At 54.1% G+C, this 42,875-nt stretch carries 36 protein-coding genes; 15 read left to right on the top strand and 21 right to left on the bottom strand.

Features of this window, described 5'->3' with window-relative positions; translation table 11 throughout:
* Positions 1-72 precede the first annotated feature (72 nt).
* The 10 genes from HMPREF6485_RS05105 to rpmH all read right to left on the bottom strand — a co-directional run bounded on the left by HMPREF6485_RS05105 (position 73) and on the right by rpmH (position 14,879).
* A complete protein-coding gene (locus HMPREF6485_RS05105) occupies positions 73-1,551 on the bottom strand; it encodes a TolB family protein (protein ID WP_004345167.1) in 1,479 nt (492 codons plus the stop codon).
* 2 nt (positions 1,552-1,553) lie between these two features.
* Positions 1,554-3,371 carry a DUF6057 family protein gene (locus tag HMPREF6485_RS05100; RefSeq protein ID WP_004345166.1) on the bottom strand — a complete coding sequence of 606 codons (1,818 nt, stop codon included), beginning with the start codon at positions 3,369-3,371 and terminating at the stop codon, positions 1,554-1,556.
* Between the two features lie 172 nt (positions 3,372-3,543).
* Positions 3,544-4,725: a hypothetical protein gene (locus HMPREF6485_RS05095; protein WP_004345165.1), complete on the bottom strand. Its 1,182-nt coding sequence runs from the start codon at positions 4,723-4,725 to the stop codon at positions 3,544-3,546.
* A 30-nt stretch (positions 4,726-4,755) separates the two neighbouring features.
* Positions 4,756-6,519, bottom strand: a complete 1,764-nt coding sequence (locus HMPREF6485_RS05090; RefSeq protein ID WP_044125858.1) for a RagB/SusD family nutrient uptake outer membrane protein — start codon at positions 6,517-6,519, stop codon at positions 4,756-4,758.
* A 13-nt stretch (positions 6,520-6,532) separates the two neighbouring features.
* Positions 6,533-9,805 (bottom strand): SusC/RagA family TonB-linked outer membrane protein, encoded by a 3,273-nt coding sequence (locus tag HMPREF6485_RS05085; protein WP_004345163.1) that lies wholly within the window; start codon positions 9,803-9,805, stop codon positions 6,533-6,535.
* A 691-nt stretch (positions 9,806-10,496) separates the two neighbouring features.
* Positions 10,497-11,645, bottom strand: coding sequence for a 1-acyl-sn-glycerol-3-phosphate acyltransferase (locus HMPREF6485_RS05080; RefSeq protein WP_044126274.1), 1,149 nt, complete (start codon positions 11,643-11,645; stop codon positions 10,497-10,499).
* 65 nt (positions 11,646-11,710) lie between these two features.
* A complete protein-coding gene (locus tag HMPREF6485_RS05075) occupies positions 11,711-12,706 on the bottom strand; it encodes a D-alanine--D-alanine ligase (RefSeq protein WP_004341006.1) in 996 nt (331 codons plus the stop codon).
* 22 nt (positions 12,707-12,728) lie between these two features.
* Positions 12,729-13,832 (bottom strand): RluA family pseudouridine synthase, encoded by a 1,104-nt coding sequence (locus HMPREF6485_RS05070; RefSeq protein ID WP_004345158.1) that lies wholly within the window; start codon positions 13,830-13,832, stop codon positions 12,729-12,731.
* A 5-nt stretch (positions 13,833-13,837) separates the two neighbouring features.
* Positions 13,838-14,617 (bottom strand): PASTA domain-containing protein, encoded by a 780-nt coding sequence (locus HMPREF6485_RS05065; protein WP_004345157.1) that lies wholly within the window; start codon positions 14,615-14,617, stop codon positions 13,838-13,840.
* Between the two features lie 106 nt (positions 14,618-14,723).
* Positions 14,724-14,879, bottom strand: a complete 156-nt coding sequence (gene rpmH / locus HMPREF6485_RS13480; RefSeq protein WP_004341009.1) for a 50S ribosomal protein L34 — start codon at positions 14,877-14,879, stop codon at positions 14,724-14,726.
* A 202-nt stretch (positions 14,880-15,081) separates the two neighbouring features.
* Here rpmH and efp point away from each other — a divergent pair, with 202 nt between their 5' ends.
* The 6 genes from efp to HMPREF6485_RS05030 all read left to right on the top strand — a co-directional run bounded on the left by efp (position 15,082) and on the right by HMPREF6485_RS05030 (position 19,491).
* Complete coding sequence (gene efp / locus HMPREF6485_RS05055; protein WP_004341010.1) at positions 15,082-15,648, top strand: elongation factor P; 567 nt, start codon at positions 15,082-15,084, stop codon at positions 15,646-15,648.
* Between the two features lie 135 nt (positions 15,649-15,783).
* A complete protein-coding gene (locus HMPREF6485_RS05050) occupies positions 15,784-16,833 on the top strand; it encodes a glycosyltransferase (RefSeq protein WP_004345156.1) in 1,050 nt (349 codons plus the stop codon).
* 52 nt (positions 16,834-16,885) lie between these two features.
* Entirely contained in the window at positions 16,886-17,653 is a 768-nt protein-coding gene (gene radC, locus HMPREF6485_RS05045; RefSeq protein WP_004341012.1) for a RadC family protein, read from the top strand.
* 114 nt (positions 17,654-17,767) lie between these two features.
* On the top strand, positions 17,768-18,088 hold the full coding sequence (locus tag HMPREF6485_RS05040; RefSeq protein WP_004345155.1) for a metal-sulfur cluster assembly factor: 321 nt from the start codon (positions 17,768-17,770) through the stop codon (positions 18,086-18,088).
* Between the two features lie 13 nt (positions 18,089-18,101).
* Complete coding sequence (locus HMPREF6485_RS05035) at positions 18,102-18,869, top strand: UDP-2,3-diacylglucosamine diphosphatase (RefSeq protein ID WP_004341014.1); 768 nt, start codon at positions 18,102-18,104, stop codon at positions 18,867-18,869.
* Between the two features lie 52 nt (positions 18,870-18,921).
* Positions 18,922-19,491, top strand: coding sequence for an isochorismatase family protein (locus HMPREF6485_RS05030; protein ID WP_004345154.1), 570 nt, complete (start codon positions 18,922-18,924; stop codon positions 19,489-19,491).
* A gap of 131 nt (positions 19,492-19,622) precedes the next feature.
* Here HMPREF6485_RS05030 and HMPREF6485_RS05025 read toward each other — a convergent pair whose 3' ends face one another.
* Positions 19,623-20,894, bottom strand: a complete 1,272-nt coding sequence (locus HMPREF6485_RS05025; RefSeq protein ID WP_004345153.1) for a serpin family protein — start codon at positions 20,892-20,894, stop codon at positions 19,623-19,625.
* A 313-nt stretch (positions 20,895-21,207) separates the two neighbouring features.
* Here HMPREF6485_RS05025 and HMPREF6485_RS05020 point away from each other — a divergent pair, with 313 nt between their 5' ends.
* The gene (locus HMPREF6485_RS05020; RefSeq protein ID WP_004345152.1) at positions 21,208-21,993 is read left to right on the top strand and encodes a class I SAM-dependent methyltransferase; all 786 of its coding nucleotides are present in this window, start codon (positions 21,208-21,210) and stop codon (positions 21,991-21,993) included.
* A 632-nt stretch (positions 21,994-22,625) separates the two neighbouring features.
* Positions 22,626-22,781 (top strand): hypothetical protein, encoded by a 156-nt coding sequence (locus tag HMPREF6485_RS14145; protein WP_004345148.1) that lies wholly within the window; start codon positions 22,626-22,628, stop codon positions 22,779-22,781.
* Positions 22,782-22,808: 27 nt separating this feature from the next.
* Here HMPREF6485_RS14145 and HMPREF6485_RS05010 read toward each other — a convergent pair whose 3' ends face one another.
* From HMPREF6485_RS05010 to HMPREF6485_RS04995, 4 genes are all read right to left on the bottom strand, one after another.
* Positions 22,809-23,756, bottom strand: coding sequence for a M23 family metallopeptidase (locus HMPREF6485_RS05010; RefSeq protein WP_004345144.1), 948 nt, complete (start codon positions 23,754-23,756; stop codon positions 22,809-22,811).
* A gap of 186 nt (positions 23,757-23,942) precedes the next feature.
* A complete protein-coding gene (recG, locus tag HMPREF6485_RS05005; protein WP_082231302.1) occupies positions 23,943-26,042 on the bottom strand; it encodes an ATP-dependent DNA helicase RecG in 2,100 nt (699 codons plus the stop codon).
* A gap of 28 nt (positions 26,043-26,070) precedes the next feature.
* Positions 26,071-26,748, bottom strand: coding sequence for a 2-C-methyl-D-erythritol 4-phosphate cytidylyltransferase (locus HMPREF6485_RS05000; protein WP_004345140.1), 678 nt, complete (start codon positions 26,746-26,748; stop codon positions 26,071-26,073).
* An 84-nt stretch (positions 26,749-26,832) separates the two neighbouring features.
* On the bottom strand, positions 26,833-27,399 hold the full coding sequence (locus HMPREF6485_RS04995) for a DJ-1 family glyoxalase III (protein ID WP_004341021.1): 567 nt from the start codon (positions 27,397-27,399) through the stop codon (positions 26,833-26,835).
* An 83-nt stretch (positions 27,400-27,482) separates the two neighbouring features.
* On the opposite strand from HMPREF6485_RS04995, the gene HMPREF6485_RS04990 reads away from it, so the two are divergent.
* The 7 genes from HMPREF6485_RS04990 (at position 27,483) to HMPREF6485_RS04960 (ending at position 35,780) form a co-directional block, all read left to right on the top strand.
* A complete protein-coding gene (locus HMPREF6485_RS04990) occupies positions 27,483-28,313 on the top strand; it encodes an NAD kinase (protein WP_044125851.1) in 831 nt (276 codons plus the stop codon).
* Between the two features lie 44 nt (positions 28,314-28,357).
* Positions 28,358-30,145, top strand: a complete 1,788-nt coding sequence (locus tag HMPREF6485_RS04985; RefSeq protein ID WP_044126272.1) for an ABC transporter ATP-binding protein — start codon at positions 28,358-28,360, stop codon at positions 30,143-30,145.
* A gap of 112 nt (positions 30,146-30,257) precedes the next feature.
* Positions 30,258-30,977, top strand: coding sequence for an ABC transporter ATP-binding protein (locus tag HMPREF6485_RS04980; protein ID WP_004345133.1), 720 nt, complete (start codon positions 30,258-30,260; stop codon positions 30,975-30,977).
* A 60-nt stretch (positions 30,978-31,037) separates the two neighbouring features.
* Complete coding sequence (locus HMPREF6485_RS04975; protein ID WP_004341028.1) at positions 31,038-32,297, top strand: ABC transporter permease; 1,260 nt, start codon at positions 31,038-31,040, stop codon at positions 32,295-32,297.
* A gap of 47 nt (positions 32,298-32,344) precedes the next feature.
* The gene (locus HMPREF6485_RS04970; protein ID WP_004345130.1) at positions 32,345-33,589 is read left to right on the top strand and encodes an ABC transporter permease; all 1,245 of its coding nucleotides are present in this window, start codon (positions 32,345-32,347) and stop codon (positions 33,587-33,589) included.
* Positions 33,590-33,710: 121 nt separating this feature from the next.
* On the top strand, positions 33,711-34,832 hold the full coding sequence (locus HMPREF6485_RS04965; protein ID WP_004345125.1) for an efflux RND transporter periplasmic adaptor subunit: 1,122 nt from the start codon (positions 33,711-33,713) through the stop codon (positions 34,830-34,832).
* 24 nt (positions 34,833-34,856) lie between these two features.
* Positions 34,857-35,780: a redoxin domain-containing protein gene (locus HMPREF6485_RS04960; protein ID WP_004345124.1), complete on the top strand. Its 924-nt coding sequence runs from the start codon at positions 34,857-34,859 to the stop codon at positions 35,778-35,780.
* A 203-nt stretch (positions 35,781-35,983) separates the two neighbouring features.
* On the opposite strand, the gene HMPREF6485_RS04955 is transcribed toward HMPREF6485_RS04960, so the two are convergent.
* The 6 genes from HMPREF6485_RS04955 to HMPREF6485_RS14225 all read right to left on the bottom strand — a co-directional run.
* Positions 35,984-36,547 carry an RNA polymerase sigma factor gene (locus HMPREF6485_RS04955; RefSeq protein WP_004345122.1) on the bottom strand — a complete coding sequence of 188 codons (564 nt, stop codon included), beginning with the start codon at positions 36,545-36,547 and terminating at the stop codon, positions 35,984-35,986.
* 98 nt (positions 36,548-36,645) lie between these two features.
* The gene (locus HMPREF6485_RS04950; protein WP_147279908.1) at positions 36,646-36,906 is read right to left on the bottom strand and encodes a hypothetical protein; all 261 of its coding nucleotides are present in this window, start codon (positions 36,904-36,906) and stop codon (positions 36,646-36,648) included.
* 78 nt (positions 36,907-36,984) lie between these two features.
* A complete protein-coding gene (locus HMPREF6485_RS04945) occupies positions 36,985-40,023 on the bottom strand; it encodes a DUF6298 domain-containing protein (protein WP_004345120.1) in 3,039 nt (1,012 codons plus the stop codon).
* Positions 40,024-40,053: 30 nt separating this feature from the next.
* Entirely contained in the window at positions 40,054-40,644 is a 591-nt protein-coding gene (locus tag HMPREF6485_RS04940; RefSeq protein ID WP_407636075.1) for a DUF3826 domain-containing protein, read from the bottom strand.
* 16 nt (positions 40,645-40,660) lie between these two features.
* Complete coding sequence (locus tag HMPREF6485_RS04935; protein WP_004345117.1) at positions 40,661-42,397, bottom strand: thrombospondin type 3 repeat-containing protein; 1,737 nt, start codon at positions 42,395-42,397, stop codon at positions 40,661-40,663.
* A 253-nt stretch (positions 42,398-42,650) separates the two neighbouring features.
* Positions 42,651-42,875 (bottom strand): hypothetical protein (locus HMPREF6485_RS14225; protein ID WP_211205721.1); only part of this gene is annotated, 225 nt, incomplete at its 5' end.

Here is a 42,875-nt window from a genome sequence, read left to right as displayed (position 1 = left end):
CTTTCAACAACTTTCGGACAACCGCCTTTCCGGCACCAGAAAACGACACCGCAGCTTCATCATGCCCACGGCTTATCTCACCCGCGTCTCCACCCGTCGGTCGCCTACAATTTCACGGGCAGCCGCATGAGCGTCAAACGCCACCGGACGGGAGGTGAAATCGGGTGTGTTGTAGGAATCGAGCAATCGGTCGTAGTATTCTCCCGGCCGCCGCTGGGGCAGCAGGAAAGGCTTGGACACGCGGCCACGCCTGTCGATATGGGCGATGTAGAGCCGCGTGTAGAGCCCGTCTCCCCTGCGACTGGTGAACACCACCCAACGCGAGTTGGCACTCCAGTTGTGCCAACTGTCGGTGTCGGGACTGTTGGCTGCCGTCATGGGGCGTGCCCTGCCGGTAGAGAGGTCGAGCAACCAGTTGTCGGCCTCGCGGTGCCAGATGGGGAAACAGCCGTAGTCGCTCATGGTGAACATGAGAAACCGTCCGTCGTAGGAAGGCCGCGGATGGGTGGCACTCTTGCCCAGAACACGCGCATTGAAAAGCGTGTCCACCCGACTGCCAAACCGCCCCGTGGCCGGATCGAAGCTCACCCGGCAGATGTTATACCGCACTTCGCGGTAGCGGGCCGGGATGGGTTCGGCCCGGGAGGAACAGAAATAGAGCGTACGACCGTCGGGCGAGAACACGGGGTAGGTCTCGTAGTGGTCGGCGGTCATGAGCTGCGGGGCGAGAAGCAACTCGTGGGTGTCAGGGCGGTAGACAAAAACATCCGACGACTGGTCGAACACTTCGATGCGCTTTGAGCGCACGGCATGGAAACTCTGGTGGGTGGCGTTGGTGGAATAGGCACAATAGCGACCCGAGGGATGCCAGTAGGGATAGACCATCGATCCGTGGAGCGAGTCGTTGCGAGCCTTCAGCCACTCCCGCCGGCCCTCGCGCTGCACCATCGTGGCTCCGTGATCACCGCGGATGTGCAGGGTGAGTTGGTCGGGCCGGGTGCGGTTGGCCGTATGGCAGTTGATGCAAGCTCCCGGCACCAGCGTGTTCTCAAAGACGGGACGCTCGTCAAAATTGCTCAAGTCGCGCTCGTAGATGCCCATTCGTCCATACACCTCATAGCCGGGGGCAATGCGCCGATAAGTAAGTCCCCACGCGTCGAGAGAGTCGGGGCTCACCTCCACCTCAAAGGGGCGGTATTGTCGCCATGCGCCCGAGGCTTTCACGAAGAGCGTAAACGTGAGCCGTCCGCCACGGTTCCGGCGGGTGAGGGAGTGCCACTCGTCGAGGTTCATGTCGAGGTCGCGACCGGCGGCCGTAAGCGTGCCGCCCTTCGAACCTTCCACCGAGAGAAAGAGCGACGTGTAGCTCCCGCCCGTGAAACAGAAATTGAGGGGAGCAATCTCCGCCGGAATGGTGACACCCGCATAGTCGGGATAAATCTTGGGCAGGGCATCGACACACTCGGCATGAGTGGGACGGGATGTGCATCCCGCACACAGCAGGCAGGCGCACAGGCAGAGAGTGAGAAGTCCGTATGTTGATTTTGTCATGCTTAATAGATTTGTTTCATTTCCTTTTTGGTGGCTTGCGCCTTGTCTTTGTTCACGAGCATATAGCTCCAGAAGGTGTTGGCGAGCGGGCCTTCGCGCAGCGAGGGTGCGTTCTTGTCGTGCATGTAGGTGCCGATGAAGGTTGACATGCCCTGACGGACGGCCGGGTCGATGCCCCACGGCATACCCTCGAAACTGCTGTGGGTCTGCGTCCACCCCAGCACCAATGCCTGCTGGAAGGCGTAGGGTATATGATCGCTGTAGCCGGCATAGCGGCCGATGGGATAGTATTTCATGAAACGCTCCATGTCACGCTGCACCAGTTCGTAGGCCATGAGATATTCAAAGGCCTGCCGATTGTCGTAGCAGTGGGTGTAGAGCAGGCCGAGCATCTGATCCATCTCGCGGTCGCTGAAGAGAAAGTCGCGCGTGTAGCGATACCTGCGCAGCCTGCCATAGAGCGGATGGGCGTTAATGGCCCGTTTGTTGCGCAGCAAAAACATCTGCTCGTCAGCCCAACGGGCATAGAACAGTGACTTTTGCAGACGGCGCAGATACTTCTCAGCCACGGCATAGTGGCCGTTGACGATCTCACACTGCACGAGGCGTTTCGTCAGTCTGCCGCTTTTGCGGAAATCGGGAATGGCTTCCTGCGCCTCGAAAGTGTAGCGCAGGGCCTCGTTGATCATGCCGAGATGGAAAAAGACTTCAGCCGCGGGCAGGGGCGTGGTCATGTCGCGGGCAAAGGTGGGAAACAGACCTTCGCTGCCATTCTGGTAGAACTCGAAAAGGCGGTCGCCCAGTTGGCCTTTCTTGCTGAGGGCCAGATTGACGCACGCCACTTCAAAGGGAGTGGAGGGCGGGCGTGAAGCGGCTTTGCGAAGAATGCCATCCCAAGCATTGGTGCGCACCAGAAAATCGTATTCGATGATATCGAACTTTACGCCTCTGAAAGCGGTCACGATGAGCAGAAAGCCCGTCACGGCCACAGCAGCTACCGAAACCGGAACAGCCCACGACCGTCGGAGAGTGGGAAACCGCACGGCAAGGAATGGCAGTACAGCCGGGATTAAAATCAGTACGAGCTGCATGGGGGGCACGAAGGCCGGACTGCGATAGTAGCCAAGACCGCAGAAAAGGCGATAGAGCGGATAGGACAGAAAATGGGAACACACCAATACCACGGCAACGGCATAGACTACGGTCGCCGCACCGAGGGCAACGCTGCCGGAGACATGCCTGCGAGACACTTCGAGGAACAGTACATAGAGAGCCACCGTCAACGAAACGGGGCCGAAAAGCCAGTAGAAAACGGGCAGGCCGAGAAGCAACAAGGCTGCCCGTGCCGGCTTGCCACACCGGCTGAAGAACATCGACCGGCTTGCTTTCTCATAGCCGAGCATGGCCAACATGGCTGCCGACAGTGCCACCGGAAAACCCACCAGCACGTTCTCATCGCTCATATACCACCACAAGAGCAGGGGCAACACGAAACTCGCGGCATACCACGCATCAGCCGCCCCACCTCTGCGGAGAAGCTGCCAAAATAACCGTTGGAGTACGACAAGAAGCAGGGCCAGCAACAAAGCACCCGCCACATAAACATAATAGAACTGTACGAGGAACTCGCCGAGCCAATCGGCTAATCCGCCGGGCACGGAAATACGCTCCACAAAATAGCCGGTGTCGAAAAGAAACAACTGATACTGCTCTTGAAAACTGAGCATGGGGAGGAAGGGAAATACCCAAAAAAGAAAAGCGAACAGACCGAAAAGCACGGTCAGCAGGGGTTTCCAATATCGTGTCAACTTGGTTTTCATCGTTGGTGGATTAGACTTTCAACATGGACAAAAGTAGCAATAAAAAGCCGTTCTGCCAAATGTTTCATCTCGTAAATTAGCTCATGACACCAGTAGGGAAAACAATCGCCCCGCCTGCAAGGACGCAAACGGGGCGACAGGTGTCATGTTTGTAAAGAGCCATGCAGGGCGATTATTCGGCAGCCACAAAGTGCCAGAAGGTTCCCTCGCCCGTATTGGAATTGGTGACATGTTGGGCACGAATCCACATCTCGTTCTCCGTCACCTTAGTCACCTCGAAAGTATGGGTCTCGTAGTAGTCTTCATTGATGAGGTAAGGGAACACGATGTTACCGCCACCGGCTGTCGTCAACGTGCAGATGACATTAGTACTCTCGTTCCGTGTGCCGAAATCGAGTTTGAACGTGCCCGTAGAAGACTTGTCACCGCGCTTATTACTCTCGTCTGCAATCACTTTGGTAATGGTTCCTTTTGTGAAATCGAATGTCATGGTTCCGTAAGATCCATCCTGCCCCGTGACATCGGTTGTCCACCACGAAGCCTGTTTGTCGCCGCTCGACCCATTGCCCCAGTTGTTGCCGGCTTCCAGTTTCCACGTCTTCGTGTTGCTGTAAGTGGTCGCATCGGTGGGGTCGCAGCCGGTGATGAGTTTGATTTCAGCCGGTGCGTCGCTATAATCCACAGCCGTATAAGTACCGAGTTTATAGGTCTTCGTGTTGCCGGCTGCATCAAGTGTAGTCAGTGTCAGGTCTTTGGCTACTCCCAGTTGGTAGATGGTGATTTCCCCAATGTTGTTGGTCAGCACCGTACCGCCCCAGTTGAATGTGCAGAGCACGGGATTGGTATTGTTCTCCACAACAAGTGTATTGCCCGGCTTTCCGTCGGCAGTCTTCTTTTGCTTAACCTTTATATCATTGGCATTGAAAGTTGTACCGAAATGATCGGCACCGCCGGTCTTGCCAACACACAGGCGATTGGAGATATCGGAAGTGAGATAAGTGATGGTGTCGATCTTCACCGTAAGTTCCTTCATTGCCGGTGCGCCGCCGGTGTTGGTGGTCAGGCAACGCACGGTGCGCGTACCGAGTTGGGTGACGTATGTCTTCGCGTCGGCCGAAACGACCGTCTTGGTTCCTTCTATCAACTGGTCGGTCTGCCAAGCCACATTGGTCGGCGAACTGCACACCACATGTATCTCATTGGAGTTTTTCCCATCGACCGTTATCGGAGTGGCCGACACCACGAGCTGGTCGGCACCCACATCGGCCCACTCTGCCCCACCGTCGATTTTGGAAGGGTCACATGAAGTCAATGCCAAACCCAGCAAAGACATTGCAAATACTATCTTTTTCATCTCTGATTGTTTTATTAGTTAACGACTTGCCTACCATCCCTGATATTCGGAACTGTTGTCCCAGCCGGGATTTTGCACGACACTCCCGAGCGAAACCTGATTTTCAGGCATCTTCTGGAAACCGGCCGTGGCATTGTAACGGGCAGCATAGCCGCCATTGTGAGCCGTGTTCCTGGCGGCGGAGCCACAATAATAGATGTCAGTACCGGTTTGCTTTTCCAGTGCGGCAGCGGCAATATGCCACCGGCGGATATCGTTCCACCGCACACCTTCGAAAGCCAACTCGTAGCGGCGCTCCTTCTGAAGGGCAGCCAGCGAATAGGCGGCAATGGGAGAAAGGCCCACACGGGCACGCACCTTGTTGATACCCTCCACACTCTCCTTGAGCTCACTCTGCATGAGCAGCACATCGGCAAAGCGGATGAGCACGAGGTCGTGGATATTGTCGAGCTGCATGTTGTTGCCGTAGCCGCCGCTCAGACCGCCGTCCGACCCGTACATGAGGTCTTCAAAGCAGCACACATATCCGCCCGTAGAGGTCTTGGCCGACACGGGAGCCTGCTTCTTTCCGTAGTAATTGGTCTCCTGAACGAAGTCCGACCAACCGCCAAACCGGTAGGCCGGCAACTGGCGCACATCTTGAATGGAGGCCTCCATGCGGATGTCGGTGGGTTCGTCAGCCTTCCAGTCGCTCACCAGATTGGCAGCCACAGGGCCTGCGCCCCACCCCTGCCCGAAGGGGAAAGTGTTGGCGTAGTCCTGACCTCCGCGCACACCGAAGTGCAGGGCGTAGCCGTTGGCATAGCCGATGGTGGTACTCCAAGAGGCCAATTTGTTGTATTTGATGGCAAACATCGACTCTGTGTTGTTGGTTGTAGCAGAAGTTTGATCGTTCTCCACCCACTTCAGGCCCTGCCCCTTGGTGTAGTCGTAGTCTTCCACCGTGCAACGGTTGGTATACGCCCAGAGGTTGCGGAAGTCGGGAACGAGCGAATAACCGGAGTTGTTCACGCAGTCGTCGATCAGGTCGGCCACCATCTTCTTGGTCAACTTCGTGCCGTTTGGCAGTTCCACTTCGGTCAAGGGCTTGTACGTGGTGCTCGTGAGCTGCGAAATTTCGGAGCCGTTGCAGTACATGCCCGTATAGAAAAGCCAGGCACGTCCCAGCATAGCCTCGGCCGTGTATTTGTCAATATGGCCGTCGGTGCGCCGCTTGGCAGCCATCGTCGTGGCCGCAGTGTAGAGGTCTTGCAGTATCTGTCCCCACAACACTTTCACATCGCCCTGCTTGACAAGAGCACCGGTGACCTTGGTCATCAGTGGCACATTGCCATACTGCGAAGCCAGCTCGTAGTGATAGAAGGCACGCAGGAAGAGGGCTTCGCCCATGTCTTGAGTCTTCACTTCGTCGCTGATGCCGGATAGATTAGGCAGTGCTTCTATCAACGAGTTGGCGCGGGCGATGCCCTGATAGCGGTCTTTATAGAACTGCTCGGTCATGTTTTGGTTGTAATTGACGAGCATATCCTCGGCCTGCATCAGCTTGTCGTTGGTTCCGCCGCCGCCAAGATTGTCGTCGCTGGCAAGCATCGACACATAGTAGAACGACATCTGCGGACTGGCACTCACCTGATTCAGATTTTCATAGATTGCCGCCAGCGATGCCGTGGCATCCTTCTCGTTGACCGGGAACTTATCAGGCGTGGCCTCCATCAGGTCGTCGGCATCGAGCGAACAAGATGCAAAGCCCAGCATCAACGTAGCCGCCGACAGTAAATAACTTATCTTTTTCATCGTATAATCAGTTTTAGAATTTAACATTAACGCCTACCAAGAATGTGCGCGGAGAGGGATAGTTGCCCACATCGACACCCGTCACCCAAGGTTCGCTGCCGTTGAGGGCCATACCGTTTTCGGGATCCATGCCGTCGTAGCCGGTAATGGTGAAGAGATTCTGGGCCGAGAAGTAAAGACGGAGCTGCTGGAAGGGACAGTTCTTCCACACGTTCTTGAAGTCGTAACCCAGCGTGAGGTTTTGCAGGCGGAAGTAGCTTGCGTCTTCCACATAGATGTCGGACACCTGCTGCCAGTTGGAGCCGGTGTTGCCGGGAGCCAGACGAGGATACTTATTGGAAGTGCCTTCACCGTGCCAGTACTTGTAGACCTCTGTGGTGTAGTTCTCGTGCTGACCGTCGGTGAACTTGCGCCAAGAGCGCATCACTTCCTGTCCGAGTGCCGCATAGGTGGTCACGCTCAGGTCGAAGCCCTTATACCCTACGTTGAAGCCGAAGCCCATCGTCACATCAGGATGCGGACTGCCGATTTCCGTCTTGTCGTTGGCATCGATAACGCCGTCGCCGTTGACATCGACAAACTTCAAGTCGCCAGGTTTGATGTCTGTTCCCTGCAACGACTTGGTGGCATCTCCGCTACAATTCTCTTTCAGATACTGCTGTATGTCGGCAGCGTTTTGCATCACGCCGGCTGTCTTGTAGCCATAGAAATAGCCAATGGGATGGCCTTCCTCCATGCGGGACATGGTGCCCGTGTTTTGCGACAATAGGTCTTTTCCACCCTCATTGTAGTGGTTGGCGTTGTTGATGGCCGTCACCTTGTTGCTGTTGCAGGCCATATTCCAGTTGATGCCGTAGTTGAAATCCTTGCCGATAGCATCGTGCCAGTTGAGTGCGAGTTCCACACCCGTGTTGCGCACGGTGCCCGCATTCTGCCACTGGGTGTCCTGAATGCCTGCCGTGGCAGGTATCTGCACCTGCACAAGCAGGTCTTTGGTCTTCTTATAATACCAGTCAAACGTTGCTCCCAACCGACCGCCAAGGAAGCGGGCGTCAACACCGAGGTCGGTCTGCTCGGATGTTTCCCATGTCAGGTCGGGATTGGCCAGACGTGCGAGATAGGCTCCTTGTGTGGAACTATCCTTGACATTGCCAAACGAGTAGCTGCCAAGGTCACCATAGACGAAGGCCGACAGATAGCCGAAGCTGTCGCCTATATTCTTATTACCGTTCTGTCCCCAACCGGCACGAAGTTTCAGGAAATCGAGCCAACCGGCTGCGGGCTGCATAAACTTCTCATTGCTAACCACCCAACCGGCACTGACCGACGGGAAGTAGCCCCACTGCTTGCCTTTGAGGAAGCGCGACGAGCCGTCGGCACGGATAATGGCCGTAAACATATAGGTTTCATTGAAGTCGTAGTTCAGACGACCGAAGTAAGAGTTGGAAGTCTCGTCGTCGTAGGGCTTGCCCGTGACAGTGGCATGGCCGTTGCGCACTTCACCCTTGGTCAGCGAAAGATAGGCATGGGAGAAATCGCCGAAGATGCTCGATTTGGACTCTCCTGTGAGCGACTCGCCAAAGTTGGGACGAGACTGGCTGTACTCCGTACCGGCCAAAATATCGAAGTGGTGCTTGTCGGCCAGATTGAACTTGTAGTTCAGCGTGTGGGTCATGTTCCATCCCCAGCCGAGCCCGGCCTTCTGCAACACTTCATCATCGGTGCGGAAACCGTCTTTATTGGTCTCGTTGGCTGAATAGATGGGCAGGTATCTGCGATACGACCACGAGCTGTGGCTGTAGTTCAACTGACCGCGGTAAACCAAATTCTTGATAGGTTGCACCTCGATATAGCCGATGGCCGAGAGGTTGAAGTTGCGGCTCTTGTTGTTGGCACTCTGTCCGTTCACCAACTGATAAATCGGGTTGAGCGTGTAGGAATTATAGTTTTGCCAGCCCTCTGTGCCCGAAGCCTTGATGTCGTTCCAGTCAAAATAGCCTCCCTTGCTGTTATAGATGGGCACGCAGGGATTGGCGCGCAGGGCCGTGGAGAGCACGTTGCCATACTGGTTGCCTATCTGGATGCCTTGATTCTCGCGATGCTGGAAGTAGACATTCTCGCCGATTTTCACTACATCGAGCCCCTTGCTGTTGCGATAGACCACATGCTCGGAGTTGAGGCGGAGTGTGAAACGGCGGAAGTCGGACTTGGCATAGTCGCCGCCGAAGACACCGTCTTGATACTGATAGCCCACACCCGTGGAGAACTTGCTGCGGTCCGTGCCGCCCGTTACGTTCAGAGCGTGGCTCGTGGTCACGGCATTCTTGTTGCGCAAAGCCTCCAGCCAGTTGGTGCCGGGGTTGCTGCCGTTCTTATAAGCGGTCAGCAGGTCGGCATCGATGAATCTCGACCAGTCGTACACCGTAGCATTGGAGTTGAAAGACACCATGTCCATCACCTGCATATACTGGCGGGCCGTGAGCAGTTCCGGCATCTTATAGATGTCCTGCCAACCCACATAACCGTCGTATGACACCTGCACCTTGCCTTCCTTGCCCTGCTTGGTCGTGATCAGGATGACACCGTTGGCGCCGTTGGCACCATAGATGGCTGCCGAGGCAGCATCCTTGAGCACGTCGATGCGCTCGATGTCGGCCGGATTGATGTTGTTGATGTCGCCTCCGGCCACACCGTCGATCACATAGATGGGCTTCGTGTCACTGTTCGTGCCGGCACCGCGGATGGCCACCTTGAAGCCGTCGCCCGGCTGTCCGGACACGGCTGTGATGTTGACACCCGGTGTCTGGCTCTGCAAGGCGCCCAGCACCTGCGTGGTGTTGAGCCGTGTGATATCGTCACCCTTCACCTCAACGGTGGCACCGGTGACGAGTTTCTTCTTCTGCACACCGTAGCCCACGACCACGACTTCTTCCAAAGTCTTGTCGTCGGCGGCCATCATCACACTGAGGGTGCTCTGGTTGCCCACGGCGATTTCTTGCGTTTTATAGCCTATGTAAGACACAACCAGCGTTGCGCCCGGTTTCACATCAATGGTGAAGTTGCCGTCCAAATCGGTGACAGCACCATTGCTCGTTCCTTTTTCCATGATGGTGGCACCGATGACCGGCCCTTGCGAATCGGCCACTTGCCCCGTGACTTTTCTTGACTGCTGAACAGCGTTGACGCTTTGATTGGGCGATACAGCAAAGACTTCAGCCGAATAGCTGAAGCCCAAAGCCGTGCAGGCACTCATCAGCAGCACCGTTTTTCTAAAATCCAGACTCATACTTAGCTCTTTTTCATTAGGTTTATGTTGATAACACTTGTTAGTTGGTTGTTGACCGGCCCAACTGTCCGACTTCCTCCACCTCACCTTAATTATATATATGCCACAAAAGCCAAGGCGCGGAAGAGCCAAAGGAGGAATACAATCAGCTTGAGTTACATTGTCTCATGATCGTTTTTGTTAAATTTAGGTTTAATTTAGGAGTTCAATATTCTGTCTTATGGCAGCCGGCATTGCCGACTATGGTATTACGCTTGCAAAGATAAAATTCTTCTTCCGCTTATTATGGTATTATTTTGACGAATATTGATACTTTTTCACAAAGTATGGAATAAATGCTGCTTTTGGGGACAAAATAATACCATTCAAGTTTTACGATGATATTAAATTATAGCAAACACACCTTTTCCAAGCCCCAACGCGGAAACGGAAAAGGACACCTCGCAGCGGTGCGAGGCCCATGCACCACCCGCGCATGGCCGTTGCTCCACTTGTGCATGGGCTCCGCACAGATGGTGCAACAGCCGCGCACCAAAACCGGAAAAGCCGGCCGGCAAGGCCATGAAACAACAAACAGGCGGGCAGACAAGCCGACAGGCCGCCTGACTTTATCCATACGCCGGTTGCATACGGACAAGTCGGCAAACAGCCTGTCGGCTTGTCTACCCGCCTGTTTGGTGGTGGGAAACCATCACTGTGCAGCCAACCAGTTGCGCAAGGGGTTGGCATACATCGTGAGCATACGCTCGCGAAGGAAGTCTTCGTCCTTGCCGGGAAGGTCGATTTTGGCCAACTGCCCGGCCAGATAGTTGTCGAAGAACGTGCGGTCGGCAGCCGTGTAGCGGTCGGCATGGTCGGCTGTGTCCGTGAGCATGTCAAGCGCCATATAGTTGGAAGGATAGAGGCGGTAGCGACGGTGAATCTCCCTGTCGATGTGCGCAGCCACCTCCCTGTACAGCTCCGTCTTGGGCATGTCGGCATCAAGCGAGCGCAGATAGCCGTCGATGCAGGGTGCGCAGTGGTAGTGTATGTGGCCCTTGAAGCCTTGAATGCCCACTTGCATACTCAAGAGGTCGTCGCCGGGGGCCTTCTTCCAACCTTCCACATCCCGCTTTTGCTGCAACTCCCTGGCCTTGAGGTAGTCGCAGGGGTCGAACTCGTAGGAGATGGCGAGCGGAACGAGGTGGAGCTGCACGAGCCGATCGATGACCGAGCCCTCTCCACCCATGCTCATCATCTTCAGCACAGCTTCCGACGTGCGGTCGTTGCTGTCCTTGGCACGACCCTCGCGCTGGGCTATCCAGATGTTCTCGTGCTTCGGGCCGATGGCGAAGTGCATATAGTCGGACAGCCGCTTGCTGGCCACGAGCATCTGCCGCATGGGCAGTCCGCGCTCCACGATGAACGACTTGTTGAGCCTCACCAAGTCTTTCACCCACGGCAGCGAGAGCAGATTGTCGCCGATGGCTATCTCGCAGGTGGTGGTGAAGCCGGCATCAATGAGCAACTTGTCAAGAATGGCCGAGTCAAGCACAATGTCGCGATGGTTGCTGATGAATGTGTAACGCTGCGTGTTGTCAATCTCCGATGCGTCCATCTCGCAGCCACGGGCCGCCTTGGCCAGCAGCCCGGCGATGAAATCGTAACAGAATGCCTTCTGGAAGTCGAGTCCAGTGGGGCAGGCCTTCATCTTCTGCGCAATGGTTTCGAAAGGAATGTCGGGATAAAGATAATGCACCACGGTTTTGAACTGGTCGTTGGCCAGCAGCCGACCGTAGACCTCGGGAAGATCTTCGGGCTCCCAAGGACGGATTTCGTCAAACTCTTTGGGGATAAGCATAAGCGGTAACAAAAAAAAGCTCCGGCCTCCTTCGCCCATAGGGACAAAGGGAGCCGGAGGCTGAGTTAGAACTGATTTTCAACGATTTCGGTCAGCACCTCTTTGATGTCGAGACCGGCAGCACGCACCTGCTGGGGGATGAAGCTCGTGGCTGTCATGCCCGGCGTGGTGTTGATTTCAAGCATATTGACCACATCACAGCCCTCGCTGTCTTTGGAGATGATGTAGTCGATGCGGATGATGCCGTTGGCATGGAGGAGTTCGTAGATGCGGGCGGTCTCGGCAGACACCTTGGCAGCAGTCTCGGGACTGAGGCGGGCGGGGGTGATTTCCTTCACCTGACCGTTGTACTTGGCATCGTAGTCGAAAAACTCGTTGCTCGTCACCACCTCGGTGGCCGGCAACACCACGGTCTTTTCCTTGGTCTTGTAGATGCCCTGCGATATTTCCATGCCGTCGAGGAAGCCCTCGACCATCACCTCATCGCTCTCCATGAAGGCCACCCGGAGTGCCGGAGCCAGCCGATCGGCCTCTTTCACCTTGCTCACGCCGAAGCTGCTGCCGTCAGCGGCAGGTTTCACGAAGCAGGGCATACCCAATCGGCGCTCTATCTCCTTCTCATCGTAGGATTCACCGCGGCGGAGCAGCAGACTGTCGGCTACATTCACGCCAAAGCTGCGGAGATAGTTGTTGAGCACATATTTATTGAACGTAAGAGCCTCAACAAGCACACCGCTGGTAGAGTAAGGCAGATGGATGAGGTCGAAATAGCCCTGCATCACGCCGTTTTCGCCGGGCTGGCCGTGAATGGTGATATAGGCGTAGTCGAAATAGACGGTGGTGCCGGCCTGCACAAACGAAAAGTCGTTTTTGTCGATGGGCACGATGTCTCCGTTGTCAAGGTTGACATGCCAGTCGGTGCCTTTCACATCGACGATGTAGACATGATACCGCTCCTTGTCGAAGAAGGAATACAGCCCCTGCGCCGAGCGCAGGGAGACATCGTGTTCCGACGAATCGCCACCACAGACGATGGCTATATTTCTCTTGATTGTTTCCATAATTGTCACTGTAATTCTTTTTCTATTGTTCAAATGTATCTTGGGTGGTGCCCTTGATGAAGGCACGCCACTTGTCTATCAATGCTGCAAAATCGGCCGGCCACTCCGAGGAGAAATCCATCTGCCGGCCGCTCACAGGATGCACAAAGCCCAGCGTGCGGGCATGCAAGGCCTGCCGGGGACAGAGTTTGAAGCAATTTTGGATGAAGGCTTTGTAGGTGCTGCTGCGCTGCCCGCGCAGTATCTCTGTGCCGCCGTAAGTCTCATCGCCGAAAAGCGGATGGCCGATGTGCTTCATGTGGGCCCTGATCTGGTGGGTGCGACCGGTCTCAAGCCGGCACTCCACAAGGGTGGTGTAACCGAAACGCTCCAACACCCGATAGTGGGTGACGGCACTTTTGCCAATGCCACTGCCGGGAGCGAACACCTTCATGCGCAGGCGGTTGCGGGGATCTCGGGCTATGTTGCCCTCTATCCGGCCCTCGTCGTCAACGATGTTGCCCCACACCAGAGCGTTGTAGCTGCGATGGGTGGTCTTGTTGAAGAACTGCTTGCCGAGGCAAGTCTTGGCTTCAGGGGTTTTGGCCACCACCAGCAGTCCGCTGGTGTCTTTGTCGATACGGTGTACCAATCCCACCTCGGGACTGTTGGCATCAAACGTGGGAAGGTCTTTCAGATAGTAGGCGACCGCGTTGATAAGCGTGCCCGTGAAGTTGCCGGCACCGGGATGGACGACCATCCCTGCAGGCTTGTTGATCACCATCAGCCCATCGTCTTCATAGACCACGGCAAGCGGTATGTCTTCGGGCACGATGCTTGTGTCGTGTTTGGGACGGTCGAGCATCAGCGTGACAACATCTCCGGGCCTCACCTTATAATTACTCTTCACCGGCCGGCCGTTGACACGGATGAAACCGGCATCGGCTGCACTCTGTATGCGGTTGCGGCTCTGGTGCGGATTTTTCTCGGTCAGAAACTTGTCTATGCGCACCGGAGCCTGCCCGGCATCCACTTCGATTTTCCAATGCTCGTAGAGTTGCCCGTCGCCGTCGTCACCGCTGTCGGCCGAAATGCCGCCATCGAGGTCGATGTCTTCCAATTCGTCGTTGTCAAAGGATTCTGCCATATCGTCTATTCTACTACTTCGGTTGATGATTGGTGCTGTGAAGATGAGTGTCCGCCTGCCTGAGCCGACGGCCGGGGCGACGGGGCGTGGCCTGACTGTCCCGAAGATTCGGGGGCAGATTCTGCCGGTTCGGGGGCTGTCACTTCTTCAAAGCTATCATCGCCTGACTCGGTGCCCGCCCCATTTTCTTCAAACACGGGATCTATATAGTCCACCGAATCGGCGGCATCGCGCCGGCCATTGCCCACCTGTATGATGAGTTTGTCTTCTATCGACACCTTGTCGCCCGCAACAACATGCCGCCCACGCACCAGTATGCCATAGACCCAGTCTTGCTCTCCGGGGACGAACTGCGGCTCGCCCAACTTGAATCCCATCGCCGACAACTTGGCCATGGCCTCGCGCATCGAACTATTGTCAATGACATCGGGGATGGTGAGCGTGGGAGTGTGGGAAGCATTGATCGTCACGCGAATCACATGCCCCGACTTGACCCGCTCCCCCGGGGCTGGCGACTGCTCAAGAATGCAGTTGGGGGGCAGTGTCTTCACATATCCCGTGTCGCTCACCACGACTTGAAGCCCGGCATCGTCAAGAATGCGGCTTGCGTCATCGAACGACTTGTGCAACACATTGGGTATGGGAATCGACTCTCCATGATGCGTGTAGAGGTCTATGCCATATTTCACTCCCAAGCAAATCAGCACCACGACAAGCCCCATGGCGACAAGATTGCCCCACAAATAGCTGCTTTTAAACTTGTTGATGAACTCGGACGCTTTCATTTCTCATTATCGGTTTTCAAAGGACAAAGGTACAAAAAAAACAGAAAGAAGCAAATTTAAGTCTTTACTTCTTTCTGTTTTCCCGTTTTTTCTATTCCCGAAAGAATCACTTGCCGTGATGCTCGCAGGACACCGTCAACTTCTTGCGGCCATGAGCACGGCGGGAGGCCAGCACGCGACGACCATTCTTTGTTGCCATTCTGGCGCGGAAGCCGTGCTTGTTCACACGACGGCGATTGTGGGGCTGAAATGTTCTTTTCATTGCTTTTATCTTATTTTTATGTTATAATTTCGGTTCTTGGTATCCGTTTGGGGTGCAAAATTACGTATTATTTTCGAAACAACCAAGAAATATCCTACTTTTAGTCGGCGAAGAACTCGTTTTTTAATAAAAAGTAGTAACTTTGCACTCGCATTCCGTCGATTTGCACAGTATATCGAAATAATAATTCAAGATAAACGAAATGATTAAATCACAAGACATCAAGAAGGGCACTTGCATCCGTATGGACGGCAAGCTCTATTTCTGCATCGACTTCCTGCACGTGAAGCCGGGCAAGGGTAACACGATCATGCGCACCACGCTGAAAGACGTAGTGAGTGGCCGCGTGCTGGAAAAACGCTTCAACATTGGTGAGGCCCTCGAAGACGTGCGCGTGGAGCGCCGCCCCTATCAGTATCTTTACATGGATGGCGACGACTACATCTTTATGAATCAGGAGACCTACGACCAGGTGCCCATCGCCAAAGACCTGATCACCGGTGTTGACTTCATGAAGGAGAGCGACATCGTGGAAGTGGTGAGCGATGCCGATACCAACACCATTCTCTTTGCCGAAATGCCGGTGAAGACCAATCTGCGCATCACCCACTCGGAGCCGGGTATCAAGGGCGACACGGCTACCAACGCCACCAAGCCCGCCACACTGGAGACAGGTGTGGAAGTACGCGTGCCGCTGTTCATCAACGAGGGTGACCTCATTCAGGTAGACACCCGCGACGGCAGCTATCTTAACCGCGTGAAAGAATAATACCGGAAAACTGCCTGCCCCTTCTCCGAGAAAGGAGGACAGGCTCTTTTCGTAATAACACCTGCCCAAGTCGCCCGTACGGGAGCTTTTCTCCGCAGGGGCGGCTTGGGCAATTTTCATTTCTCCTGATACCTTATGAAATACTCCATCATTGTGCCTGTGTTCAATCGCCCGGACGAAGTGGACGAACTGCTGGACAGTCTCACGCGACAAACGGTGAGCGACTTTGAAGTGCTCATCGTGGAAGACGGTTCGCAACATCCTTGTCAAGAGGTCTGCCAACGCTATGAATCGCGTTTGTACCTCCGCTACTTCATGAAGGAAAACTCCGGCCCGGGGCAGAGCCGCAACTACGGTGCGGAGCGTGCTCAAGGCGACTATCTGATCATTCTCGACAGTGATGTGGTATTGCCCGAAGGCTATCTGAAAGCCATCGACGAGGAACTGCAACGCGAACCGGCCGATGCATTCGGTGGGCCCGACAGTGCCCATCCCTCGTTCACCGACACGCAGAAAGCCATCTCCTACTCCATGACAAGTTTCTTCACTACGGGAGGTATCCGCGGTGGAAAGAAGAAACTCGACAAGTTCTATCCCCGCTCGTTTAACATGGGCATCAGGCGCGAAGTCTATCTGCGCTTGGGCGGCTTCTCCAACATGCGTTTCGGTGAAGACATCGACTTCTCCATCCGCATTTTCAAGGCCGGTTGCCGGTGCCGTCTCTTCCCCGAGGCGTGGGTATGGCACAAGCGCCGCACCGATTTCCGCAAGTTTTGGCGGCAAGTCTACAACAGCGGTATCGCCCGCATCAACCTCTACAAGAAATATCCCGAGACGCTGAAGCTCGTCCACCTGCTCCCGATGATGTTCACCGTGGGCGTATTCGTCTTGCTGCTCCTGTTCCTATCGGGCATCATTTTGTTCTTCACGCTGCCTGCCGGTATGCAGCAAGCACTTGGACTCTTAGTGAGTCTGGCCGCTTTGGCTCCCCTCCTACTCTATGCCGCCATCATCTTTGTCGACTCGACCATCAAGAACGACAGCGGAAAAATAGGTTTGCTGAGCATCCGGGCCGCCTTCGTTCAACTTCTGGGCTACGGCTGCGGATTCCTCCAAGCATGGTGGCGGCGCTGCGTGAGAGGCAAAGACGAGTTCGCGGCTTTCGAAAAAACCTTCTACAAATGAAGCTGGAGCACACACAGTAAACCTTGACACAACCTCCATTCTCCACCAACTAATGAAAAACCGGCACATATACGCCATCTCCCAGCCTGCCGACTGCGGAGAAGACACGCACACACTCCGCACCTCCACAGACGGAGCGCACCTTTCCATCAACCAATGGGCGGAGGAAGACCGACCACGCGAGAAACTCGAACGGTTGGGTCCTTCGGCGCTTTCCAATGCCGAACTATTGGCCATCCTCATCGGTTCGGGTTCTCCGAAAGAGAGTGCCGTAGACCTGATGAAGAAGGTAATGCACGACTGCAACAACAATCTCAACACTTTGGGCAAGCTGTCGATTACCGACTTGCAGCAATACAATGGCGTGGGGCCGGCCAAGGCCATCACCATTCTTGCAGCCTGCGAACTGGGCAAGAGGCGACAGGCATCAGCCGTTGAGGAACGCCCAGAATTGAGTTCAGCCGCTGCCATCTACAACTACATGCACCCGCGGATGCAGGATCTCGATGTGGAAGAGGCATGGGTGCTGCTGATGAACCAGAACTACAAACTTATCAAGGCGCAGCGCATCTCGCACGGTGGCATCAGCGAGACGGCTATCGACGTGCGCATCATCGTCAAGGAAGCGCTGTTATGCAATGCCACGATACTGGCTTTCTGCCACAACCATCCCAGCAACAACACCACGCCCAGCCGGCAAGACGATCAGCTCACCCAAAATGTCAAAAAGGCTTGCGACTTTATGCGCATCTATCTCATCGACCACGTCATCGTGACCGACGGTGCCTATTACAGCTATCGCGAGCAAGGGAGGATATAAATCAACAAAGATGTATTTATTTGGTGGAGAGAAAGACTTTTTGAAAAGAAAATCGTATATTTGCAGAAGATAGGCTGCGCTCTTGCCACAGCCTTTACACAAAACAGATAAGTTATGACACCTGAAAAGAAAGTAGAAATAGAAGGCCACATCGTGGATGTGCTCAAAACCGTTTACGACCCCGAAATACCCGTTGACATCTGGAATCTGGGCATGATATACAAGATAGATGTCAAAGACGACGGGGCCGTGGAACTGGACATGACCTTCACGGCTCCCTCCTGTCCTGCCGCCGACTTCATTCTCGAAGACGTGCGTACCAAGGTGGAGAGCGTGGAGGGGGTGACATCGGCCAATGTCAACCTCGTGTTCGAGCCTACATGGGACCAGAGCATGATGAGTGAGGAGGCGCGGGTGGAACTCGGATTTGACTAAACTCTCGAAGCTAATGACAAAAAACATTTATTTCCTCTCCGACGCCCATCTCGGCTCGCTGGCCATCGCGCACGGCAGAATGCATGAACGCCGGCTCGTGCGCTTCCTCGACAGCATCAAGGGAAAAGCCTCCGCCATCTATCTGCTGGGCGATATGTTCGACTTCTGGAACGAATATAAATATGTTGTACCGAAGGGGTACACGCGCTTTCTCGGCAAACTTTCCGAGCTGACCGACATGGGCGTGGAGGTGCATTTCTTCACCGGCAACCACGACTTGTGGACTTACGGGTATCTTGAAGAAGAATGCGGACTCATCGTACACACCCGTCCGCTAACCACCGAAATCTACGGCAAGGTGTTTTTCCTTGCCCACGGCGACGGATTGGGCGACCCTGACAACAAGTTCAAATTCTTGCGGAAGATGTTTCACAACCGCACCTGCCAACGACTGCTCAACTTCATGCACCCCCGTTGGGGCATGGCACTCGGCCTCAACTGGGCCAAACAGAGCCGCATGAAGCGCGCCGACGGCAAGGAACCGCCCTACATGGGAGAAAACAAGGAGTTTCTCGTGCGTTTCACCAAGCAGTACATGCAGCACCATAAGGACATCGACTACTTCATCTACGGACACCGGCACATCGAACTGGACTTGATGCTGAGCAAGAAGACGCGCATGATGATTCTCGGCGACTGGATATGGCAATTCTCCTACGCCGTATTCGACGGCGAACACATGTTCCTCGAACAATACATCGAGGGCGAAAGCCAACCTTGACGGTACCGGAACGCCGTGAAACCGTGAAAGAACCATAATCGTAAGAGCACTCATGGAAAAGTCCAAACTCCTCTTGATCATCGACCCACAGATAGATTTCATCAGCGGTTCGCTCCCCGTCCCCCATGCCGCGGAGGCCATGAGCGGACTGGCCGAATACGTGGAAAAACACGGCAAGAACTATGCCGCCATCGTCGCCACCACCGACTGGCCCCCCTATCACCACTGTTCGTTTGCCGCCGAGGGCGGCCCCTGGCCTCTTCACTGCGTGCAAAACTCCGTGGGCGCAACCATCCCCGACCGTCTGCTCGCTGCCTGCAACAAGGCCGGTGCGCCTTTCACCGTGCTGCGTAAAGGCAATTCGGCACATCGGGAGGAATATTCCATCATGCAAAACGCCCCGTCGGCCACAACGCTGGACGGCATTATCCGATCTTCAGGCATCACTGATATCCATCTCTGCGGCCTTGCCGGCAACATCTGCGTGCTCAACACGCTGAAAGATATGGTCGCCACCTATGGCCGAAACCTCTTCACCCTGCTTCCGGCCTACTCCCCCTCGCTCGACGACGGCTCGGAGTTGCGCCACTACATCGAGGCCAACGGCATACGCACCCTTTAAACGACAGGCCTGCACGCCGGACCACCGATGGCGACAAATACGAACAATCCCGTTTCAAGTCCTGACAAGACTGAAACGGGATTATTTGTGTCCGGAAGCCCCCCCGGCTCCCGGGTCACCGGTAAAAGCGGCTATTTCCCGTCACCTCCATACACACCGATGAAATATATCGAACCGGTTGTGTTTTCGGTTATCGCGTAGATAAAGGGACGATTGGCATGAAAGACGGCCGTGGGAATCTCTCCCATGCCCGGAGCAGTGGTCTCCATCCCACCTACCGTCACCGCAGCCGCCTCAGACCCCTCTTCGTTGACCTTGATTTTAGCACATTGGAAGATTTTGGAAACATGCGCCGACAGTTCACAAAAGTTGCTGAAATCGGCTTTGTACCCATCAAACATACTCCCTGCCCCTAATGCCTTGAGCACCTCGTTGAGGTTCGTTTTTGTCGATGTTTCGAAGCGGGGCAACTTGACATCCACCTGATAATTGCGCAGTCCGTTGAGGTTGGAAATCCACTTATCACTATTGATGGCCTCCAGCACGTCACCGGTGGTCTTCCCGTCGTTGGGCAAGAGCACCAACATGCGATAGCCGCCATTCCCGTAGGACATGCTGAGTGTAGCATAAGTCTCATTGGTGTTATAGAGGAAAATGTCTCTCTGATGCATCATCTGCACCTCCGACTGCTTGCCACCTGCCATCGTGAAAACTTCATTCCGAGTGTTTCGGGGCTTAAACCGGCTATACCAAACACCTTTAAAATAAATGGCATTGAGCAAAAGGGCTACGGTTTCAGGACTCACTCTGTCCAGCACCTGCGGAATCATCCCATTTGTCTGCTTGGCACACCAGTCATTGATGTGCGTCACAGTGCCCGGATCATCGAAATCGGCACTTTCCACCCGCGCGTCGTAAGCCTCCTCGACGGTCTGCTTGAAAGCCGGTTTCAGTTTGCAGTCTTTCCTCACCTCAACGAGATTTGCAATGTTGATTTTCACACTTTTGTCCACATTGGGCGAGCCGGTGAGGAGTTTCCGGCAGAAGTTGTTGACAGCCTCGGCATCGCCATTGCCGAAGCCGAGCACGCTGTTGATTTCTTCCCTCGTGGTGCCCGCAGCCCCATTGTTGATCATTCCGAGAACATAGGTCACACTGAGTGGCGAAACAAGAAATCCCGGCTCCTTGTTTTCCATTTCCGAAACGTTCCTGAAAAGCTTAAATGCGAAGTCGTTGTTACGTTCCACATACTTCTTTTCGGTTTCGTTGAGCTTGATTTTCACCAACTCATAGAGTTTCTTGCCGGTGTAGGTGTGGTCGACGTCTTCCGAAGTGCTGCATCCGGCCAGCATCATCGATGTCAGCATGGCCGACAAGGCGATAAAGGATATTCGTTTTTTCATGTCAATGCTATTTTTGAGTCAATGGTCGTTACGTTGAGGTAAAGCCTTCTTAGGTTTGGAAGAGGGCGAAGGAGACGCTTCCTCCCACGGCACAAAGTAGATGTTCATATCCGCTGAAAGCCATGTCGCTGTGGCAAAGTTATGGATTATTTCGCAAAAAAGCAAGCGTCTTATGCATTAAATTGCAGCTATATACGGCCAAATACTGACAGTAAAAAAGACAAAGAGTGTTTTTTAATCATTTAACAGTTTGTCGTGAAGTCTTTTACCCATCCCGGTATCATTTATATAATAAGCATAAAAGACTTCAACCATGCAACAAAGACACACCGACAGAGCAACCTATTTCACCGAATCTGCCACCACGGCACAAGTATACTATCTGCCTTACATCGAACGTTTCAAGAAAATAACAGGTCCGGAGCGGGTGCTGGAAATAGGTTGCGGCGAGGGCGGCAATCTATTTCCCTTTGCCCGGCTCGGCTGCACAGTCACCGGCATCGACCTCGCACAATGCCGCATCGACCAAGCCCACAACTTCTTTGCCCGGCACCAACAGCAGGGCACTTTCGTCTGCTGCAACTTTCTCGAAGCCCCTGTTCCCGAAAACGAAGAGAAAAAATACGACATCATCATCCTGCACGATGTGATAGAACACATTGCTGCGAAAGAGACCTTCCTCTCCCACATCCGCCACTTTCTGAAAGAGCAAGGAATTCTCTTTGCTGCCTTTCCGGCTTGGCAGATGCCTTTTGGCGGACACCAGCAGATATGCCAAAGCAGGTGGTGCGCCAAGTTGCCTTTCATTCATCTGCTGCCCAACAGGCTTTATACAGCCATCCTGCGCCACTTGGCCAAAGAGAACGAGGGTACCGTCGCCGAACTGCTCGACATCAAATGCTGCCGGACACCCGTCGAACGGTTTGAGAAAGCACTCCGCACCTGCCATTTCCGCGTCATCGACCGGCAGCTGTGGCTGATCAATCCCCACTACAAGCAGAAGTTCGGCCTCACTCCCCGACGACTCCCCGCCACCCTCTCGCGCATCAAGTATCTCCGCAACCTCTTCTCCACCTCCTGTTTCTACCTGCTGACATAAAAGCATTGTGCACATTACTTATCATTAACACCCATCATCGCCTAACACCCAACACCTCTATCCACAACTTGCCCAGCCCCCTAGAGCCCTAACTTAGGGAACTTAAGCAGCCTATATCCCTCGAATCCCTCCCCTCCTCCGGAGGGGCCGGGGGAGGCTCTCCCTATAGCACGAACTATTAAAACTTTCGAAAAAGCCTGACACACAAAAATTCCCCTATCCATTGACTCTCTAACAATATCCGACTCATTTGCCCCATCCGCCCCATCAATTTTCCCACTAAGCCCAAACGACTTTGCGAAAGGGCCGTAGTCAGAAGCTGAAAGAGGCCGAGTGAGGACGCGAAAGTGGCCATTTTGTAAGGTCAAAGGGCTGTAGTGGGAAGCAGAAATGTCGGGAGAAACCAAAAAGGGGGACACTTGTGTGCTCCCCTTGCTATTGCAAAGATACGACGAAAATGATGGAAATGCAAATCAGATGCGATTTTATTTGACATTTGTTCCGGGATAGAGGGCCGGGGATGAGGGCATGGTTCGCTTTCCGTCTCACTCTCTTCTACGTGCCCTGCGCGTGCATTGAGGATTGTCGTTGTGGCTGCTTTATGGACTATAGACAAATGTGCAAGACAGTGTATGAATCGTGTTCAGAAGACGCTGAGGAGGGGAAAGGGAGTGGAGACATGGTGGTGTGGGCATCGCGGCAAGAAGAACAGCGAACAGATGGGGCTTAAACTGCTGCAAGGGAAAGAAAAATGGCTATATGAAAAAGCCCGCTGCACTTCCGTGTAGCGGGCCACGATGGGAATATAAATAGGGTTATGAGTATCTGAGTATCTGTCCGGGGCGAACAGCTTTGCCCTTGGTGATGTGGTTGAGCTTGCAGATGGTGTCGATCGTCACACCACGCTTTTCGGCAATCGAGGCAAGCGTTTCGCCGCTCTTGACCTTGTGGTAGCGCATATCAGCACTGCTGTCGAAGTTGGCATTGCTATTGTTTGCCAACTCACCCTGCACCTCGTCGCGGTTGTAGCCACCGTTGCCCACCTTACCACGCAGGCGGGTGGCCTCAGCAGACTCGTGCTCGTAATTGCTCTTGATATAGACGTAGAAATCGGAAACAACATCCTGATTGCGGAAATCGAACATCAGTGCGGGGTTGAGAGCCACTCCGCAAAGGCGGGTTTCAAAGTGAAGATGCGAACCGGTGCTTCGTCCCGTGTTGCCGCCAAGCCCGATCGGCTCGCCTGCCCTGACAGTCTGGTCTTCCGCCACAAGCTGCTTGGAGAGGTGGCCGTAGATTGTTTCCAGTCCGTTGTTATGGCGAATGACAATGTACTTGCCGTAGCCTCCGCCTTCATATTTCACTACGCGCACCTTGCCGCTGAACGCTGCGCGGATGGTATCGCCGATATAAACCTTGATGTCCAACCCTTTGTGTTGGCGGCCCCAGCGGGAACCGAAGTTGCTTGTCACCACGCGGCTGGGTGTGGGCATACAGAAATGGCGAAGATCTATGCGGAAAGAGTCGGGCACTTGAGTGGCACGATGGGCGTAGCGGTTGGACCAATCGTCGTAGAGCTGTGCTGCCGGCGACTCCGTATTTTCTTTGATGATGGTTTGTTTCAGGACGATGGTATCGACAGCCTTCATCCTGCGGTCTACCGGAGCTTGGCGGGCAAGAAGGTCTTGACCTGCCACGGGCACAGCCGTGAGCGCAAACAATGAAACGATCGAAACTTTCTTTAAATATTTCCTTAAATTCATTTCTATTTTTTTAGGTTTAAGTCAGACCGGATAAACAAACACATCCTAGTCTAAAAAGCCGTTGATTTCAAACAAAAATGCAACGATTTATCAAAAGACGTTGCAAAGATAGCAAAAAAATACCAATGCGCCTATCTTCTTAACAGTTTTTTAGGACTACTTTAACATTCCCATTATGTTTCCAACTCAAGAGATAGCCGCCCAGTTGACATTGGTTTTACGCAGTTCCCGGAGCCTGTTCCATAGAATCTGGTAGATGCTTTTTTCACATTTCGGGTCATCTTCAATAATCTTCTGTGCCTCGTCCCGGGCCAGTTGGATGATCTGTCCGTCTCGGGCAATGTCGGCTATTTTCAGGTCGAAGGCGATGCCACTCTGCTGGGTTCCCTCAAGGTCGCCCGGGCCACGGAGCTTCAAGTCGGCCTCGGCTATGCGGAACCCGTCGTTGGTGTCGCACATGATGTCGATACGCTTGCGCGTCTCGGCGGACAGCTGGTAGTTGGTCACGAGGATGCAATAGCTCTGGTCGGCTCCGCGCCCCACACGCCCACGCAGTTGGTGGAGCTGGGACAGACCGAACCGCTGGGCGTCGAGAATGACCATGACCGAGGCGTTGGGCACATTGACCCCTACCTCGATGACCGTCGTGGCTACGAGTATCTGTGTCTCCCCTTTCACAAACTTCTGCATCTCCTCCTCCTTTTCGGCCGCCTTCATCCGTCCGTGTACCTTGCTCATGCGGTAGCCCGGAAATACATCTTTGAGTGCCTCGTAGCCTTCTTCAAGATTTTTGAGGTCCATTTTTTCGCTTTCCTTGATGAGCGGAAACACAATATACACCTGCCGGCCTTCGGCTATCTGTTGGCGGATGCCCTGATATAGGCTTGTCGTCTGGTTGTCATACTTGTGAATGGTCTGTATGGGTTTGCGCCCCGGCGGCAGTTCGTCTATGACACTCACGTCGAGATCGCCATAGATGGTCATGGCCAGCGTGCGCGGGATGGGTGTAGCCGTCATCACGAGCACGTGCGGCGGATTCTCGTTCTTGGCCCACAGTTTGGCCCGTTGGGCCACGCCGAATCGGTGTTGTTCGTCGACGACAGCCAGTCCGAGCTGCCTGAACTGCACGGTGTCTTCGATGAGGGCATGTGTGCCCACGGCGATGTGGATGCTGCCATCGAGTAGTCCGGCCAGCACTTCTTTCCTCTTTTTGCCCTTTACGATGCCCGTGAGCAGTTCCACCCGTATGTCCATACCCTTCAGAAAATCCTTGATGGTGTGCAGGTGCTGTTCGGCGAGGATTTCCGTAGGGGCCATGATGCAAGCCTGAAAACCGTTGTCGAGTGCAATGAGCATCGACATCAGGGCCACGAGCGTCTTGCCCGAGCCCACATCGCCCTGCAACAGGCGGTTCATCTGTCGTCCGCTACCCATGTCGGCGCGAATCTCGTGCATCACACGCTTCTGTGCTCCCGTGAGCGGAAAAGGCAGGTTGTGGCGATAGAAACCGTTGAAGATGTCCCCCACACGGTTGAACACGTAGCCCCGGTATTTGCGGCGATTGTCGCTGGCGTAGCGCAGAATGTTGAGCTGCACGTAGAAGAGCTCTTCAAACTTCAGTCGCAGACGGGCACGCTGCATCTCATCGGCATTCTTGGGATAGTGAATCCAGCGGAGTGCCTGGGGGCGGGAGACGAGATGAAGACGGTTGAGTATGAAGTCGGGAAGCGTCTCCGGCAGTTGGGGAGAGAGTTTCTCGATGAGCGTTTTGGTGATTTTCTCTATGCTCCGTGAGGTGAAGTTTGCCTTCTTCATTTTCTCCGTGGTGGAGTAGTAAGGCTGCATGCCCATCTCGGAGAGTTGCAGTTTGGAAGCATCGTCTATGTCGGGATGTACGAACTGGTAACGCCCGCCAAAGATACCGGGCTTGCCGAACACGATGTAGTCGGTGCCGGTCTTGTAGGAATCGTACACATATTTGGTGCCGTTGAACCACACCAAGTCCACCACTCCGTGCCCGTCGCTGAAATGGGCCACGATACGCTTTTTTCTCGGCCCCATGACAAACTCGTCGAAACTGAGTATCCGGCCCTTGAGTTGTACGAAAGGCATGTCGGCGGTGAGCTCGTCGATGGTGTAGAGCCGGCTCCGGTCAACGTATTTGTAAGGGTAGTATTCAGACAAATCACCATAGGTGTTGATTCCAAGCTCCCTGCTCAGAATCTCCTTTCTTCGGGGGCCCACCCCCGGAAGATACATGATGTCTTGGTCTAAAAGGCTTGCCAATCTGTATAATATAAGGTGAAAAAAGTGCTTATCGGCCGTCTTTCAGTAATGTTTCGGCCACGGCCATGTCGAAAGGAGTGGTGATCTTGATGTTCTCACGGTTGCCCTCCACCATGGCAACGGGGCATCCGAGACTCTCCACGACCGAAGCATCATCGGTGAAAGAGTCTTGATAAGGCCGGCCAAAAGCCCGGCGGAGCAGCGCGAGGTCGAACACCTGCGGTGTCTGCACCGTGCGATAGTCAGAGCGCAGCACGTTTTTGCCGCCACCCTGTCGGTCGATGTATCTCAAAGTGTCGGTCACCGGCATCACCGGAATGACGGCATAACTTTCTTCCACTGCCTCGAAGCACCGGGCGATGGTGTCTGTCGACACGAACGGGCGCACCCCGTCGTGGATGGCCACGAAGCCCTCTTCCCCCTTGGGAATGGCTGCTATGCCGTTTTTGGACGATTCAAAACGCGTGCTGCCACCATTTGCAAGGCGGTGGGGAATGTCGAACCCGTATTCCGTGCAAAGCTCCTTCCAATAGGCCTGCTGCGCTTCCGGCAGCACGAGTATGATGCTCAGGTCGCGCCGATACTCCCTGAAGCGTTCGATGGTGCGCATCAAGACGGGCTTTCCGCCAATAGGCAGAAACTGCTTGGGAATGTCCGCCCCCATGCGGAGTCCTTTTCCGCCGGCGACGATGATAACGTAGTCCACTGTTTGTTTGGGTTTAAATGATTCCCTCCCGCAACTGATGGTTACGGGAGAAAGATTCCTGAAAATGCCCCTTGAGAGGTGTTGCTATTTCTCCACGAGGTATTGGTACATCATGCCTTGCTGCACTTCCTTTGCAGTTTCCTCCCCGGCGAAGTAGCTTAGAATGCGGTAAGCGTAAGGGAATGAGGCCGCCGGACCTTTACCTGTGGTGATATTGCCGTCTTCCTCCACCAGTTCGGCCGTGTATTCTGCACCGTCGAGATATTTTTCAAAGCCCGGATAGCAAGTGGCTTTTCTGCCTTTGAGCAGACCGAGACTGCCAAGTACGAGTGGCGCGGCGCAAATGGCACCGATGCGCTTGCCTGCGGCATGTTGCTTGAGCAGGGCTTGACACACCCCCTCGTGGGCTTTCAGATTTGTAGACCCGGGCATACCGCCGGGCAACAGCAGCATGTCGGCATCGTCGAAGTCGGCGATATCTTCAAATTTCAAGTCGGCTTTCAAGGTCACGCCGTGCGAGGTTTCCACCCATTCCGACCCTGTGATGCTCACCGTCTTGATCTCTACGCCCCCTCTGCGGAGGATGTCTACAGGTGCCAAACCTTCGATTTCCTCGAAGCCATTTGCAAGAAATTCATATACTTTTGCCATAATAATTGAATAAAAAACACCGGTTTACGAAATATTTCGCTACATTTGCAAATGTAAGAAAAATAATTGAAACGGCAAAATTTATGTCAGACCGTAAGTTGAAATTCGCCATTTTCGGCAACGACTATAAGAAGCAGGAAATCATCCTCTACGTGGAGCGCATCTTGAGCTACTTAATGAAGCGTGGGGCAGAGGCCCAGGTGGAGCCTGTCGATTTGGGGAATCCGGACTATGTGATTTCGATGGGAGGCGACGGAACGCTTCTTAAAGCTGCCGGCAGAGTGGGGGGCAGAGAGATACCCATTATCGGAGTCAACATGGGGCGGCTTGGATTTCTGGCCGATGTTTTGCCGAGAGAGATAGAAGAGACGCTTGACAAGGTGTTTGCCGGCGACTACGTGATAGAAGACCACACACCCATACAGGTGGAGAGCGACTGCGAACCGGTGCAGGGCAATCCTGTGGCTCTCAACGACATTGCCGTGTTGAAGCGCGATTCGGCTTCGATGATTTCCATTCGCACTTACGTGAATGGCGATTTCTTGGTCAACTATCAAGCTGACGGACTGATCGTGGCTACCCCGACGGGCAGCACGGCCTACAATTTGAGTAACGGCGGCCCCATCATCGCCCCACAAAGTGGCAGCCTCTGCATCACTCCGGTGGCCCCACACAGTCTGAACATACGTCCGGTGGTGCTCAACGACACATCGGTCATCACCCTCGATGTAGAGTCGCGCAGCCACAATTTCCTCGTGGCTATTGACGGCCGAAGCGAGAAAATGGCCGAAGGCACGCATCTCACCATACGCAAAGCCCCTTATAAAATCAAGATCGTGAGGCTGTGCAACCGGCGTTATTTCTCCACCTTGCGTGAGAAACTGATGTGGGGGGCCGATACACGGCAGAAATAAACGGGCCTGCCGTAAACGTGAATGGCAGTTATGTAAGGATGGAAATGAGAATAAAGAGTCTTCTCAAAATACCGGAATCGAAATATCCGGCCGGAATCATTCTCAAATGGTTGTGGCGGGCTTGGCGTGGCAATCAGTTACAGGCAGTGCTCAATGCGCTTGTCGGGCTGCTTTCTGTGGGTGTGAGTCTGGCCCAAGTGTGGGCCGTGAAACGTGCCATCGATGTGGCTTCGGGGGCTGTGGAGGGCGACGTCTACTGGGCCGTGGCCCTCATGGGGGGGCTGATACTGCTTGATTTCTCCCTCAGCGTGTCGGCCATCTGGATTAAAAACCTGTTGGGCATCAAGGCCCAAAACCGTATGCAACAACGCATGCTCGACCGCATCCTGCGGTCGGAGTGGCACGGCAAGGAGATGAGGCATTCGGGTGATGTGCTCAACCGGCTGGAATTTGATGTCAACAACGTTGTAGACTTTCTCACGGAAGTCATTCCCAACTCGCTGAGTGTGGTAGCCATGTTTCTCGGAGCGTTCTTTTATCTGTTTTCGATGGACAAGTTGTTGGCCTTTGTCATCATAGCCATCATCCCGATATTCGTGGCCGTGAGCAAGATCTACGTGGGGCAGATGCGCAAACTCACCCGGCAGGTGCGCGATTCCGACTCCAAAGTGCAAAGCGTGTTACAGGAAACCATTCAGCATCGTATGCTTATCAAGACGCTGGAAAGCGATTCGGCAATGGTGGATCGCTTGGAAAACACCCAAAGTGAATTGCGCCACAACGTAGTGAGGCGCACACTGTTCAGCGTTTTCAGCAATCTCATTCTCAATTTCGGTTTTGCTCTGGGCTATCTTGTTGCTTTTCTCTGGGCAGCCCTACGCATGAGCGCCGGCACACTGACCTTTGGCGGTATGACGGCTTTCCTCCAGCTGGTGAGCAAAATACAGGGGCCGGCCCGCAATCTGACCAAACTCGTGCCGGCTTTCGTGAGCGTGTTCACGGCTGCCGAACGCCTCATGGAACTGGAAGAGAACCCGCTCGAAGAGCTTGACGATCCCATAGAGGTCAGTGCCCCCTGTGGTTTGAGGCTTACGAATGTCAGTTATGCTTATACGGCACAAGACGGCAATGTCATCAGTGGACTCTCTTTCGACTTCCGTCCCGGGTCCTGTACGGCCATCCTCGGGGAGACCGGAGCCGGAAAAACTACCCTCATTCGTCTGCTGTTGGCATTGATCAAGCCGCAGAGCGGCAGAGTGGAGATTTACAGCGAGGCCGACCGTCTCTGCCACCACGACCAACGGACACGCCAGTCTTCGAAGAAACGACATGCCAAGTCATCGGGTAAGCATCGCGGCAATGGCCGCCACCAGTCGGGATCGGCTCCAACTCCCTTTATCCAGCCCCTCATCCCCCGTCACCGTTGCAACTTTGTCTATGTGCCGCAAGGCAACACCCTGATGAGTGGCAGCATACGCGACAACTTGCGACTCGGCAAACTCACGGCCACCGATGAAGAGATGCACGAGGCTTTGGAGTTGAGTTGTGCCGACTTTGTGTTTTCCCTACCCGACGGTCTCGACACCCTCTGCTCCGAGCAGGGCGGAGGCCTGAGTGAAGGGCAGGCCCAGCGCATTGCCATCGCCCGCAGTCTGTTGCGCAATCGCAGCATCATGCTCTTCGACGAGGCCACGAGTGCGCTCGACCCCGAAACCGAGCGGCAGTTGCTGCACAATATTCTGGCCGGTCACGACAAGACCATCATCTTCATCACCCACCGGCCTGCAGTGGTCGACTATTGCGACGGAACATTAAGAATAGAAAAAACATGAAGACCGACAACCGGAGAGACATGAGTCTGTGAGCAACCTCGGCTCCATGCGGCAAATGCGTTTTTTGTCTGCCGTATGCAACTTTCCGTTCGGCAGAAGCGTCTAACAAGCGATGATACATCTACACGATATCAACAAGACCTATTTCGGAGCCCAGCCTTTGCACGTACTCAAAGGCATCAGTCTCGACATTGAAGAAGGCGAATTCGTCTCCATCATGGGAGCCTCGGGTTCCGGCAAATCCACCTTATTAAATATATTAGGCATTCTCGACAATTACGACTCGGGCGAATACACCCTTGCCGGCACGCTCATCAAGGACTTGAGTGAGCGTCGGGCCGCCGAATACCGTAACCGCTTGATAGGGTTCATCTTCCAGTCGTTCAACCTCATCGGTTTCAAGACGGCGGTGGAGAACGTGGAACTTCCGCTTTTCTACCAAGGAGTGGGGCGGCGCAAGCGCCATCAGTTGGCTATGGACTATCTCGACCGGTTGGGACTGGCGCAGTGGGCTGACCACTACCCCAACGAGATGTCGGGCGGACAGAAGCAGCGCGTGGCCATAGCCCGGGCACTCATCACTCACCCACAAATCATTCTGGCCGACGAACCTACAGGCGCACTCGACTCCAAGACGAGTGTGGAGGTGATGCAACTGCTCAAGCAACTCAACCGGGAAGACCATAAAACCATCGTCGTGGTGACCCATGAGAGTGGTGTGGCCAACGAGACCAACAAAATCATTCACATCAAGGACGGGCTCATCGGGAGCATCGAAGACAACTTCGACCACCACGCCGGCCCGTTTGGCATTGACGGCGTGATGAAGTGATCCCCGTCAAGTCATGCCCCAACAATATTTGAACACGCCCACAACGAGACACTTTGCATCATGAGAGATATCATCAATGAGATATGGAGCACCGCCAAGCGCAACAAGCTACGCACGGCCCTCACGGGGTTTGCCGTGGCTTGGGGCATCTTTATGCTCATCTTCCTGCTTGGTGCCGGCAATGGGCTCATCAACGCCCAACTCCAAAATACCGACCGCTTCATGGCCAATTCGATGATGGTGGGTGGCGGACAGACGGCCAAAGCGTATGACGGACTGAAGGAAGGCCGCCCCATAGCCCTCAACGACCGCGACCTGCAAATCACCGCCCACGACTTCGGGCAGCATGTAGACGAGGTGGGGGCGCAACTCCATCAGGGCGGTATGACTGTCAGCTACGGTGAGAACTACATTTCCGGAACGCTCTATGGAGTGTATCCCAATGCGGATGAAATCAACAAGATAGAGATGCTCCACGGTCGTTTTATCAATCAAGTGGACTTGCAGCAGACACGCAAAGTGCTCGTTGTCAGCGACAATCAGGCTAAAGAACTCTTTGCGGGCGACCTTTCCCGTCTGGTGGGCTGCTATGTCAAAGTGGGCGACATCGCCTTTCAGGTGGTGGGCATCTACAAGAACGACCAGAGCGGTATGGGCAACGAATTCTATACGGCTTTCACGACACTACGCACGATGTACAACCGCGGTGACGATGTCGGGAACATCGAATTCACTTTCCACGGCCTGCAGACCGAGCAAAACAACGAGAACTTCGAAAAGCAATACAAGGCCCGGCTGAACAAGAACCACCGGGCGGCCCCCGACGATGAGGAAGCCGTGTGGGTGTGGAACCGCTTCACGCAGAACATGCAGATGGAACAGGGCATGAGTATCCTCCGGACAGCCCTCTGGGTGATCGGACTTTTCACGCTCCTTAGCGGCATTGTGGGTGTGAGCAACATTATGCTCATCACCGTGAAGGAGCGCACCCGTGAGTTCGGCATCCGCAAAGCCATCGGTGCCAAACCCGCTTCCATTCTCCGACTCATCATCATAGAGAGCGTCATTATCACCACCCTCTTCGGCTATATCGGCATGTTGCTCGGCGTGGCAGCCAATCAATACATGGATGCCACAATCGGCCACGAACAAGTGAACACCGGACTGTTCACCGCCACGATGTTTGTCAACCCCACCGTGGGCATCGGCGTGTGCCTCGAAGCCACGTTGGTGATGATCTTGGCCGGCACACTGGCCGGTCTTGTCCCGGCCCGCAAGGCAGCCCGCATACGTCCGATAGAGGCACTTAGATCCGAGTGAACAATCAAAACTGAATCCCCTAACTTCCCATCAAACAGTCAACAGCATTGAAGATAGACATCGACACATATCGCGAAATCCTTGACACGCTGACGCGCAACAAGAGCCGTTCGTTCCTCACCGGGTTCGGCGTGTTCTGGGGCGTGTTCATGCTCGTGGCCCTCATCGGCAGCGGGCGGGGGCTCAACGAGACCCTTTCCAACAACTTTGCAGGCTTTGCAACCAACAGTGCCATCATCTTCGGGCAGCCCACCACCAAGCCCTACAAGGGATTCAGGAAAGGACGGCAGTGGAGCATGGTGTATCATGACATCGACCGGTTGAAGCAACAAGTGCCGGGGTTGGATGTGGTGTCGCCCATGCTCTCGCACTGGGGCACCACGGCTGTGTTCGGCGACAAGAAGAGCAACTGCAATGTGAAGGGCCTTTTGCCCGACTACATGAAAGTGGAGACCCCAAAAATGTATTTTGGCCGCTATCTCAACGAGATGGACATTCGCCAGCATCGCAAGGTATGTGTGCTGGGCAAAAAGGTGTATAAAACCCTCTTCCCCGGCGGAGGAGATCCTTGTGGGCAGATGATTCGCCTCGACTCCACCTACTATTCCGTGGTGGGAGTGGACTACAGTGCTGGCAACATGAACATCAACGGGCGTGCCGAGGAGGCTGTCTCCATTCCACTCACGCTCATGCAGCAGACCTACAATCTTGGCGACACGGTGCATCTGATGTGCGTCACGGCCCGTCCGGGCGTGAAAATCAGTGACATCACCGCCGACATGCGTGAGGTCATCGCCCGTTCCCACACGATAGACCCCACCGACGAGAAAGGCATCACCGTGTTCAACACCGAGGTGCTCTTCGGCATGATGGACAATCTCTTCACCGGTGTCAACTTCCTGATATGGCTGGTGGGCATCGGGACGCTGCTGGCCGGAGCCATCGGTGTGTCGAACATCATGATGGTCACCGTGCGTGAGCGCACCACCGAGATCGGAATACGTCGCGCCATCGGGGCCACGCCGCGCATGATACTCTCACAAATCATCGCCGAGAGTCTTGTGCTCACGGCCGTAGCCGGAATGAGCGGCATCCTCTTTGCTGTCATCATCCTGCAATTTTTACAGTTGGCCAATACCACCGATGGCATCATCACGGCCCACTATCAGGTGACGTTCTGGACGGCCTTGGGGGCTGCCACGCTGCTGAGCGTGCTCGGAGTACTTGCCGGGGTGGCCCCTGCCGCCCGTGCCATGAGCATCAAACCTGTCGATGCGATGAGAGACGAGTGAGCAGGAAGGGCCTCTATGCGCCCTCCCTCCCGACTGAGAAAGAATTAAAATTATCTATAACCAATGTGCCGAGCAAACACCCCGTGGGCACTCCCTTCGCTTGAAGGGCCGGGGAAGGCTTATGAAGAAGTATTTTAAAATGATTGTTGCGGGCGTGATCGCCCTGATTTTTATCGGAACGTTCGTGTTTCTCTGGATTCAGTCGCAGCCGAAACCGGTGGAGTATGAAGAGTTTGTGCCGACAGTGAGAGACTTGCGGAAGACGACTGTCGTCACGGGAAAGATAGAACCACGAAACGAAGTGAACGTGAAACCGCAGATTTCCGGCATCATCACCCACCTCTACAAGGAGGCCGGGCAGATGGTCACTGCCGGAGAGGTCATCGCCCGGGTCAAGGTGATACCCGACATGGGGCAGCTCTCGGCTGCTGAAGCGCGTGTGCGGTTGGCCGGCATCAATGTCAAGCAGGCCAAGACCGACTATTCGCGGGAAAAGGAACTCTTCGACAAGGGGCTCGTTTCGGCCGACGAGTACGACCAGATACGCCAGCGCTACAATCAGGCGCGTGAGGAGGTGTCTGCCGCGGCCGACAACCTGCAAGTGGTGCGCGACGGTGTGTCGAGCAGCAATGCCACGGGCAGTTCCACACTCATCCGCTCCACCATCAGCGGCCTCATCCTCAATGTGCCCGTGAAGGTGGGCAATACGGTCATCCTCAGCAACACTTTCAACGACGGTACCACCATCGCCACTGTGGCCAATATGGGCGACTTGATATTCCGTGGCAATATCGACGAGACCGAAGTGGGCCGTCTTGTGACGGGTATGCCCATGAAAATCACCATCGGTGCCTTGCAGAACATCCATTTTCAGGCGGCCTTGGAATACATTTCGCCGAAAGCCGTGGAGAGTAACGGAGCCAACCAGTTTGAAATCAAGGCGGCCGTGCATGTGCTCAAAGGCAACGAGATACGCAGCGGATATAGTGCCAATGCCGAAATCGTGCTGGCATCGGCCACCCATGTGCTCACGGTGCCCGAGAGTGCCATCGAGTTTAGTGGCAACGACACGTTTGTCTATCTCGTCAAGGGCAGTGCCGACAAGCCTATCTACGAGCGTCGAAAAGTAGTCACGGGCTTGAGTGACGGCATCAACATTGAGATCAAGAAAGGCCTTTCGGCTAAAGACAAGGTGCGCGGGCCGATGAAGGTGAAAGACACTGCCGACAAGACTGAAGAATAACGATTCCCTAATCGAAAAACAGACATGATGAAAAAAATTTTGATGACAACCCTGCTGCTTATTTCAGCGTGTGCGCAGATGATGGCCGAAGACGCTGACTCGCTCTATGCCAAAGACTTGTTGAAACCCGGCACCGTGGCTCCCGACTTCATGCTGCGGAGCAATTTGGGCGAAATGAAGACATTCTCTAACTATCGGGGCAGCTATGTGGTACTCGAGTTTTGGGCCTCGTGGTGTCCCGACTGCCGCAAGGACATGCCGCGCATGAAGGCTCTCAACGATGCTTACAGGCAGAAAGGCGTGCGGTTGATGGGTGTTTCGTTCGACACCGACTTTGACAAGTGGAACGGCTACATCACCGCCAACAAACTCTATTGGGCGCAGGTGAGCGAACTCAAGAAGTGGAAGAAAGAGACCGCCATTGACACGCTCTACCACGTGAACTGGATTCCGAGCTACTATGTCATCGACCCCGAAGGGCGCATAACGCTTGCCACGGTCGATTTGACCAAAGTGGAGGGGCTGCTTGCCCGGCTCGATGCCGACGGCACACTGGCCCGTTCCAAGAAGCCCGAGCCGGTGGTGGTGCAACCGCAGTTCACGGGCGGCAATGAAGCGCTCGCCAACTATCTTTCCGCCCATCTCAAATATCCCGCCGCATGCACCAAGGCGGGGGCTGCGGCTCGGGTGGTTTGCGAGTTTGTGGTGGAGCGCGACGGTTCGCTTACCGATGTGCGTGTGTCGAAAGTGAGCGACTTCCATTTCACCAATGCCAAGGTATCAGGCATGACGAAGGGTACACGCGCCAAATTGCAAGAGGAGTGTGAGGGCTGCTTCAAGGTTGAGGCCGTGCGGGTGGTCAGCGAGATGCCCAACTGGACGCCCGGCACGCAAGACGGCAAACCGGTGCTCGTGAAATATCACTTGCCCATCTCGTTCAGCTTGTAGACATACGGTGTATGTCAAGAATATCCTTGGAGCATTTGCATTTGGCCCGATTATTTTGTATCTTTACACCGGCAAGAGGAGCACATTAGTGTTCCTCTTTTTTTATGACCAAGCCACCAGCATCCCCCAACCCCTTAATGGGACTTTTCTATCCAAGTGTGGCCCTTTTGCAAAGCCGTTTGAGCTTTATAATTACAATGACATCAGCATACTGCAGCGGCCCGCAGTTTGAGCATTCCACGATGCACAAGATTGCGCACTGAATGATAGTTCATGTTCATCAACCGACATATCTCGTCGTATTTGCGTTCCTCCAAATAGTAGAGTTGGAAGGCCGTGCGCTGGCGGGGAGTCAGACAATCAAGCAGCTTGCCCACCTCCTGTCTGTCACCGATGGTGCGCTCCCCGACCAGATATTCGTGCTCCACATCTGCCACAACCTGCCCTACACGCACTTCCTCCACAGCAGTCTCAGTGGTGAAAGTGGCCCGGCGGAACTCATCAACCAAGCGGTTGCGCAGCGATATGACGAGATAGGAACTCATTTTGGTGATGTGGGGAATATGAGTACGGTCCAACAGCTTCATAAAAACATCGTGTACACAGTCCTTCACCAGTTCGTTGTCGGTAGTGAGACAACGTCCATAGTTCAGCAACATCCGTATATACATATTATATAAGGTGGAGAAAGCTGTCTCGTCCCCCTCGTGGTAGGCTTTCAAGAGCGAGAGGGCCTGTTCGTCTTTAAGATTTGTCGTAGTGTCCATTAGGTAATTGTTTATTCAAAAGTAGATGACACAAAATTACCTAAAAAGTATGGACTAAGGTCGTAAAAAAAGACAAAAAAGTAGGAAAAATTGGTATTTCAGCCATTTTTCCGACTATTTCCTGCATATAAAGAAACTTTTAACCGCCGTTTTAAGGCTTCTATCTCATCGTCTGAAAAATGGGGTGTGGGCCTGTCGAGATGCAGCAGAATGTCTTTGGCCCGGGCTATTACAACACGCGAATGGGGGTGCTCATCGGAGTATGACTTCCAATAGGCTGCCTGCTTGGCATCCGCCTCAAGCACATATTCCAAAAAACTACGGTCGGCCAGAAGACCGGCAATACTACATGTCGTCATATTCTTTACCATAGAAAAAGCACCTTGCTTCATCTTAAAGACGAAACAAGGTGCTTTTTGTCACCTGCAACGACCTACTTATTTCAACCGCTTCAACCAAAAGACACCTTTCTCCGACCAGCCAAAACGACCGGCAAGCACTCGTTTGCTCCCCACGGGCAACAACTCTCCCGTTTGCGGAACTATCTGATAAAGCCTGTAGAGCCCCTTAGCCAGCGTCACCGAAGCCGATTTCCCTGCACCATCGAGATAGAACAGGGCACCGCCCTGCGGATTTTCCATCGTGCAGACACCTTTTGAGTTCCCTGAAGGAGCCATCCGGGCCACATCACGAAGAAAAGCCTCATCACGCACAGCCACTGCCGGGCAGGAGCCTCCGGCCATCAGCACAGCCCAAGCCAACTCCGGATAACGCGGAGCATAATAAACCACCGCCTTGTCGGGATAGGCCTTCCGACACTCTTCCACCGCCCGATAGACCTCATCGAAGCCCACATTTCCGGCTTTTATCTTACGGGCATACTGACGGGGAGCCATATTCAGTCCGCCTTGTGGGGCATACAGCCCTTTATTGTGGTAATACCACTGCTGTATGTCGATGATATCCACCGCTTTGGAGCGCACAGAATCGGCCATAATAGAATCTTGTACATCTCGCGTAACAGCCAATGCGATTAACACTTTCTTTTTAGTTTTACTTTTCCATTCGCAAACTGTATCGAGCCAAAAACGCACGAAAGGCAAGGGGCCTGTAAACTCTTCACCAATGGAGTGGATCACGTTAGGGTGGTCAGCCAAGGCATCCAACTGTCTGAAAATATATTGCCTATGCAACTCGCGACGCACGGGATGCGTGACATCGTAGAAGTATTCAGCCATGAAGACACGCTTGTCACCGGCAAAAGGAACGGGCTCGGGAAAACCGGTGGCATTGACATTGTTGGCCGAACGCCACGGGCAATCCACCCAATGGGCTCCGGCCTCAAGAATATTGTGCTGAAAATAATGCTCATTGAAAAGTAGTAGGCCTTCACGACTTCCCTTATCGGCAAACTCGTTGAGCCGTTGGTAGTACCAAGGATTGGACTGCGTGAGGTCGTATCGGCTCAATCCGTCCCAAGCCTTGCCTTGTCCGCTTCGGGCAAAAGGTTGCTCATAAAAAGGTGCCCACACATCGCCGTCTCGGCGGCGGACACGCTCATGGTCGTCACGGCGGCGGTCGTACCACAAACCATAGTTCTGATGAAGCACCAATGTGTGGCTACGCCCCATCGTTGCCACCACCGAGTCGATGCGATCGGTAGCTCCCCGTCCCTCCATACCGGGCACGAAACGGGTCACACCGTAGTCGGCTTTCTCCATAGCCGAATAGCGCATACGCCCATTCCACCACGGCACGTTGTGCCGACCACCTACTGCGAGACAACCATCAATGACCAATCGACCGTCTTTCACGGCAAAAACAGGCTGCTTCACCGGCTTTCCGACAAGCATAACCGGCAGTGCATCAACATCCCTACCGCTCTTATGGGTGAGCTGTGGAACAAGTCTGGCACTGTCTATCCACATCTCCATCGTCGTACGAGGATGGCGGGCCATAGCCGTAAAAGCCTGCGCTTCTTCTATCGTGGGACTACTCGACTCGCCGATATTGATATTCAGTGTGCGACAGACGTTGTCAACGATTCTGCCAATACGCATTCGCAGCTGTTCGGCAAAGACACTTCGGGGACGTACATGATTGTTGAGAGATGCGAACCGACCCGTGCCGTTGAACTGTGCCCAGCAGCCATAAACCTGATTCGTGCTTCCATCGGGCAAGCTGTCGGCATAAATACCGGAAGCTGTGCACTGATAGGCCAGACTGTTGGTGGTGTTCCAACCGGTTCCATATTTCTCCAAGCCAAGATTGGTAAACTTCAAGTCGTTGCCGTCAATGTTCACCACATCAAACAACAAACCCGTGGCCCACGACGAACTCGCACCGCTAAAACCGAGCGACTCCTTGGTGTCGCATTGCACAAAGGCGTTGGGCCCTGCCGCACAGAAACCGGCCGAGAAGTCGTTGATGCCCTGTTCGGAATAGCAACGTTGGAAAAGACATTTCTCACCAAGCACCAGGAATGTGCGGCGGCGCATTCCCCCCACTTCCGACACAGGCTCACGGGAGATGCAATCTTCTACCGTGACTTGCTGCCCGGAACGTTGCACAACAACTGCCGAACCGGCCAAATGGCGGAATTCGACCATCCGCACCCAGCAGTTGCGGGCATTGGCGATGTAGACGCCATCCCACGCATGATCTTCGTCCATAGGCCGTGAAGGGTGGCAGTCAGCTTCGAGCGTCAAGTTTTCCACCCCCGAGCATTCCATCCTACCCGGCCAAACATAGCGCAGCAGTTTGGCATCGGCCCAACGCCGGTCGAGAGCCATGCTCAAAGGGGCATCAAGGACGATACCTGATACCGTGGAAGAATTCACCCGACGGCTCCACACCACATCAAGTTCGCCGGGATGCCACCCCCAATAACCGAACTTCTGTCCACCGCCAAAGTCTCCACACCCTAGCATAGCTATCCATTCGGCTGTGGACGGACGCCAAATCATCACCTCATCGCCGGCTTTCAGAGACGGGGAGGCAGCTTTTGATGACGGAGAGACGGGGATATGCCGACTGCCTAAAGGCACATCAGCCGCCACACGGAGCGTATCCGTGACGCGCAAATCATTACGCCCCTCGAGATAGACGATAGCCCCACGATCCACGCCACGCTTCCGGAGCACCGTGGCTTTCTTGTCCACACCGCGCAACACCACACCCGAAGCACTGATGCGTAGCGGCAGAGAGAGTTCAAACGTCCCCCTGTCGAGCAGCACAGCTCCCCGAACTCCGGTCTTACGGTCGGGGCGCAGCGAGGACACATAGTCGATGGCACGCTGGATGCGGGCTGCATTGTCACCCGACTTGTGGCCAACGAATACGGCTACCGGCACGTCGGGAATCGGTTGTTCAGACATGCGGTAGCCGCAATAGGAATAGTCCAACGGGAAAGATTGCGCTGATAGTTGCGCAATCCCGGCCGTGACAGCAATGAAAAAGGCTATTATTTTTCTCATACATTTATCTTAGTTGGCAGACGGACGAGTCTACTTGTTCACCCGCTTCATCCACGCTTCGCGCTCAGCCTTAAGGTCGTAGCCGCGGGATGCCAACCAGTTGTTGATGCGCCCCTTGTACTTACCAAACCACGCGTGTTTGCTTTTGGCATCGGAAGCATCGATGGCAAACTCGCGTGCCTCTTTGAGCCAGTTCAGTATCCGAAGTTTTTCATCCTCCTTGAGCGAAGGAATCATCTCCAAATGCGCCTGATAGGTCTTGGTCACCACACCGTAAGTCATCCCGTCTTTCACGGTTTCGATTTGCCCATCTGTGAGATAATCAGCCAGTGCTGTCGCAAATTCGAAATGATGCTTGTAGAGTTCGGCCTCAAGTGCCTGCCTGTCAGAAGCGTATTTCGCATAAAGATCGTTCAACAGAAAATAACGGTTGGCAATGACATTCAGTACATTTCTCTTGGCATCATCATTGCTCAGACCGAGCAGATTCACGATTTTCCCGGAACGGGCGACAATATTCCGCACGTACTCGGGCGCACGCCGAGTACTGTCGAGAGCCACTTGTGCTTTTGCTCCGGCCAACATTAAGGCGCAACAGAGCGTCAAAAACAGTCTATTCATGTCTTTCCCTCCATCTTTACATCACCCCGCCACGCTCGGCCAGCGTGTCATGATTATTCTTCAAGTCGGTCCAGTCCACCTTTTTACGGGTGTCAATGCCATTGATATACTTCTCAATGTTGGTGTATCCGTCACCGTTGATGTCGCCGTTGGCATCCGATGGATCGTTGGGATTGAGACCGTTGGCCGTCTCCCATGCGTCGGGCATACCGTCTCCGTCGCTGTCTTGATAGGGCTTGCCTTTATATTTGGGATAGCCCCCCATCTGTCGGGGATCGGTGATGATGCCAAATTTATAAGAATCCTTGCCCAGCCGGCGATATTTGAACAGTCCGTCTTCGTTCTGACTTTTCTCGGAGAGCCCCCATGTATCGCCGTAGGGATTGTCTTTCGGGAGCTTGTTCACATAGAAAGCCTTGCCCGTGCGCACCTCTTCAATGATTTTCCTGTCCACCTCATCGCGCACCGGCAGCGTGGCTCCGGCATTGTCAAGCACCCAACTGTAAGCCCGACCGGCATCCATGATAGTGAGATGCGGCATTGCAAACGGCTCGTTGCTGCACATCATCGACTTCTCAAGATTGGGAATCCGGTCGGTGTCATCGGCTATCTGGATACCCCCTGCCCAGTTGTCGCGGGTCACGGCCTCGTTACCTTCCATCACATTGCCCGAAGCATAAATCCGCCCATACTGCTTATAAGGGAAAAGATGCTCGCTACGACTCTCCGACTTGATAAACCGATGACCCACGGGCTTGTCCAAGGGAGTGAGCGGCCCCGGCTTATAGTAGTTGTTGATGAAGTTGGACATGGTGGAATACTCACCGCCATCGGCCGTGCGATGCACCCAGTTGTAAATCACATTGTTGACAAAATTAAACACACCGCCCCATCCGATGGAGGGGTTGCGCCCCGTGTTGTCAGCCCACAGATTGCGCATGAAAGAAGCGTTTTCGCCACCGATGGTACTGCCGAAGGCATGATTCCACGTATCGAGAGCCTTCGCAGAAATCGTATTTTGTATGGTGACATTCACGGTTGGCTCCTTCCGTTTGCCCGTTTTGTCGCCCAAGTCGAACATGTGCCGATAGAAAGAGATATTCTCATCAAGTCCCCATTCGCAGGAACAGTGGTCTATCATGATGTTTCCGATGGGATTACCCCCAAAGGAGTCTTCACGATAAATGACACTGGTCTGCCCGCGACGGAAACGCATGTGGCGCACAATGACATCGTGAGTGTCTACCTGAAATGATTCACCGGCAATGCACACCCCGTCGCCCGGGGCTGTCTGTCCGGCAATCGTGATGTAAGGGGCACGCACGAAAATGGGACTCTTCAGCCGGATGATGCCTGCCACGTTGAACACCACGATGCGGGCACCGCCCTGTTCGCAGGCCCAACGGAACGAACCGGGTCCATCGTCATCCAGATTGGTGACCACAAGCACCTTGCCACCACGACCGCCAAAGGTGTACATACCGCCACCCTCCGCACCGGGAAATGCCGGAATCTTAGCCTGTCGCAGGTCGTAGGGTCGCGAAGCCCACGGCACGTATGGCCGTCCCTGCTGTGCTTCTTTCTGAACAATGGGAAATGCTTTGGTCCATGCCTCATCGGCATGCCGTTCCCACGCTTTCTTCATCGAATCGATTCTGGCAGCACCTTCGCCCGAAAGCTGGGGATATTGCGCCATTGCCGCACCCGGAGTCAGCAGCAACGCGCAAACTGCTATCATTATTTTCTGCTTCATATTACCGTTAATATGTTTTGTTTTCACCTTTATATAATAATAAACGCCCTTGTCTGCCCATCAGCTGAAGACGAACACATAAAAGACGGAGAGAAAGCCTTTTTGTACTCAAAAGCAGCACAATATACCATCATAACAATAAAAATGTCGCAAGCCACAGTCTATGAAACCGCAAAAAATCAGCTCTGTCACTTACAACATCATCATTCCATCATACATAAAAGCCGAATGACCGAATATATATCACGAAGTATTAAAGAATTTGAAAATAGCGGACACAGAGAGGAACGGCTGACAGGATGAATCTCCAACCAAGCGGCTTTCCATGTCTGGAAAAATGACTTTCGAACTCCATCAAGGCCGAACGACAAAGCGAAAGAGCCACACTTGGGAAGTCATCCGGGCCGGATGACAAGCTCGCGGAGACCGTTTTGCAACACAATTTGACCATGACGAGAGGCTTTTTCAAAGGAAAATT

The organism is Segatella buccae ATCC 33574, from assembly GCF_000184945.1.
In the GTDB taxonomy this organism is placed as follows: Bacteria; Bacteroidota; Bacteroidia; order Bacteroidales; family Bacteroidaceae; genus Prevotella; species Prevotella buccae.
Note: the sequence above shows the minus strand (reverse complement) of the source record. Positions and strands in the feature narration are given on the sequence as shown.

What these genes read in the sequence shown, in the direction of transcription:
- HMPREF6485_RS05040 (WP_004345155.1), top strand. Translation starts at nt 17,768, where the DNA reads ATGACACCTGAAAAGAAAGTAGAAATAGAAGGCCACATCGTGGATGTG.
- HMPREF6485_RS04995 (WP_004341021.1), bottom strand. Translation starts at nt 27,399, where the DNA reads ATGGCAAAAGTATATGAATTTCTTGCAAATGGCTTCGAGGAAATCGAA.
- HMPREF6485_RS05030 (WP_004345154.1), top strand. Translation starts at nt 18,922, where the DNA reads ATGGAAAAGTCCAAACTCCTCTTGATCATCGACCCACAGATAGATTTC.
- HMPREF6485_RS05070 (WP_004345158.1), bottom strand. Translation starts at nt 13,832, where the DNA reads ATGGCAGAATCCTTTGACAACGACGAATTGGAAGACATCGACCTCGAT.
- HMPREF6485_RS05090 (WP_044125858.1), bottom strand. Translation starts at nt 6,519, where the DNA reads ATGAAAAAGATAAGTTATTTACTGTCGGCGGCTACGTTGATGCTGGGC.
- HMPREF6485_RS05095 (WP_004345165.1), bottom strand. Translation starts at nt 4,725, where the DNA reads ATGAAAAAGATAGTATTTGCAATGTCTTTGCTGGGTTTGGCATTGACT.
- HMPREF6485_RS05025 (WP_004345153.1), bottom strand. Translation starts at nt 20,894, where the DNA reads ATGAAAAAACGAATATCCTTTATCGCCTTGTCGGCCATGCTGACATCG.
- HMPREF6485_RS04960 (WP_004345124.1), top strand. Translation starts at nt 34,857, where the DNA reads ATGATGAAAAAAATTTTGATGACAACCCTGCTGCTTATTTCAGCGTGT.
- HMPREF6485_RS04980 (WP_004345133.1), top strand. Translation starts at nt 30,258, where the DNA reads ATGATACATCTACACGATATCAACAAGACCTATTTCGGAGCCCAGCCT.
- radC (WP_004341012.1), top strand. Translation starts at nt 16,886, where the DNA reads ATGAAAAACCGGCACATATACGCCATCTCCCAGCCTGCCGACTGCGGA.
- efp (WP_004341010.1), top strand. Translation starts at nt 15,082, where the DNA reads ATGATTAAATCACAAGACATCAAGAAGGGCACTTGCATCCGTATGGAC.
- HMPREF6485_RS05100 (WP_004345166.1), bottom strand. Translation starts at nt 3,371, where the DNA reads ATGAAAACCAAGTTGACACGATATTGGAAACCCCTGCTGACCGTGCTT.
- HMPREF6485_RS14145 (WP_004345148.1), top strand. Translation starts at nt 22,626, where the DNA reads ATGAATCGTGTTCAGAAGACGCTGAGGAGGGGAAAGGGAGTGGAGACA.
- HMPREF6485_RS05105 (WP_004345167.1), bottom strand. Translation starts at nt 1,551, where the DNA reads ATGACAAAATCAACATACGGACTTCTCACTCTCTGCCTGTGCGCCTGC.
- rpmH (WP_004341009.1), bottom strand. Translation starts at nt 14,879, where the DNA reads ATGAAAAGAACATTTCAGCCCCACAATCGCCGTCGTGTGAACAAGCAC.
- HMPREF6485_RS05010 (WP_004345144.1), bottom strand. Translation starts at nt 23,756, where the DNA reads ATGAATTTAAGGAAATATTTAAAGAAAGTTTCGATCGTTTCATTGTTT.
- HMPREF6485_RS05065 (WP_004345157.1), bottom strand. Translation starts at nt 14,617, where the DNA reads ATGAAAGCGTCCGAGTTCATCAACAAGTTTAAAAGCAGCTATTTGTGG.
- HMPREF6485_RS05035 (WP_004341014.1), top strand. Translation starts at nt 18,102, where the DNA reads ATGACAAAAAACATTTATTTCCTCTCCGACGCCCATCTCGGCTCGCTG.
- HMPREF6485_RS04945 (WP_004345120.1), bottom strand. Translation starts at nt 40,023, where the DNA reads ATGAGAAAAATAATAGCCTTTTTCATTGCTGTCACGGCCGGGATTGCG.
- HMPREF6485_RS04940 (WP_407636075.1), bottom strand. Translation starts at nt 40,644, where the DNA reads ATGAATAGACTGTTTTTGACGCTCTGTTGCGCCTTAATGTTGGCCGGA.
- HMPREF6485_RS04985 (WP_044126272.1), top strand. Translation starts at nt 28,358, where the DNA reads ATGAGAATAAAGAGTCTTCTCAAAATACCGGAATCGAAATATCCGGCC.
- HMPREF6485_RS05020 (WP_004345152.1), top strand. Translation starts at nt 21,208, where the DNA reads ATGCAACAAAGACACACCGACAGAGCAACCTATTTCACCGAATCTGCC.
- HMPREF6485_RS04965 (WP_004345125.1), top strand. Translation starts at nt 33,711, where the DNA reads ATGAAGAAGTATTTTAAAATGATTGTTGCGGGCGTGATCGCCCTGATT.
- HMPREF6485_RS04955 (WP_004345122.1), bottom strand. Translation starts at nt 36,547, where the DNA reads ATGGACACTACGACAAATCTTAAAGACGAACAGGCCCTCTCGCTCTTG.
- HMPREF6485_RS05080 (WP_044126274.1), bottom strand. Translation starts at nt 11,645, where the DNA reads ATGCTTATCCCCAAAGAGTTTGACGAAATCCGTCCTTGGGAGCCCGAA.
- HMPREF6485_RS04950 (WP_147279908.1), bottom strand. Translation starts at nt 36,906, where the DNA reads ATGACGACATGTAGTATTGCCGGTCTTCTGGCCGACCGTAGTTTTTTG.
- HMPREF6485_RS05075 (WP_004341006.1), bottom strand. Translation starts at nt 12,706, where the DNA reads ATGGAAACAATCAAGAGAAATATAGCCATCGTCTGTGGTGGCGATTCG.
- HMPREF6485_RS05085 (WP_004345163.1), bottom strand. Translation starts at nt 9,805, where the DNA reads ATGAGTCTGGATTTTAGAAAAACGGTGCTGCTGATGAGTGCCTGCACG.
- HMPREF6485_RS04935 (WP_004345117.1), bottom strand. Translation starts at nt 42,397, where the DNA reads ATGAAGCAGAAAATAATGATAGCAGTTTGCGCGTTGCTGCTGACTCCG.
- HMPREF6485_RS04990 (WP_044125851.1), top strand. Translation starts at nt 27,483, where the DNA reads ATGTCAGACCGTAAGTTGAAATTCGCCATTTTCGGCAACGACTATAAG.
- HMPREF6485_RS05050 (WP_004345156.1), top strand. Translation starts at nt 15,784, where the DNA reads ATGAAATACTCCATCATTGTGCCTGTGTTCAATCGCCCGGACGAAGTG.
- HMPREF6485_RS04975 (WP_004341028.1), top strand. Translation starts at nt 31,038, where the DNA reads ATGAGAGATATCATCAATGAGATATGGAGCACCGCCAAGCGCAACAAG.